The following is a 55,704-nucleotide window of genomic DNA, read 5'->3' on the forward strand; positions in this document are numbered from 1 at the left end:
GCCGAGATCGCCGTGCGGGGCCCTTTCCGTATGCCGTCAGTGCTCGATGCCCTCTTCGAGCTTCTGGCCCTTCAGGAGGAACCAGGCCGCGACCGCTGTCGCGAGGAGGACGGCCGCGCCGACTCCCGCCGCGATGTTCAGTCCGTCGACGAAGGCCTCCTGGGCCGTGGCCACCAGGGCGTTCGCCGAGTCGGGGGCGAGGCCGGCGGAGGCCTCGACCGCGCCGCCGAGGGACTCGTGCGCCGCCGCTGCGGCGTCCGGGGTGACGCCCGCCGGGGTCACGAAGCCCTGGTAGACGCCGGTGACGATCGAGCCGAGGAGCGCGATGCCGAGCGCCGCGCCCAGTTCGTACGCGGTCTCGGAGACCGCGGAGGCCGAACCCGCCTGCTCCTTGGGCACGCTGGAGAGGATCACGTCCGCCGTGACGGTGAACGAGAACCCCGCGCCGAGGCCGACGACGAGGAGGGCGACGCCGAGCAGCGGGTAGCCGGTCTCCTTGTGGATCACGGTGATGACGGCGAGGGCGAGCCCGATCGCCGCGAGACCGCCGGCCACCACACCTCGTACGGAGAACCGCCGGGCGTACCGGCCCGCGACCAGACCGGTGACCACCGCGCCGATGGCGGCGGGCAGTTCGGCGAGACCGGCCTCCAGCGGCTCACGGCCCTGGACGAGCTGGAGGAACTGGGAGAGGAAGAAGACCAGTCCGGACAGCCCGAAGACAGTGAGCAGGTCGGCGAGGACCGCGCCGGAGAAGCCCCGGTGCTTGAAGAGCCGCATGTCGAGGAGGGGTGCGGTCAGCCGGTGCTGACGGCGTACGAAGGCCCACAGCGCGCCGGCGCCGATGACGACGGCGGCTGCGATCTCCCAGGACAGGCCGTGGGAGGCGGCTTCCTTGACGGCGTAGACCACGCCGATGACGCCGACGAGCGAGAGTCCGACGCTGACCAGGTCCCAGGGGCCGGCGACCGGGTTCTTGGACTCGGGCAGCAGCTTGATGCCGACGAGGACCAGGACGGCCATGACGGGCAGGTTGATGAGGAAGACCGAGCCCCAGTAGAAGTGCTGGAGCAGCGCTCCGCCGACGACCGGGCCGACGGCCGCGCCGGCCGAGGCGGTGGCGCCCCAGATGCCGATGGCGAGGCTGCGCTCCTTGGGGTCGTGGAAGATGTTCCGGATCAGCGCGAGGGTCGACGGCATCAGCGTGGCACCGGCGACGCCGAGGAGCGCGCGGGCGACGATCATCATCTCGGGGCTGGTGGCGTACGCGTTGAGCACCGAGACGGCGCCGAAGGCGGTCGCGCCGATCAGGAGCAGCTTCTTGCGGCCGATCCGGTCGCCGAGGGAGCCCATGGAGACGAGGAGTCCGGCGATGACGAAGGAGTAGATGTCGCCGATCCAGAGCAGCTGGGTGCCGGTCGGCTTCAGGTCCTCGCTGAGGGCGGGCGTCGCCAGGCCCAGTACGGTGGCGTCGACGGCGACCAGCAGCACGGCGAGGACGAGAACGGAGAGGGCGAGCCAGCGGCCGGGGCTCTTCACCTCGGTCTCTGTCGTCGGGTTCAGTTGGCGGGTGCCGCTCATTTCTCCACGCTCCGTCGTGCGCCACCGAGCAGCAGCTCGGTGATCATGTATTGGAAGTCCTTGGCCGCGACCCGGCCGTCCATGACGGCCCAGGCGCAGGACGAGGCGAGGCCGTACAGGGCCTCGGTGAGCCACGCGGGGCTCAGGTCGATCCGGAAGGTGCCCTCTTCCTGGCCGCGTCGGAAGAGGTCGCTGACGCGTGCGTCGAGCCGGGCCCAGCCCTCGTTGACGTGATCGCCCTCGAAGAGCTGGTTCTCAGTGACGAGGAAGGCCAGCAGCTGGGCGTTGGGCTCGAATTCGGCGACGAGTCGCCGCATGGCCTCGTCGGCCGGGCCCTCGTCGAGGTTCGCGGCGCCGAGGGCGGCCTCGAACTCCTCGATACCCATCGCCTCCAGCGCCCTGACCAGCGCGTCCCGCCCGGCGAAGTGCCGATGCAGCGTCGCCCGCCCGATGCCCGCGGCCCGGGCGACCTCGTCCATGGTGGCGGTCGACTTCCGGGAGAGCAGGGCGGCGGCGGCGCGGAGCACCTGGGTGCGATCGACTGACATGAGACAACCATACACCGAATGAGACGTAGCTGTCTCATTAGATAAATCGACGCCTCATTCGGGGCGCGGAGGGAATGCTGCGCCGGGGCTCGGACCGCCGGAGCTTGCGGTTCGCCGACTGGCCCCAGGTACACGAAAAGGCCCCTCTCGGGGCCTTCGCTCGCCGCCGCCCTGTCTGCTGGGCGGCGGCGCTGTAGGGGATGCTGGGGTTACTGCTTGGCGGTGGACCAGGCGTGTTGGATCACCAGGTCCGCCTTGACCTCGACCAGTTGGGCGGCGACCGCCGAGGGGGCCGTGCCGCCGCGGCCGTTACGGGAGGCGAGGGCGCCCGGGACGTTGAGGACCGTGCGGACCTCCGGGGTGAGGTGCTCGGAGATCTTGGCGAACTGGTCGTCCGTGAGCTCGTCCAGCTCCTTGCCCTCCGCCTCGGCGACCTTCACGCACTCGCCGGCCACCTCGTGCGCCACCCGGAACGGCACGCCCTGCTTGACCAGCCACTCGGCGATGTCGGTCGCGAGCGAGAAGCCGGCCGGGGCCAGCTCCTCCATGCGCTCCCGGTTGACGGTGAGGGTCGCCATCATGCCGGTGAAGGCGGGCAGCAGGACCTCCAGCTGGTCGCAGGAGTCGAAGACCGGCTCCTTGTCCTCCTGGAGGTCGCGGTTGTAGGCGAGCGGGAGGGCCTTGAGGGTGGCCATGAGGCCGCTCAGGTTGCCGATGAGGCGGCCCGACTTGCCGCGCGCCAGCTCCGCGATGTCCGGGTTCTTCTTCTGCGGCATGATCGACGAGCCGGTGGAGAAGGCGTCGTGCAGGGTCACGAAGGAGAACTCCTTCGTGTTCCAGATGATGATCTCCTCCGCGATACGGGAGAGGTTGACCCCGATCATCGCGGTGATGAAGGCGAACTCGGCGACGAAGTCGCGCGAGGCCGTGCCGTCGATGGAGTTGCCCGCCGAGCCCCGCTCGAAGCCCAGGTCCTTGGCGACCGCCTCCGGGTCGAGCCCGAGGGAGGAGCCGGCGAGGGCGCCGGAGCCGTACGGCGAGACCGCGGTGCGGGTGTCCCACTGCCGCAGCCGCTCCGCGTCCCGGGAGAGGGACTGGACGTGGGCGAGGACGTGGTGGGCGAAGAGCACGGGCTGCGCGTGCTGGAGGTGGGTCCGGCCCGGCATGGCGACGTCCGCGTGGGCCTCGGCGAGGCCGACGAGCGCGTCCTGGAGGTCGGCGATCAGGCCGCCGATGATCCGCGCGTGGTCACGCAGGTACATCCGGAAGAGGGTGGCGACCTGGTCGTTGCGGGACCGGCCGGCACGCAGCTTGCCGCCGAGGTCGGGGCCGAGGCGCTCCAGGAGGCCCCGCTCCAGGGCGGTGTGGACGTCCTCGTCGGCGATCGTGCCGACGAAGGACCCGTCGGTGACGTCGGCTTCGAGCTGGTCGAGGCCGGCCAGCATGCGCGTCAGCTCGTCCTGGTCGAGCAGTCCGGCCTTGTGGAGCACGCGCGCGTGGGCGCGGGAACCGGCGATGTCGTACGGCGCGAGGCGCCAGTCGAAGTGGACCGACGCGGACAGCTTCGCCAGGGCCTCGGCCGGGCCGTCGGCGAAACGGCCGCCCCAGAGCCGGACGTCACCGTTGTTGCTGCTCACAGCTACTGCTCCTCAAGAGGGTGGACGAACAGGCCGCCTCCCCGGTCCCGTGGTGGGGAGGCGGCTGTGGAACGAGTCGTGGTTACGCGAGGTCACGCCGGGCGGCGATCTTCGCGGAGAGGGCGAAGATGTCGATGAAGCCCTGGGCCTTGGACTGGTCGAAGGTGTCGCCCGAGTCGTAGGTCGCGAGGTTGAAGTCGTACAGCGACTTCTCGGACCTCCGGCCGGTGACGACGGCGCGGCCACCGTGCAGGGTCATCCGGATGTCGCCGGTGACGTGCTGGTTGGCCTCTTCGATGAAGCCGTCCAGCGCGCGCTTGAGCGGGGAGAACCAGAGGCCGTCGTAGACGAGTTCGCCCCAGCGCTGCTCGACCTGCCGCTTGTAGCGGGCGAGTTCGCGCTCGACGGTGACGTTCTCCAGCTCCTGGTGGGCGGTGATCAGGGCGATCGCGCCCGGAGCCTCGTACACCTCGCGGGACTTGATGCCGACGAGCCGGTCCTCGACCATGTCGATCCGGCCGACGCCCTGGGCTCCGGCGCGCTCGTTGAGCTGCTGGATCGCCTGGAGGACGGTGACGGGCCTGCCGTCGATCGCGACCGGGACGCCCGCCTTGAAGGAGACGACGACCTCGTCCGGCTCGCGCGGGGTGGCCGGGTTGGAGGTGTACTCGTAGATGTCCTCGATCGGCCCGTTCCAGATGTCCTCCAGGAACCCGGTCTCGACGGCGCGCCCGAAGACGTTCTGGTCGATGGAGTACGGGGACTTCTTGGTGGTCGCGATCGGCAGGTCCGCCTTCTCCGCGAAGGCGATGGCCTTGTCGCGGGTCATGGCGTAGTCCCGGACCGGGGCGATGCAGGTCAGGTCGGGGCCGAGGGCCTGGATGCCGGCCTCGAAGCGGACCTGGTCGTTGCCCTTGCCGGTGCAGCCGTGGGCGACGATCCCGGCGCCGTGCTTCCGGGCGGCGGCGACGAGGTGCTTGACGATGGCGGGCCGGGAGAGGGCGGAGACGAGGGGGTAGCGGTCCATGTAGAGGGCGTTGGCCTTGATCGCCGGGAGGCAGTACTCCTCGGCGAACTCGTCCTTGGCGTCCGCGACCTCGGCCTCGACGGCCCCGCAGGCGAGAGCGCGCTTGCGGATGACGTCCAGGTCCTCGCCGCCCTGACCGACGTCCACGGCGACCGCGATGACCTCGGCGCCCGTCTCCTCGGCGATCCAGCCGATGGCGACGGAGGTGTCCAGGCCACCGGAGTAGGCGAGTACGACACGCTCGGTCACGGGTTCCTCCTTACCTTGCAAGCACTGATGGGTATAACTATGCGGTCCTCCGTATGTTTTGTCAATCGAGTGGAAAACGGCTGGTCGGAGCCCGGTGACTGCGCGGAGACCGGGCCAAGGAGCTGCTGGAGGACCCTCGGCTGGGTCCGTGCCGCGATGTCGGCCGGGCCTGGTGGGCCGTCGGCCGCATGCCGAGAGCGGGCGCAGGAGATGCCCGGCCTGATGGAACGTCACAGCGGGGCCCTTGCGGAGTCGGCCCCCTCCTGGCTCCGCACGGACGTTCGGAGACAATGCACCCATGGGAAAAACGTACGAACGCATCGACGGACGACTCCGCGCATTCATCGAGGCCCAGCCCCTTTTCTTCACCGCCACCGCCCCGCTCGACGCCGACGGCACCGTCAACCTCTCGCCCAAAGGGCTGACCGGATCGTTCGCCGTCATCGACGAACGGACCGTCGCCTACCTGGACTTCGCCGGGTCCACCGCCGAGACCGTCGCGCATCTGCGCGAGAACGGCCGCATCACGCTCATGTGGTGCGCCTTCCAGGGGCCGCCGAACATCGTGCGGGTGCACGGTCGCGGCGAGCCGGTCTTCCGGGACGACCCGCGGTGGGAGGGCCTCATGGCGCACTTCCCGGGCATCGACGTCACGGACCACGGGCTGCGCGCGATCATCGTCGTCACGGCCGACGTGATCCGGGACTCCTGCGGGTACGCCGTGCCGTTCATGACGTACGACGAGGACCGCGACCTGCACGGGAGGCGGTTCGCGCGCGAGGACGACGCCTCGCTGAGCGCGTACTTCGAGAAGAAGGACCACATCGCCGAAAGCCTCGACGGGCTGCCGGGGCTGCCGCTCCCGCTCCCGCCGCTCCCCCGGCCGTAGGTCCGGGTGCGTAGCCGGCGGCGGCCGGTCCCCTTGGGTACCGGCCGCCGCCCGAGCGACTAGCGGTCGTTCTGGGCCAGCCGGAGCAGGTGGTCGGCGAGGGCCTGGCCGCCCACCGGGTCGCGGGAGATCAGCAGCAGCGTGTCGTCCCCCGCGATCGTCCCGAGGATGGCGTGGAGTTCGGCCTGGTCGATGGCCGAGGCGAGGAACTGGGCCGCGCCCGGCGGGGTCCGCAGGACCACCAGGTTGGCGGAGGCCTCGGCGGAGATCAGCAGTTCGCCGGAGAGGCGCCGCATGCGCTCCTCCTTGGCGGACTCGCCGAGCGGCGCCTGCGGGGTGCGGAACCCGCCCTCGCTGGGCACCGCGTAGATGAGCTCGCCGCCCGTGTTGCGGATCTTCACCGCGCCGAGCTCGTCGAGGTCACGGGAGAGCGTCGCCTGGGTGACGCTCAGCCCGTCGTCCGCGAGGAGCTTGGCGAGCTGGCTCTGCGAGCGCACCGGCTGCCGGTTGAGGATGTCGACGATCCTGCGGTGGCGTGCGGTCCGGGTCTGCGGAACGGACGGGCCTCCGTGCTCGGTTTCCTGCGCGTCGGTCATCGTCGTCTCATTCTCCGGTTCGTCCTTCCCCGTTCACCGCTCCGTCGAGGACACCGGGCAGCGCTGCCAGGAACGCGTCCACCTCCGTGTCGGTGATGATCAGTGCCGGCATGAGCCGTACGACATCGGGGGCGGGCGCGTTCACGAGAAGTCCGGCGTCCTGAGCCGCCTGCTGCACCTGGGGCGCGAGGGACTCGGTGAGCACGATACCCAGCAGGAGGCCCGCACCACGGACATGGGAGACCAGAGGGTGGTTCAGACCCTCGATTCCGCTCCGCAGCTTCTCGCCCAGCCGCTTGACCTCGTCGAGGGTTCCGTCCGCCGCGAGGGTGTCGATCACGGCCAGTCCGGCGGCGCAGGCGACCGGGTTCCCACCGAAGGTCGTGCCGTGGTGACCGGGCTTGAAGAGCTCGGCCGCCGGGCCGAAGGCGACGGTCGCGCCGAGCGGCAGCCCGCCGCCGAGGCCCTTGGCGAGGGTCACGATGTCCGGGTCGACCCCGTCGTGGCCCTGGTACTCGAACCAGTGGCCGGTGCGGCCGATGCCCGTCTGGACCTCGTCGAGGACGAGGAGGGTGCCGGTGGCGCGGGTGATCTCGCGGGCGGCCTGGAGGTAGCCGGCGGGCGGTACGACCACGCCGTTCTCGCCCTGGATCGGCTCGATGATCAGCAGCGCGGTCTCCTCGGTGACCGCGGCGCGCAGCGCCTCGACGTCTCCGTACGGCACGTGCGTGACATCGCCGGGCAGCGGCAGGAACGGGGTCTGCTTGCCGGGCTGGCCGGTGAGGGCGAGCGAGCCCATGGTCCGGCCGTGGAAGCCGCCCTGGGTGGCGACCATGTGGGTACGGCCGGTCAGCCGGCCGATCTTGAAGGCGCCTTCGTTGGCCTCGGCGCCGGAGTTGCAGAAGAAGACCCGGCCCGGCCGGCCGAAGAGCTGCAGGAGCCGCTCGGCGAGCGCGACGGGCGGCTCGGCGACGAAGAGGTTGGAGACATGGCCGAGGGAGGCGATCTGCCGCGACACGGCCTCGACGATCGCCGGGTGGGCGTGGCCGAGCGCGTTGACCGCGATGCCGCCGACGAGGTCGAGGTACGCGGTTCCGTCCGCGTCCCAGACCTTCACGCCCTCGCCGCGCACGAGGGACAGCTTCGGCGTGCCGTAGTTGTCCATCAGCGAGCCCTGCCACCGCTGAGTCAGTTCCGCGTTGCTCATGCCCCGTCCCCCGTGGTCTGGTCGGGCACGACCATCGTGCCGATGCCCGAGTCGGTGAAGATCTCCAGCAGGATCGAGTGCTGGACGCGGCCGTCGATCACACGGGCCGTGGTGACCCCGTTCCGTACGGCGTGCAGACAGCCCTCCATCTTGGGGACCATCCCGCTGGAGAGCTCGGGCAGGAGCTTCTCCAGCTGGCTCGCGGTGAGCCGGCTGATGACCTCGTCGCTGTTCGGCCAGTCCTCGTAGAGGCCCTCGACGTCGGTCAGGACCATCAGGGTCTCGGCGTCCAGCGCCGCAGCGAGAGCCGCAGCCGCCGTATCAGCATTGACGTTGTAGACATGTCCGTCGTCCTCGGAGCGGGCGATGGAGGAGATGACCGGGATCCGGCCGTCCTCCAGGAGCGCCTCGATGGCGCCGGTGTCGATGGCGGTGATCTCGCCGACCCGGCCGATGTCGACCTGCTCGCCCTCGATCACCGGCTGGTGCTTGGTGGCCGTGATGGTGTGGGCGTCCTCGCCGGTCATTCCGACGGCGAACGGGCCGTGCTGGTTGAGCAGGCCGACGAGCTCGCGCTGGACCTGGCCGGCGAGCACCATCCGTACGACGTCCATGGCGTCCTCGGTGGTGACGCGCAGCCCGGCCTTGAACTCGCTGACGATGCCGTGCCGGTCGAGCGCGGCGCTGATCTGCGGGCCGCCGCCGTGCACGACGACCGGCTTGAGACCGGCGTGGCGCAGGAAGACGACGTCCTGGGCGAAGGCCGCCTTGAGCTCGTCGTCGATCATCGCGTTGCCACCGAACTTGATGACGACCGTCTTGCCGTGGTGACGGGTCAGCCACGGCAGCGCCTCGATGAGGATCTCGGCCTTGGGAAGCGCGGTGTGCTTACGGGTCGGGTTCTGGTCGGTCTTGTCGCTCATGACGAGTACGCGCTGTTCTCGTGGACGTAGTCGGCGGTGAGGTCGTTGGCCCAGATGACGGCCGTCTCGGAGCCGGCGGCGAGGTCGGCGGTGATGCTGACCTCGCGGTAACGCATGTCGACGAGGTCGCGGTCCTCGCCGACCGAGCCGTTCCGGCAGACCCAGACGCCGTTGATGGCGACGTTCAGCTGGTCGGGGTCGAAGGCGGCGCTGGTGGTGCCGATGGCGGAGAGCACTCGGCCCCAGTTGGGGTCCTCGCCGTGGATGGCGCACTTGAGGAGGTTGTTCCGGGCGATGGAGCGGCCCACCTCGACGGCGTCGTCCTCGGTCGCGGCGTTGATCACCTCGATACGGATGTCCTTGCTGGCACCTTCGGCGTCGCCGATGAGCTGGCGGGCGAGGTCCTGGCAGACGACGGTCACGGCCTCGGCGAAGTCCGTCTGGTCCGGGGTCGTTCCGGAGGCGCCGGAGGCCAGGAGGAGGACGGTGTCGTTGGTGGACATGCAGCCGTCGGAGTCGACGCGGTCGAAGGTGACCTTGGTGGACTGCCGCAGGGCGGTGTCGAGGTCCTTGCAGTCGACGTCGGCGTCGGTGGTGAGGACGACGAGCATGGTGGCGAGGCCGGGGGCGAGCATGCCCGCGCCCTTGGCCATGCCGCCGACCGTCCAGCCGTCCCGGGTGACGACGGAGGTCTTGTGGACGGAGTCCGTCGTCATGATGGCGATGGCGGCCTTCTCGCCGCCGTGCTCGGAGAGTTCGCCCGCCGCCTTCTCGACGCCGGGCAGGACCTTGTCCATGGGGAGCAGAAGACCGATGAGACCGGTGGAGGCGACGGCGACCTCACCGGCGCCGACGTCCGTGCCCGCCAGGCCCTTCGCGGTGAGCACCTCGGCGACCTTCTCGGCCGTGGCGTGGGTGTCCTGGAAGCCCTGCGGGCCCGTACAGGCGTTGGCGCCGCCGGAGTTGAGGACGACGGCGGTCAGCTCGCCCGTGGTCAGCACCTGCTGGGACCAGAGCACCGGTGCGGCCTTGACGCGGTTGGAGGTGAAGACTCCCGCGGCGGCGCGGCGCGGCCCGGTGTTGACCACGAGGGCCAGGTCCGGGTTGCCGTTCTCCTTGATCCCGGCGGCGATGCCCGCTGCCGTGAATCCCTTCGCTGCGGTGACGCTCATGGAGCGACTCCAATCGTGGAAAGTCCGGTGTCCTCGGGGAGCCCGAGGGCGATGTTCATGCTCTGCACCGCGCCGCCGGCGGTGCCCTTGGTCAGGTTGTCGATGGCGCTGATCGCGATGATCCGGCCCGCGGCGACGTCGTGGGCGACCTGGATCTGAACGGCGTTGGAACCGTATACGGACGCCGTGGCGGGCCACTGCCCCTCGGGGAGCAGATGGACGAAGGGCTCGTCCGCGTAGGCCTTCTCGTACGCGGCGCGTACGGTCTGGGCGGTGACGCCGGGCTTCGCCTTGACGGAGCAGGTGGCGAGGATGCCGCGGGCCATGGGCGCGAGGGTCGGCGTGAAGGAGACACCGACGCGCTCGCCGGCCGCGGCGCTGAGGTTCTGGATCATCTCGGGGGTGTGCCGGTGGCCGCCGCCCACGCCGTACGGGGACATGGAGCCCATGACCTCGCTGCCGAGCAGGTGCGGCTTGAGGGCCTTGCCCGCGCCGGAGGTGCCGGTGGCGGCGACGATCACGGCTTCCGGCTCGGCGAGGCCGTTCTCGTACGCGGGGAGGAGCGCGAGGGAGACGGCGGTGGGGTAGCAACCGGGTACCGCGATGCGCTTGGACCCCTCCAGCGCGGCGCGGGCACCCGGCAGTTCCGGGAGACCGTAGGGCCAGGTGCCGGCGTGCGGGGACCCGTAGAAGGTCTCCCAGTCGGCGGAGTTCTCGAGCCGGAAGTCCGCGCCCATGTCGACGACGAGGACGTCCGGGCCGAGCTGCTCGGCCACGGCGGCGGACTGCCCGTGCGGGAGCGCGAGGAAGACGACGTCGTGACCGGCCAGCGACTCGGCGGTGGTCGGCGCGAGGACGCGGTCGGCGAGCGGGAGCAGGTGCGGCTGAAGGCCGCCGAGCCGCTGACCGGCGTTGGAGTGGCCGGTCAGGGTGCCGATCTCGACGTGGGGGTGGGCGAGGAGGAGACGCAGGAGCTCTCCGCCCGCGTATCCGCTCGCACCCGCCACTGCTGCTCGTACCGTCATCAGAACCCTCCTCATCGATGGCATGACTATACGTGTCGCCGCAGTTTTATGCAAAGACGCATGATCGCATCGGTTCGCATCGGTCGGGTGGGGCCGGGCCTCCTGCTGTCAGGGTGGGAGTCGAAAGGAGGCCTCGTGATCTCGGCACTCAACCAGCTCGTCGCTCTCGTCGAGGAGAACCTCGCGGAGGAGCCCGACGTCGCCGGCCTGGCGGGGAGGCTCGGCACGACCGAGTACCACCTGCGCCGGATGTTCTCGTCCCTGGCCGGCATGCCGCTGTCGGAGTACGTGCGCCGGCGGCGCATGACCGTTGCCGCCGCCGACGTCGTCCGGGGCGAGGGGGATCTGCTGAGCATCGCGGTCCGCCACGGCTACGGCTCCGGTGAAGCGTTCGGACGTGCGTTCCGGGCGGTCCACGGCGCCGGCCCCGGTGACGTACGTCGCGACGGAGGCCCCTTGCGCACACAACCGCAGCTCAGGTTCCGCCTGACCGTCGAAGGGAGCATCCCCATGGACACCCGCATCGTCGACCGACCCGCGTTCCGGCTGGTCGGACACGCCACCCGGGTCCCGCTCATCCACCAGGGCGTCAACCCGCACATCCAGGAGCACATCGCCGCACTGCCGCAGGAGGAGCACCTGAGGCTGAAGACCCTCGGCGACACCGAACCGGGAGGCCTGCTGCAGGTGAGCGACGACCTCGATCCCGACGGCACGGAGGGCAGCGAACTGACGTACCTCCACGGAGTCGCGGTAGGCCGGGACACACCCGCCCCGGACGATCTCGACGCCATCGAGGTGCCGGACGGGATGTGGGCGGTCTTCCGTACCAGCGGACCGCACCCGCAGGCCCTGCAGACGGCCTGGGCGGCGACCGCGACCGACTGGTTCCCCTCCAACCCCTGGCGGCTGCGACCGGGACCCTCGATCGTCGCCACCCTCGAGCGCGCGGACGACTTCACGACCGCGACCTGCGAGCTGTGGCTGCCCGTCGAACCGGCGTGACGCACCACCGAACGCGGTGAGCGCGCGCGCTTCTATCTCCAACCTGCGTTGTTCGTAGCATGGGCAGGTGGAACACATCGACGCGATCGCAATGTTGCAGGACCCGGTACGGCGCCGCCTGTACGAGTACGTGGCGGCACAGGGCCGCGAGGTCGGCCGGAACGAGGCCGCCGAGGCGGCCGGGGTGGCGCGCACGCTGGCCGCGCACCATCTGGACCGGCTGACCGAGGCCGGACTCCTGGAGAGCGGCAGCAGGCGGCTGACCGGGCGCTCGGGGCCGGGGGCCGGCCGTCCCGCCAAGGTGTACACGCGGGCGACGGCCGAGTGGTCGGTGGCACTGCCCGCCCGCGACTACCGCACCGCCGCCGAGCTGCTCGCCGAGGCCGCCGAGCAGGCCGGGCTCGACGCCGGGCTCTGCGCGGCCGCCCGCCGCCGAGGTGAGGCCCTGCGCGGCTCGGCGGCGCCCTGCGGCGACCTCGACGAGGCCATGAAGGCGCTGGCCGAGCGCGGGTACGAACCGCACCTGGAAGGCGCGGAGAGCCTGGACCCCGAGGGACCCGCGCCCGTCGTACGGATGCGCAACTGCCCCTTCCACGCCGTCGCAGAACGCTTCCCGCCCCTCGTCTGCGGCATGAACCTCGCCCTGCTGGAAGGGCTGCTCGGCACGGACGGCCCCGTCCGCGCCCGCATGGACGCCCGGCCTGGCGAATGCTGCGTCGTCGTCGAGACCTCTAAAAACAACGGTGATTGACATAGAAAAGCGGGACGTGCTGGGATGACGCCATGACCTCACCCGCGCATGCCGTCGCCCACCTCGCCCAGCTCAACGTCGCCACGCTCCGCCACCCGCTCGACGACCCCCGCGTGGCGCCGTTCGTCGAGATGCTCGATCCGGTCAACGCAGCGGCCGACGGAGCGCCCGGCTTCGTGTGGCGCCTCGTGGAGGAGGGGGCACCCGACGCCACGGGCCTGCGCCCGGCGGGCGAGAACGTCATCGTGAACCTGTCGGTGTGGGAGACCCAGGACGCCCTGTGGGACTTCGCCTACCGCAGCGGTCATCTGGAGGTGATGCGGCGGCGGCGCGAATGGTTCGAGCGGCACGTCGAGGCGCACCTGGTGCTGTGGTGGGTACCCGCCGGGCACATCCCGAGCGTCGGCGAGGCCCTGGAGCGGCTGGCCGAACTGCGGGCGCACGGGCCGTCCCCGCGGGCGTTCACCTTCGCCTCCTCGTACACCGCCACCGAGGCCGCCGAGCACCTTCAGGCCCTGCCGTCGACCACCTGACTTCTGGCCGGCGGCGATCCGGGCCGTGACCGCCTCCGGCTCAGCCGGGGGGAAGGGCAGGTAGGTGCCGCGCGGCGCCAGGCGGCCCGCCCGAGGGCAGCCGACCGCCCGTCGGCGGACGGTCAGGCGGTGCGGGGCTGGTTGAAGCGGAGCATGTTCCCGGAAGGGTCGCGGAAGGCGCAGTCGCGGACGCCGTAGGGCTGATCGGCCGGCTCCTGGAGGACCTCGCCGCCGGCGGCGCGGATGCGCTCGAAGGTGGCGTCGCAGTCGTCCGTCTGGAAGATCACCCCTCGGAGCATGCCCTTCGCGAGGAGCTCCGCCATGGCCTGGCGGTCCGCGGGCGAGGCGTTGGGGTCGGCGAGCGGCGGTTCGAGGACGATCTCCACGTCGGGCTGCTCGGGCGAGCCGACGGTCACCCAGCGCATCCCCTCGAACCCGACGTCGTTACGGACCTCCATGCCGAGGACGTCGCGGTAGAAGGCGAGCGCCTTGTCGTGGTCGTCCACCGCGATGAAGCACTGTGCGAGCTTGATGGTCATGGCTCCGACGATAGGAGGCGGTGCCGGATTCCGCTTCGCTTCCCGCACGGACGCCTCGCCCTTACCCGGCGGTCGCCCGCCCCTACCCGGCGGTCGCCCGTCCTTGCGCGGCGGGGGTCGCGTTTCTGACCGGCCGCGTGTGGATCTTCGCCAGGCAGGCCGGGATCGGCGCGCCCGCCTCGTGGCAGCGGGCCCGGTAGGCGCTGGGGCTCTCGCCCACCAGCTCGGTGAAGCGCGTGCTGAACGAGCCCAGCGACGTACACCCCACGGCGAAGCAGACCTCCGTGACGCTCAGGTCGCCACGGCGCAGGAGCGCCTTCGCCCGCTCGACGCGGCGGGTCATCAGATAGCTGTACGGCGTCTCGCCGAAGGCGGCACGGAAGCTACGGGAGAAGTGCCCGGCCGACATGAGGGCGATGCGCGCCAGCGCCGGGACGTCCAGCGGCTGCGCGTAGTCGCGGTCCATCGCGTCGCGTGCGCGGCGCAGGCGCACCAGGTCTTCGAGCGTCGTCACCACATCAGCATCGCAGACGGGTGTGACAGCGGGGGGGCGGGAAACAGGGGGAGGAAGGAGACGGCAGGGTCGGCCGGCGGAAGCGGCAGGGCCACCAGCGTCCTGTACTCCCCCGGCGTCCCGCTCCGCCTCGGCCGGCCGTCCCGCTAAGCGCCGCACGTGCCCCACCCCCCGCCGGCCACCGCTGTAGCGCTGTCACATCGGCCTCGACGGTCGCGTCATCGCTGCGAAGGCTGATGCGGAGGAGTGAGGGCCCATGGATGACGACACGTTTCTGGCCGGGCAGTTCGACCTGCACCACGAGCGGCTGCGGGCCGTCGCCCGGCTGATGCTGGGCTCGCGGCGCGAGGCCGAGGAGGCGCTGAGCACGGCCAGAGCGGCGGCCGGGCTCGGAGGGCTCGACTCCTGGCTGACGACGGTGGTCGCCCGGGTGTGCGTGGAGCGGCTGCGGACCCGGGCGACGGCGCAGGCCGTGCCGCCACCGACGCCGATGCCTGCACCGAAGGCGACCCCGATGCCCGTACCGAAGGCGGCGCCGATGTCCGTGCCGGAGGCGATACCCGTGTCGGTCACTCCCGAGGCGGCCGCGCTCGCGGACGGGACCGGCCTGGCGCTCTTCGTGGTCCTGGACTCGCTCAGCCCGGACGAGCGGCTCGCCCTCGTTCTGCACGACCTGTTCGCCCTGCCGCTGCCCGAGGTCGCCCGCCTCACCGGCCGTACGACCGCGGAGGCGGCGCGACTCGCCCAGGGCGCCCGGCGGCGCGTCCGAGGAGGCGCCGCGGAAACTCACATGCGCCCGGAACGAGGCCTCCGCTAGCCTGGATCGCATGTCTACGCCCCGAATTTCCTAGCTCAAGGACCCACTCCCACGCCACCCGTGTGTCCTTCTGCTTTTTCGGAGCGTTACCCCATGATCACCGTTCGTGGTGCCGACGTGCGCGCCGGCGCCCGGCTCCTGCTGTCCGACCTCTCCTTCCACGTCGCCCCCGGCGACCGGATCGGCCTCGTCGGCCGCAACGGAGCCGGGAAGACCACCCTCCTCGACACCCTGGCCGGGCTGCGCCCGCCGGCCGCCGGAACCCTCACCCGTACCGGTTCGATCGGCCATCTCGCGCAGGACTCCCGCGCCGCCGACCCCACCGTGTCCGTCACCGACCGGATCCTCTCCGCGCGCGGCCTCGACCGGGCCGTACGCGACCTCCATTCGGCCGCCGTCGCGCTCGGCGGGGCCGCCGACGAGCGGCGCATGGCCGCGTACGCCCGCGCCGAGGCGGAGTTCGAGGCGCGAGGCGGGTACGCCGCCGAGGCCGAGGCCGCCCGGGTCGCGGCCGGACTCGGACTGCCCACCGAGGTCATGGACCGGGCCGTCGGCACGCTCTCCGGCGGCCAGAAGCGCCGGGTCGAGCTGGCCAGGATCCTGTTCGCCGGGCACGGCCGCGAGGGCACCCTGCTGCTCGACGAGCCCACCAACCACCTGGACGCCGACTCGATCGGCTGGCTGCGCGGCTTCCTCGCCGCCCACCAGGGCGGCCTCGTGCTGATCAGCCACGACGTGGCGCTCCTGGCCGACACGGTCAACCGGGTCTTCCACCTCGATCCGGCGCGCGCCACCATCGACGTGCACAACACCGGCTGGGCGCAGTACCTCGCGCGGCGGGACGCCGACGAGCGCCGCCGGGCCCGCGAGCGTTCGCACGCCGAACGCAAGGCGGCCTCGCTGCACGCCCAGGCGGACAGGATGAAGGCGCGCTCGGCGACGGCGACGACGGCCCGGAGCATGGCGCGCCGCGCCGACCGGCTGTTCGACGGGCTCGATCCCGTGCGGCAGGCCGAGCGCGTGGCACGGATCCGGCTGCCCGAGCCCGCGCCGTGCGGCCGGATGCCGCTGGGCGCGGTGTCGCTGACCAAGTCCTACGGGGAGGGGCGCCCGGTCCTCGACGGCGTCGACCTCGCCGTGGACCGGGGCAGCCGCCTCGTCGTGCTCGGCCTCAACGGCGCGGGCAAGACGACGCTGCTGCGGCTGCTCGCGGGTGTGGAGGCACCCGACGCGGGGCGGGTGGTGCGCGGGCACGGTCTGCGGATCGGCTACTTCGCCCAGGAGCACGACACGCTCGACCGCGGCCGCACGGTCCGCGCGAACCTGTCCGCGGCGGCGCCTCATCTGACGGACGGTGAGGTACGGCGGGTCCTCGGGGCGTTCCTGTTCCGGGGCGACGACGCCGACAAGCCGGCCGGAGTGCTGTCGGGCGGCGAGAAGACGCGCCTCGCGCTGGCCGGTCTGGTGCACTCGGGCGCCAACGTCCTGCTGCTCGACGAGCCGACGAACAACCTGGACCCCGCCTCCCGCGACGAGGTCCTGGCGGCCGTCGGCACCTACCCGGGCGCGATCGTGATGGTCACGCACGACGAGGGGGCGATCGACGCGCTACGCCCTGACCGGGTGCTGCTGCTCCCGGACGGCGACGAGGACCTGTGGAGCGAGGAGTACCGGGACCTCGTCGCCCTGGCCTGACGGCAGCGGCCCGAGGGCGCGGGGTGGGGCAGCGCCATGTCCCTCACCCCGTTGCCTGCGCCCTCACCCCGCTGCCCTCACCCCGTTGCCCGCGCCCGCGCCCTCTCGTGCGCCCGCGAGCGGAGCCCCTCGGAATCAGGACCGCTTGACCGCGCGCAGCACCACGAACTTCGGGTCGCTCGCGACCAGTTCGCAGGAGCCGAAGATCCGGCGCAGGGTGACGTGATAGCCGAGGTGCCGGTTGCCCACCACCCACAGCTCGCCGCCCGGCCGCAGGACGCGCCGCGCGTCGGTGAACATCCGGCGGGCGGTGCGGTCGGTCGTGGCCTGGTGACTATGGAAGGGCGGGTTGTTCAGGACGAGGTCGACGGACTCCGTGGCGAGCTCGGCCGTGCCGTCGCCGACCACGAACGCGGCGGTGCGGCCGGGCGGCACGGCGTGGGTACGGAAGTTCTCCTCGGCCGAGGCGACGGCCTGGTACGACTCGTCGGCGAAGACCAAATCGGCCTCGGGCTCGGCGAGGGCGACGGCCAGTCCGACGACGCCGTTGCCGCAGCCCAGGTCCACGACGCGGGCGCTGCCGAGGCCGGTCGGCAGATGCTTGAGGAAGAAGCGGGTGCCGATGTCGAGGCGGTCGGCACAGAAGATCCCGGCCTGGTTGACGACGGTCCGCCCTGCGACGATTCCGGCGTCGCCGGGGAGGTCGTAGCGGTACGGCCACGGGTTCGCGGCCCGCTCCCGCGCGGGGTCCGGGGTGCAGAGGATCAGCCGGGCCTTCTTGACGGCGAGCGAGGTGCGGGTGGGGCCGAGGATCGACTCGAAGAGCTGGAGCGTGGAGGTGTGGATCTCCTTGACCATGCCGGTCCCGACGACCACGGTGCCCTCGTGCAGGGCGGGCGCGAGCCGGTGCAGCTGGTCCTCCAGGAGCGCGAGGCTCTTGGGGACGCGGACGAGCAGCACGTCGATCCGCTCGGGCGGCGCGTCCTGGGTGGTGAGGAGCCCGACCGCGTCCGGCGCGACCCCGGAGCGGGCCAGGTTCTCGGCGGTCGCCCGGCGGCCGAGGTAGGAGTCGGAGATCTGCGCGAGCGTGCCGGGACGGCGGGCGGCGAGCACCGTGACGAGGGCGCCCCAGCGGTCGCCGACGACGGCGACCGTGCCGGACAGGTCGGTGTCCGTCTCGGCCAGGTGGCGCAGCAGGTACTCGTCGGACGCGTCCCAGGCACGGAGCGGGTCGCGCGGGTCCTCGGGGAAGCGGGTGAGCGGGAAGTCGCCCCATGACGTGGTCAAACGGTTCATCGTGCCCTCAGGCTAGCCGGTCGCCGCCCCCCGCCTACGCCACGACGGAGGCGACACCCCCTAGCCGACGGCCGCCTGGAGGTGGAGGTGCCAGAGGCCGGGGCGGCCGGTGAGTGTGACCGTGGACAGCGGGCGGACGTCCACGCTCCAGAACGTGGCGGGCGGCGCCTTCAGCGCGTAGACGAGGGCGGCCCGGACGACGGAGGGTTCGGCGACGGCGACGATGGCGCCGTCGTCGGCGGGGCGGGTGTCGAGCCAGCCCCCTATCCGGGAGATGAAGGCGAGAAGGGTCTCACCGCCGTGCGGGGCGATGCGCGGGTCGCTGAGCCAGGCGTCGACGGCGGCGGGTTCGAGCGCCGCGACCTCCGCGAGGGTCAGCCCGCGCCAGCGGCCCATGTCGCAGTCGCGCAGGGCGGGCTGGGCGAGCGGGGCGTAACCGAGCGCGGTGCCGGTGGCCCGGCTGCGGGGCGTCGGGGAGCAGTAGCGCAGCTCGGCCGCGCCGAGCGGGACCAGTGAGTGCGCGGCGAGTTGAACCTCGTACCAGCCGGCCTCGTCGAGCGGCCGGTCGTCGTCGAAGCGCTCGGCGAGCAGGGAGGAGCTGCGCGCCGCTGCGACGAGCGTGACCCGTAGACCCATGGCCGCGATCGTGAGGCCGGACGCCTGGCAGGTCAAGAGGGCATATGCGCGGGCTCCGGTCACAGCCGTGGGCGGGCCCGGGGCCGGTGCTGTCCGGCAACCCTCCACTTGTCCTGGTTCCGCCGGGGATCGAATCCGGCCTTCTCGTACAGACCGTGCGCATCGTCCGTGGCCGGAACGCGGCGCGGTCCGTACGGCTCGGGGCTCAGCCGGTCAGCTCGTCGACGGCCGTCCGCAGTCGGCGCACCCCTTCGGCGATCTCGGTGGACCCGGCCACGCCCGCGAAGCTGAGGCGGATGTGTCCGGCGGGCGGTTCGGCGCTGAAGTAGGGACGGCCGGGGGCGACGGCGACGCCGGCCCGCAGGGCGCCCGCGAGGAGCGCGGCCTCGGGCAGGGTGTCGGGGAGCCGGAGCCAGAGCTGGTAGCCGCCCGCGGGGATGTGGGGCAGGGCCAGCTCGGGCAGGTGGTGGGCGAGGGCGCCGGCCATGGTGGCTCGGCGGTCCTTCAACTCCTGGGAGACGGCACGCAGATGGCGGCTCCAGGCGGGCGAGCCGACCAGTTCCAGGGCGGTTTCCTGGAGGGGGCGCGGGACGAAGAAGCTGTCGACGACCTGGATGGCGCGGAGCCGTTCCAGCACGGGGCCGCGCGCCGCGAGGGCGCCGACGCGCAGGCTGGGCGAGGTCGGCTTGGTCAGGGAGCGGACGTGGACGACGACGCCGTCGGGGTCCTCGGCGGCCAGGGGCGCGGGCAGTGGCCCGGCGTCCTCGTGGACGAGCAGGCGGGCGAAGTCGTCCTCGACGACGAAGGCCCCGGCGGCCCGCGCGATCCGGACCACGGCGCGCCGCCGCTCGGCGTCGAGCACGGCGCCGGTCGGGTTCTGGAAGAGCGGCTGGCAGACGAAGACCCGGGCGCCGGTGGCCCGGAAGGCGGCTTCGAGCAGCTCGGGACGGACCCCGTCGGCGTCGGCCGGTACGGGGACGGGGCGCAGGCCGGCCGCACGGGCGACGGCCAGCATGCCCGGGTAGGTGGGCGACTCGACGAGGACGGGGGTACCGGGCGGGGCGAGGGCCCGCAGGGCGGTGGCGATCGCGGGCTGCCCGCCGCCGGTGACGAGGACGTCGGCGGCGGTGACGCTGCCGCCGATCTCGCGGGCGAACCACTCGCGGAGCTCGGGCAGGCCGTCGGTGGGCGGCCGCCCCCAGGCGCCGGGGCGGCGGCCCGCGCGGGCGAGGGCGCTCGCCATGGCCCGCTCCGGCTGGAGCGAGGGGTGCAGATAGCCGCCGTTGAACTCGATGACGCCGGGCGGCGGTGCCGACAGGGTCACCAGGACACCGGACGCGTCGACGCTGCGCGGGACCAGTTCCGTCGCGGTGTCGGCGCTCAGGGCGACCTCCTGCCAGGAGGTGTCGCCCGTGACGGCCGTCCGCTCACGCGGCTCCGCGCGGTACGCCCCGGCTCCCGGCCGGGTGACGACGAGGCCCTCGACGGCGAGCTGGGCGAGCGCGCGGGTGACGGTCACCGGGGAGACGCGGTACCGCTCGACGAGGGCGCGGCTCGACGGCAGCTTCCCGCCGGGTGAGTAGCGGTTGAGTTCGCTCCTGAGGGATGCGGCCAGTTCAGCGACGCTGCTACGCTCGTGCATGACAGCACAGGATAGCGCTACCACCGTCTCCACGATAGCGGTCCGCACCACCGGAGCGGCCTCCTCCGCGACCCCGGGCGCCTCCCCCGCAGCCCTCGGCGCCTCCCCCGCAACCCCGGGCGCCTCCCCGGAGACCCGCGGCACGCTCCTGGCCGGTCTGGGCGTCGTCTCGTTCTCGCTCACCTTCCCCTCCACCGCCTGGGGCCTGGAGAGCTTCGGCCCCTGGTCCCTCGTCGCCGTGCGCTCGACGCTCGCCGCGCTCATCGCGGGCGCCTTCCTGCTGACCCTGCGGGTGCCGCTGCCCGAGCGCCGCCACTGGGCGGGCCTCGCCGTCGTCGCCGGCGGAGTCGTGGTCGGCTTCCCGCTCCTGACGACCCTCGCCCTGCGGACCTCGACCACCTCGCACGCCGCCGTCGTCGTGGGCCTGCTGCCGCTCACCACGGCGGCGCTCGCCGCGATCCGTACCGGCCGCCGGCCCTCCCGCACCTTCTGGATCGCGGCCGTCTCCGGCGCGGTGGTCGTCCTCGCGTTCACGCTCCAGCAGAGCGGCGGCGTCCTGTCGACGGGTGATCTGTACCTGTTCGGCGCGCTCCTGGTCTGCGCGGCCGGATACACCGAGGGCGGGCGGCTCGCGCGGGTCATGCCGGGCTGGCAGGTCGTCGGCTGGGCCCTGATCCTCTGCCTGCCGCTCATGGCGGTCGGCTCGGCCGTCGCCCTCTCCTTCGAGCCCGTCCACCTGACCGCCCACGGCGTCATCGGGCTGGTCTGGGTCGCGGCCGGCTCCACCTTCTTCGGTCTGTACGTCTGGTACCGGGGCATGGCGGCCATCGGCATCCCCAAGGCCAGCCAGCTCCAGCTCGCCCAGCCCCTGCTGACGCTGGTCTGGTCGGTGACGCTGCTCGGCGAGTCGCTCTCGCCCGCCGCGCCGCTGGCGGCCGCCGCCGTGCTCGTCTGCATCGCGGTGACCCAGCGCGCGAAGAGCTGACGCGATGATCCGGGTGGCTCCCGGGCTGAGCGCGCGCCCGGGGGTGTTGCGGGTCACAATGGCGGACATAGGCTCGGATCAGGACAAACACGGCCGCGAGGAGGTCTCCCCGATGGAAGCGAGCGTGGGCGACAAACTGCTGGTGCACGGCCGGACCGTCGGTCAGCACGACCGTACGGCCGAGGTCCTTCAGGTACTCGGCCAGAACGGCGAACCCCCGTACCGCGTCAAGTTCGACGACGACGGCCACGAGGCCCTGATGTCACCGGGACCCGACACCGTCGTACGCCACCACGAGAAGTCGTGAGGAGAGCCGCCCGCGGAAACGGGCGGCGTGCGGCCCGGCCTGAACGGCGAGGCACCCGCTAGCCGGGCGGACGCACCGAGGTCGGGTAGTGGTCGGCCACGACGGCGGCCATCGCCCCGATCCGGTCCGTCATGACCTCCTGCGCGGCGAAGAAGCAGTGCCCGCCGACCCCCGCGTACCGGGCGGCGAGGGTCAGGTGGCGGGAGAGTTCCTCGCGGTCCTGCCAGGCCGCCGGCTGGGCGGGGTCACCGGCCTTGTACAGCGCCTCGCCGATGTGGAGCCGGACGCCCGTACCCCGTACCACCGCGTCCCACCAGGGCACGAGCGTGGCGTAGTCGGCGGGCTCGTGGCCGATGTGCCAGTACAGCTGCGGGACCACGTAGTCGATCCAGCCCTCCCTGACCCACTTCCGGGTGTCCGCGTGCAGATCGTCGTAGCTCTGCACGCCCCGGGTGTCCGAGCCCGCGGGGTCGCTGGTCGCGTGGCGCCACACCCCGAAGGGGCTGATGCCGAAGGCGACCTGGGGCTTGATCTCCTTGATGCGGGCTGCCATCTCCGAGACGAGCAGGTCGATGTTGCTGCGCCGCCAGGCCACCCGGTCCGGGAAGCCACCTCCGTGCCGCGCGTACGCCTCGTCGTCGGCGAAAGTCTCCCCGGCCACCGGGTACGGGTAGAAGTAGTCGTCCCAGTGGACGGCGTCGATCGCGTAGCGGCCGACGGCGTCGAGCATGGCGTCCTGGACGAAGCGGCGCACCTCCGGCAGGCCGGGGTTGTAGTGCAGCTTGCCACCGTACGGAACGATCCACTCCGGGTGACGCCGGGCCGGATGGGCCGCCGAGAGCCGCGTCGGGTCCGTGTGGTTCGCCACACGGTACGGGTTGAACCAGGCGTGCAGCTCCAGGCCCCGCGCATGGGCCTCCGCGACGGCCGTCCCCAGCGGGTCCCAGCCCGGATCGCGGCCCTGTACCCCGGTCAGGCACTCCGCCCACGGTTCGTGCGGCGAGGGCCACAAGGCGTCGGCGGTCGGGCGGACCTGGAGGACGACCGCGTTCAGTCGGCACTCGACGGCCCGGTCCAGGTGGGCGAGGAGTTCGGTCCGCTGCGCCTGGGCTTCGAGGCCCGGACGGGAGGGCCAGTCGCGGTTGAGGACGGTGGCGATCCACACGCCCCGGAACTCGCTCCCCGGCGCCCTTTTCGGATCCGCCCGCGAGGGCGCGGCCACCGTCCTCGCTCCCGCGCCCGCGCTCGATCCCGTCGTGGCGAGCATCGCAAGGGCCGTGCCCGCCACGAACCCTCTTCTCCCGATCAGCCCCATTTGTCATCCCTCTTGTGTCGGATACGTCACACCCACAGGCAGAGCATGCCCGCCCCGACCGATCGATCATCGGTTAATGAGCGGTAACGTCGTGGGGTCGAGGCGGACGCACGCAATCACACGGGCCCGCCGCCAGAGAACAGCGAAAGGCACGAGGTGACGGACTCCATGGCCGACATTGAGCGCGTCGGAGTGGTGGGCTGCGGCCAGATGGGCGCAGGCATCGCGGAGGTGTGTGCCCGCAGCGGTCTTGAGGTGAAGGTCGCCGAGACCACCGGCGAGGCGCTGGAGATCGGCCGCACGCGGCTCTACAACTCGCTCGCGAAGGCCGCCGAACGCGGCAAGATCAGCGAGGAGGAGCGCGACGCCACGCTCGCGCGGCTCAGCTTCACCACCGACCTGGGCGAGTTCGCCGACCGCGACCTCGTCATCGAGGCCGTCGTGGAGAACGAGCAGATCAAGACCGAGATCTTCAAGGTCCTCGACCAGGTGGTCACCCGGCCCGACGCGATCCTGGCCTCCAACACCTCCTCCATCCCGCTGGTCAAGCTGGCGGTGGCCACCTCCCGCCCGGACCAGGTCATCGGCATCCACTTCTTCAACCCGGCGCCGGTGCAGAAGCTGGTGGAGCTGATCCCGGCCCTCACCACCTCCGAGGGCACGATCAGCCGCGCCCAGGTCTTCGCCGAGAAGGTGCTCGGCAAGCACGCGATCCGCGCCCAGGACCGGTCCGGCTTCGTCGTCAACGCGCTCCTCGTCCCGTACCTGCTCTCCGCGATCCGGATGTTCGAGTCCGGCATCGCGAGCCGCGAGGACATCGACAACGGCATGGAGTTCGGCTGCGCCCACCCGATGGGCCCGCTGAAGCTCGCCGACCTGATCGGTCTGGACACGATCGTCTCCATCGCCGACTCGATGTACACCGAGTACAAGGAGCCGCTGTACGCCGCTCCCCCGCTGCTCCAGCGCATGGTGGACGCGGGCCGGCTCGGCCGCAAGACGGGCTCGGGCTTCTACCCGTACTCCTGAGGCTCGGCCGCTCCCCGAACTCCTGAGAGCCCCCCGACGTCCGAACGGCCCGTACACCCGCACAGGTACGGGCCGTTCGGCGTTCCCGAGGCGGTCAGCCGAGCCGCAGGTGGTGGAGCATCAGCAGTCCGGCGGCCATGTTGGCGGCCGGGATCTCACCCCGGGCGATCATGTCCGGGATCAGCTTGAGCGGTATCCACTCGCGCCGCGAGGACTCGAAGTCGTCCTCGGGCGGGCCGATGTACGTGGCTTCCTCGGCCCAGTAGAGATGGTGCCGGGCGTCGGTGAGGCCGTTGGAGGGCTCGACGGTGAGGAGGTGGCGCAAGGGCCCCGGGCGCCAGCCTGTCTCCTCCTCCATCTCGCGGGCGGCGGCCGTTTCGAGGTCCTCGTCGTCCTCGACGACACCGGCGGCCAGCTCCCAGCCCCAGCTGTCGGTGATGAAGCGGTGCCGCCAGAGCATGAGGACTTCGTTGGCCTCGTTGACGGCGGTCGCGACGGCGACCGGGCGGAGCCGGATCAGATAGTGGTCGAGGTGGCGGCCGTCCGGGAGTTCGACGTCCGCGAGGTTCACCTGGAACCAGCGGTTCTCATAGACAGGTTGTTCGCTCAGTTTCGTCCACTGCACGTTTTCTGCCACCTTCCGATTGGTCGGTGGCAATATGGCAGCAGTCCTGGGCTCACAGGGGAACGCGTAGCGCCCCGTCGATGAGTTCGGCCGCCTGCCGCGCGTCACCGCAGTCGCTCGCGAGCAGATGCTCCCGCACCAGGCGCAGGCGGTCGCGCAGTCGCTGCGACTCCATCCCACGCGCCCGCTCGGTCATCTCCACCGCCGTCTGCGCGGCCGCGTCGGCCTCCCCCTGCCGCAGCTCGATCTGGCAGAGCATGGCCAGCCGGTGCACCCGGCCCCGGTCGTGCGCCGGTGTCTCCACGGCCGCCCGCGCGTGCTCCCGGGCCGCCGGAAGATCACCCAGGCTGAGCAATGCCTCGGCGACCTGCACGTTGACAAGGCCCGGCTGGACGTATCCGGTCTCGGCCGGTTCGTGCCCCGGCCTGATCCGGTCCGCCTCCGCCTCCGCGCGCCGGATGCAGGCCAACGCGCCGGCCCCGTCGCCGAGATGGGCGTACGCCTTCGCCTGCATCGCCGAGAGATCGGCCGCGAGCGCCGGAGTGATCCGCCCTCCCGCCGACCGCAGCGCCGCCTCGGCGAACGCCACCGCCTGCCGGTACTCCCCCATGAACAGCGACTGGTTGACGAGCAGGGCGACCACGTACGCGCCGAGGCCGCGGTCCCCGCTCGCCTTCGCGAGCCGCAGCGCCTGGTGGAAGTAGCGCTGCGCGAGGCCATGGGCGTCGGAGTCGTAGGCGCAGATGCCCGCCACGGCCACCAGACCGCCCGTGGCGCGGTGCAGCTGCCGGCCCAGGCCGTCGCCGTACGCGCCCCGCAGCAGCGGCGCGGTCTCGGAGTTGAGGAAGCCGACGATCCGCTGCCTGGTCGCCACACCGCCCGTCTTGCGGTACATCTGCTCGTAGTGCGCCCGGGCGGCGCCGAGCATGGCGATGTCGGCCGGCGAGACCCGCGTCCGGCCGTCGCGGGAGACGTCGGCGTCCTCAGGCGGGTTCTCCCACTCCCAGACCGGCATCACGGCCGGGGTGCCGGTGACGGCCTGCGCGTCGAGTATGTGCGGCCGTTGCTGCTCGTCGGAGCGCCACAGGGCGGTGGCCCGCTCGACGAACGCGGAGAGCGGAGAGCCGTGGGCGACGGCCGCGCCGCCGGACACGCCCAGACCGATGTCGTCGAGGGTGACCGCTCGGTGCAGCCGTGCCGCGAGCACCTCGCAGATCAGGTCGGGCACCTGGCCGCGCGGCCGTTGGCCCTTCAGCCAGCGGGCCACGGCGGTGTGCTCGTACCGCAGGGCGAGGCCCCGGGAGCGACCGACCTGGTTGACCCGGGCGGCGAGGCCGGCGTGGGAGATGCCCGCCTCGTCCAGCAGGGCGTCGAGCAGGGTGTTGGGGTGCATGGGGCCACTCCGATGACTCGGTCCGCACAGCGTAGTGGCGGGCGGGTTTCACACGGGGTGTGAAGGAAGTGCCCGTCTTTCCGGTCCGTGCGCTCTGCCGCCGTCCCCCTGGGACCGGTTGACTGAGCGCCTCGCCGCAAGGCGACCCGGGCCGCCGGGCTCCCCCCTCGTACAGTGCGGCGGCCCGTCCCGCGCCGCCCGCCCTGCCGACCTGCCCGACACTCCCAGGCGGTCCGGGCGGCGCCGGCCGTTCCCATCGCTCAACAGTGAGGGGAGGGTTCAGGTCGGGTACGGCGCAGCCCGGGTTCGGCGGGCTGCGCCGGAACCCGCACACGGTCGTTACGGATGACCAACAGGGCCACGTCGTCGGCGAGTCGGCCACGGGTGTGCCGCAGCAGGGCGCCGTGCACGCGGCGGACCAGCGCTGCCGGGGAGACGGGCGCGTCACGGGCCGCCTCGGCCAGGACCGCTTCCAGGCCGAAGAAGCGCCCCGCCCCGTCCCGGGCGTCCTCCGCGCCGTCGGTGTGCAGGAAGAGCGCCTCGCCCGGCAGGAGCCGCGTGCAGCGGTACGGGGAGAGGTCGGCCGGTAGCGGGAAGGCCCCGAGCGGCGGAAGCGGGTCGCCGACGGGGACGGCCTCCACGCGGCGGCCGAGCCGGTACGGGCCGGGGTGGCCGCAGTTCAGCGCGTACACCGCCCCGTCCTGGCGGATCTCCAGGAGCAGCAGGGTCACGAACTCCTCGGCCGCCGGATGTTCCGGCTCACGTCCGGCACAGGCCGCCGGGTGCTCCTCGCGCGCCCGCTCCCGCAGATGGCGGCCGAGCGCCCGGTCGAGCCGCCGCAGGACACCACCGAGTTCGGGCTCGTCGTGGACGGCCTCACGGAAGCTGCCCAGCACGGCGACGACCGCGCCGAGGGCGGCGAGACCGTGGCCCCGGACGTCGCCGATGACGACCCGCACACCGTAGGGCGTGGCCACCGCCTCGTAGAGATCCCCGCCGACGGCCGCGCCCCGGGAGGCGGAGAGCTGTCCCGCCGCGACGGCGAGGCCGTCGAGCCGGGGCGGGGGCGGGGGCAGCAGGACCCGTTGGGTGGCGTGCGCGATGGCCCGCATCCGCTCCAGTTCGCGCGAGAGGCCGCGCCGGATGCCGAGGATCAGCCCGGTGCCGACGCTGAAGAAGACGACGCTGGTCGCGATCCGCATGGGAAGCCCTGGTTGCTGGGCCAGCGGACAGCCGAGTTTCCAGGTCACGGCCACGGCACCCCAGAGGGTGGGAAGAGCGAGAGGACCCAGCCGGCGCAGCCGGGAGGCATCGGAGAGCAACGTCCTGGTACGGATCATGCATGGCCCTTCCTGAGGCCCTGCAGCGCCCGAAGGCCCTGCGGCAACAGGCCCGCCCCTGCGGCCGCGTCGATTCTGCCGACCGCACGGGGCACCGGGGAACAGCCGCCGGTCATCTCACCCGAAGGAGTGACCACCCCCCCACGCGCCGCCCCACGCCGGCGCTGCGCCACCCGCACACGCGCGGCCCGCTCGCACGCGCGCGCGAGCCGCCGGCCGCGTTGGAGGCCCCGTTGTCGGCCCCCAGACACCGAGGCCCTTGCAACGACGCAAGGGCCTCGGGGTGGACAGGCACAAGGCAGTCCGTCGTCAGGCGCCGCGCAGCACCGCGCCCGTGCGGGACGACGCCAGGGCTACCGCCGCGTCGCGGGCCGCGCTGGCCTCGTCGACCGTGAGCGTGCGGTCCGTGGCGCGGAACTTCAGGGCGTACGCCAGGGACTTCTTGCCCTCACCGACCTGGTCGCCGGTGTAGACGTCGAACAGGCGGATGGCCTCCAGGAGTTCACCGGCGCCGTCGCGCAGCGCGGTCTCGACCGTCTCGGCCGGGACCGACGCGTCGACGACCAGGGCGACGTCCTGCGTGGCGACCGGGAAGGAGGAGATGCTCGGGGCCTTCAGGGGGCCCTCGTTCGCCTGCTCCACCAGGTCCAGGTCCAGCTCCATCGCGCACGTGCGGGCGGGCAGGCCCAGCGCCTTGACGACGCGCGGGTGCAGCTCGCCGCCGTGGCCGACGAGGACCTTCTCGCCGGCGACGACCACGTGGAACGCGGCGCAGCGGCCCGGGTGCCACGGGGCGTGCTGGTCCGAGCTGATGATCAGCTCGACACCGGCCTCGGCGGCCACGGTGCGCGCCGCCTGGATCGCGTCGGCCCAGTCGGCCGGGCGGCCCTTGCCCCACCAGCCGGCCTGCTCGCGGGCGCCGGCGAGGACGACGGCCACGCGGCGCGGCTGCGCGGGCAGCGCGGCGTTGACGGTGGCGACCTCCTCGTCGGTGGGACGGCGGTCGACGGGCAGCCGGACGGCGACGCCCGGACGGTCGCCCGGACGGAAGACCAGACCGGTCTCGAAGAGCGCCAGGTCGTGGCTGCCGCGCCCGTCGTTGCGGCGCAGCGCGCCGAGCAGGCCCGGCAGCAGCGTCGTGCGGAGCGCGGGCTCCTCGTCGGAGAGCGGGTTGACCAGCGTGACCACGCGGCGACGGGCGTCGTCCGCGTCCAGGCCGAGCTGGTCGAAGACCTGCGCGCCGATGAACGGGTAGTTCAGCGCCTCGACGTAACCGGCACCGGCCAGCGCGCGGCCGACCCGGCGGTGGAAGCGCTGGCTCTCGGTGAGACCGCGCCCGGCGGGCGGCTTGGGCAGCGTCGAGGGCAGGTTCTCGTACCCCTCGAGCCGGATGACCTCTTCGGCGAGGTCGTTCGGCTCGTTGAGGTCGGGTCGCCACGACGGGACGGTGACGATCAGCTCGTCCTGGCCGTAGACGTCGCAGCCGACCTCCTGGAGGCGGCGGACGACGGTCTCGCGACCGTACGCGACGCCCGCGACGCGGTCCGGGTGGTCCGCCGGGATGGTGATCGTGCGGGGCGCGGACGGCGCGAGGATCTCGGTGACCCCGGCCTCGGCCGTGCCGCCCGCGAGCAGCACGAGCAGGTCGACCGTGCGCTGCGCGGCGGCCGCCGCGGCCTGCGGGTCGACACCGCGCTCGAAGCGCTTGGACGCCTCGGAGGCCAGCTTGTGCCTGCGCGCGGTCCGGGCGATCGAGATCGCGTCGAAGTGCGCGGCCTCGATGACGACCTCGGTGGTGGCGCCCTCGACATCCGCGTGATCCGCGATCTCGGTGTTCGCGCCGCCCATGACGCCCGCGATGCCGATCGGCCCGCGGTCGTCGGTGATGACGAGGTCGGCGGCGTCCAGGACGCGCACAGTGCCGTCGAGCGTGGTGATCTTCTCACCCTGCTCGGCGCGGCGGACGCCGATGGGGCCTTCGATCCGGTTGCGGTCGTAGGCGTGCAGCGGCTGACCGAGCTCCAGCATCACGTAGTTGGTGATGTCCACGGCGAGCGAGATCGGGCGCATGCCGGCCTTCTGGAGGCGGCGGCGCAGCCAGATCGGGGAACGCGCCTCGGGGTCGAGTCCCACGACCGTTCGGGCCGTGAAGCGGTCGCAGCCGATCGGGTCGGTGACCTGGACGGGGTAGCCGTACGAGTTCGGCGCGGGCACGTCGAGGAGCGCCGGGTCGCGCAGCGGCAGACCGTACGCGATGGCGGTCTCGCGGGCGACGCCGCGCATCGAGAGGCAGTAGCCGCGGTCGGGCGTGACGGCGATGTCGAGGACCTCGTCGTACAGCTCCAGGAGCACGGTGGCGTCGATGCCGACCTCGTACTCGGGCGGCAGCACGATGATGCCGTGCGTGCCGTCGTCACCCATGCCCAGCTCGTCGCCGGAGCAGATCATGCCGCGGGAGACCCGGCCGTACGTCTTGCGCTCGGCGATCCGGAAGTCACCGGGGAGCACGGCGCCGGGCAGGGCCACGACGACCTTGTCGCCCTCGGCGAAGTTCCGGGCGCCGCAGATGATCTCCTGGGGCTCGCCGGTGCCGTTGGCCTGGCCGACGTCGACGGTGCAGAAGCGGATGGGCTTCTTGAACTCCGTCAGCTCCTCGATGGTGAGGACCTTGCCGACCACGAGCGGGCCGGTGAGGCCGGCGCCGAGGCGCTCGACGGTCTCGACCTCGAGTCCTGCCGAAATGAGCTTGGCCTGGACGTCACGTCCGGTCTCCGTCGCCGGCAGGTCGACGTACTCCCGCAGCCAAGAAAGCGGGACCCGCATCAGATCTCCATCCCGAAGGGCCGGGTGAACCTGACGTCACCCTCGACCATGTCTCGCATGTCATCGACGTTGTGGCGGAACATCAGCATCCGCTCGATGCCGAACCCGAAGGCGAATCCGCTGTACTTCTCCGGGTCGACACCGCAGGCGACGAGCACCTTGGGGTTGACCATGCCGCAGCCGCCCAGCTCGATCCAGCCCTCGCTGCCGCAGGTGCGGCAGGGGCGGTCGGGGTTGCCGACGGACTCGCCGCGGCAGACGTAGCAGAGCATGTCCATCTCGGCGGACGGCTCGGTGAAGGGGAAGAAGTTCGGGCGGAGCCGGGTCTTCATGTCGGCCCCGAAGAGCGCCTGGACCATGTGGTCGAGGGTGCCCTTGAGGTCGGCCATGGTCAGGCCCTCGTCGACGGCGAGCAGCTCGATCTGGTGGAAGACCGGGGTGTGCGTGGCATCGAGCTCGTCGGTCCGGTAGACGCGGCCGGGGCAGACGACGTAGACCGGGGGCTTCCGGTCGAGGAGCGTGCGGGCCTGCACCGGGGAGGTGTGCGTCCGCAGCACGACACCGGACTCGTCGCCGGTGGTGCCTTCCGGGCCCTGGACGAAGAAGGTGTCCTGCATCTGGCGCGCCGGGTGGTCGGGCACGAAGTTGAGCGCGTCGAAGTTGAACCACTCCGCCTCGACCTCGGGGCCCTCGGCGACCTCGTACCCCATGGAGACGAAGACGTCGGAGACCCGCTCCATGAGGGTGGTCAGCGGGTGGCGGGCGCCGGCCGGGACCCGGTCGTACGGCAGGGTGACGTCGACCGCCTCCTCGACCAGGACGCGGGCGTCACGCTCGTCCTCCAGCTCGGCCTGGCGGGCGGCGAGGGCCTTGGAGACGGCGCCGCGGGCCTGGCCCACGAGCTTGCCGGCCGCGGCCTTGGCCTGCGGCGGCAGCGCGCCGATCTCGCGGTTGGCCAGCGCGAGCGGCGAGGTGCCACCCGTGTGCGCGACCTTCGCGTGCGCGAGCGCGTCGAGGTCACCCGCGGCGGCGAAGGCGGCGAGCGCCTCGTCCCGCATGCGCTCGATCTCTTCCGGTTTCAAGGCCTCGACCTCAACCGGGTCGTACGACTTATTGGGTGCGGACATCTCTTCCCGTGCTTCCGTTTGGCTGGCTGGGCGGCCCCGCTCGACGACAAGGGCGCAAACGTGCCAAAGGTCGAGTCTAACGGGGCGCGGGGACGCGAATGAGCCCGTGGGCGGCCCGGGCGGCTGGTGATCTCGTCAGGCGAGATAGGCCGGGGCGCCGACGGGCAGGATAAATCGGAACTCGGCGCCGCCGCGGGGTCCGCGGCCGACGGTGATCGTTCCGCCGTGGGCCTCGACGATGCCCTTGACGATGTAGAGGCCGAGTCCGGTGCCACCACGCTTGCTCCCCCGCCAGAAGCGGGTGAAGACACGGCCCATCGACTCCTCGGGGATGCCGGGGCCTTCGTCGCTCACGGTGACCGCCGTTCCCTTCTCTCCGTCGGGGGTGTCGCGGGTGGGTGCCACCTCGATGGTGACGGTTCCCTCGCCGTGGCGCACCGCATTTTCGAGGAGGTTGCCGAGGACCTGGTCGACCTTGTCGGGGTCGGCCCACAGATCGGGCAGTTGGGGCTGGACGCGGACGAAGAAGCGGTCCGGGGACTGGCCGCCGGCGGTGTGGGCCTGGATGTGGCGGCCGACGGCGGCGGCGATGTCGACGGGCTGGCGGCGCACCTCCAGGCGGCCGGAGTCGATCCGGGAGATGTCGAGGAGCTCGGCGATGAGCCGGGTGACGCGGTTGGCGTCGGCGTCGACGGTCTCCAGCATCAGCCGCTTCTGGTCGTCGGTGAACCGCTCCCACTTGGCGAGCAGGGTCGCGGTGAAGCCCTTGACTGAGGTCAGGGGGGAGCGCAGTTCGTGGGCGACGGTGGCGATGAGCTCGGCGTGGCTGCGTTCGGTTCGGCGCCGGGCCTCGGTGCCGCGCAGCGAGACGACGACCCGGCGGACGGGTCCGGTGGGGTGCTCGCGGACGTAGCGGGCGGAGACGAGGACCTCGCGGCCGCCGGGCAGGAGCAGGTTGCGCTCGGGCTGGCCCCGCCGGGTGGCCAGGCCGCCGTAGGGGTCGGTGAGGGTCCACCAGCGGCGGCCCTTGAGGTCCTCCAGGGGCAGCGCCTGTTCGAGCGGGAGGCCGAGGGCCCTGCCCGCGGGTACGGCGGTGATGCGGGCGGCGGCGGCGTTGAAGCAGACGACGTGTCCGGTGGCGTCGGCGACGACGAGACCGTCCGGCAGTTCGTCGGGGTCGATGCCGGGGAGGCCCGGCGCCGCGGTGGAGGACCCCTCCGGGTCCTCCGGGGCATCCGGCGCGGCACTCCGTGCCTGTGCGGGCCTGTCCGTGCCGACCGTCATCCCCGTTCCCCACCTCTCCGTGTAGCGCAGTGGGCCCCCGAGTTCGTCACCCTACTAGGTGCGGGTGACCCTTAGGAGCCCCTCAGGCGGAGGTTCGGGGGCGCTGCGCGCGCGCGGAGGCGTAGAGGCACACGGCGGCGGCCGTCGCGAGGTTGAGGCTCTCGGCCTTGCCGTGGATCGGCACGCGGACCACGGCGTCGGCAAGGGCCCGGGTCTCCTCGGGCAGCCCCCAGGCCTCGTTGCCGAAGACCCAGGCGGTGGGGCCGCCCATGGTGCCGGCGTCCAGCTCGTCGTCGAGGTCGTCCTGCCCCGCGCCGTCGGCGGCGAGGATCCGCACGCCCGCGCTCTTCAGTCCGGCGACGGCCTGCTCGACGGGTACGCCGACGACGACCGGGAGGTGGAAGAGGGAGCCGACGGAGGCGCGGACGGACTTGGGGTTGTAGAGGTCGACGGAGGCGTCGGTGAGGATGACGGCGTCGGCGCCGGCCGCGTCGGCACAGCGCAGCACGGTGCCGGCGTTCCCGGGGTCGCGTACGTGGGCGAGGACGGCGACCAGCTTGGGCTTGGCCGCGAGGACCTCCTCGAACGGCGAGTCGAGGAAGCGGCAGACCCCGACGAGCCCCTGCGGGGTGACGGTCTGGGAGACCTCGGCGAGGACGGCGTCGGAGGCGTGGTGGACCCGGGCCCCGGCCGCGCGGGCGGCGTCGACGATCGAGGCGTACCGCTCGGCGGCCTCGACGGTGGTGAAGAGCTCGACGAGGGTGGGCTCACCGGAGCCGCTGCGGTGCTCGACGGCCTCGCGGACGGCCTGCGGGCCCTCGGCGATGAAGAGGCGGTCCTTGCCCCGGAAGTTGCGCTTGGCGAGCCGCCTGGCGGCAACGACACGCGGCGAACGCGGGGAGATCAGCTCGGGGGTGCCCATGGGGTCGGTGGCTCTTTTCAAGGGTCCGGGCGGGTCGGGGGTCCGGCGGGTGCGGGGCTGGCGTGCTCCGACCACGGCCGAACACGACCGGACCCGCAGGCCCGAAGGCCTGCGGGTCCGGTGCAGAAGATCTGCGGCCTGGAGATCAGGCAGCGGCCTTCGGGGCGTTGACATCGGCCGGAAGGGCCTTCTGCGCGACCTCGACGAGCGCGGCGAACGCGTTCGAGTCGTTGACGGCCAGCTCGGCGAGGATCTTGCGGTCCACCTCGATGTTGGCGGCCTTCAGACCCTGGATGAGGCGGTTGTACGTCATGCCGTTGGCGCGGGCAGCGGCGTTGATGCGCTGGATCCACAGCTGACGGAAGTCGCCCTTGCGCTTCTTGCGGTCGTTGTAGTTGTAGACCAGGGAGTGGGTGACCTGCTCCTTGGCCTTGCGGTACAGGCGCGAACGCTGACCGCGGTAGCCGCTGGCCTGCTCGAGGATCGCCCGGCGCTTCTTGTGGGCGTTGACTGCCCGCTTGACGCGTGCCACTTCTTAACTCCTTGTAGCGGGGCCGTGGGGGTACTCACACGACCCGGAAAACGGATGGGTCCCGGTCTTGGCCGGATGCCCTCGTCGCCGAGGGCGGAAGATCAAGATCAGATGCCCAGCATCTTCTTGATCTTGGCCGCGTCGCCCGGGGCCATCTCGGCGTTGCCGGTGAGGCGACGCGTCAGCTTGGACGACTTGTGCTCGAGCAGGTGGCGCTTGCCGGCGCGCTCGCGCAGCACCTTGCCGGAGCCGGTGATCTTGAAGCGCTTCTTGGCACCGGAGTGCGTCTTGTTCTTCGGCATCGCGCCGTTATCTCCTCGTCAGTGGCGCTCCCCCGGTGCGGGCACCGGACATCCAGGAGCGTCAGTTTCGTGTGGTGGTTCCGGGCAAGGCCCGGGGCTGCCTGGGTGGCAGCCCCTCGGGTCACGCCTCGGGGTTCTCGGCCTCGGCGGGAGCCTCGGCCGAAGCCTCCTCGGCCGGAGCCTCGGCGGTGTCGTCGGACGAGACGCCCTGACGCTCCGCCTTGCGCGCGGCCTGGGCCTCACGCGCCTCGGCCATGGCCTCGGTCTTCTTCTTGTGCGGGCCAAGAACCATGATCATGTTCCGGCCGTCCTGCTTGGGGTTGGACTCGATGAAGCCAAGCTCCTCGACGTCCGAAGCCAGCCGCTGCAGCAGCCGGAAGCCAAGCTCAGGGCGGGACTGCTCACGACCACGGAACATGATCGTGATCTTGACCTTGTCACCCTGCTTGAGGAACCGGACGACGTGACCCTTCTTGGTGTCGTAGTCGTGCGGGTCGATCTTCGGCCGGAGCTTCATCTCCTTGATGACCGTGTGCGCCTGGTTCTTGCGCGCCTCACGGGCCTTCATGGCCGACTCGTACTTGAACTTCCCGTAGTCCATGAGCTTGCACACGGGCGGACGGGCGTTCGCCGCGACCTCGACCAGGTCGAGGTCGTACTCCTGTGCGAGCTCCAGGGCCTTGGCAAGCGGAACAATCCCGACCTGCTCGCCGCTGGGACCGACAAGTCGCACCTCGGGAACGCGAATCCGGTCGTTGATGCGGGGCTCGGCGCTGATGGATCCTCCTCGGTAGCACCACGTGACCGCCTGGCGGACGGACACGTATGTTCTGTTTCGTGAGACCAACCGCGCCGGTACATGAAAAATGCCCCGGACGGGACACAGGCGGGGCTCCACGGAAATACCGGAGCACCGCCGCGGTGAACCGCGGGGCGCACATCGGGCGGTTCCATCGTCCGTACGGAACGATGGGCACCACCTGACCGGTGACCCGCCGCCCGCGAGGGCGGCCAGGTGGGAGATCGGAGCCTCCACTTGTGGGCCGGGCACATAGATGTCCGGCCGGTCGTTACACCAGGTTAGCAGGGACCGTCCCGCTACGCGAACGGGGACGGCGGCGCCGGGAGGGCGTCCCTGTCCGCTTATCGTGTGGGCATGAGCGAGACGCCCCAGAACGAGTCCCCCGACTTCGACGACATGACCCGTGACATCGCGGAGGTCCCCGCGGTGGAGGTCATCGTGACCGTCGCGGTGAACCTGATGAGCGCCGCCGCGGTGAAGCTCGGTCTCACCGAGGACGGTGAGAAGCACAAGGACCTCGACGAGGCCCGCAAGCTGGTCCACGCCCTGGCCGGCCTCCTCGACGCCGGCGCGACGGAGATCAGCTCCTTCCACGCGGCGCCCCTGCGGGACGGCCTGAAGTCCCTGCAGCTTGCCTTCCGCGAGGCCTCCCTCGTCCCGGACGAGCCGGGCCAGGGACCGGGCGAGAAGTACACGGGGCCGGTGTACGGGTAGGTCGGGCCCCGACGCGCCCCGGGGGTACGGGGGTCGCCCCCCGGGAGATCGCAGCCACGGGGCCGGTGTACGGGTAGGTCGGGCCCCGACGCGCCCCGGGGGTACGGGGGTCGTCCCCCGGGAGATCGCAGCCACGGGGCCGGTGTCGGGGTTGGCGGGCCCACCCCGCGCCCTTGGGGTCGGGGGGGCGCCCCCGGGGCGCCCGGGGGGACGACCCCCTTCCCCTAGTTCTTTACGTAGAAGGGCTCGCCCGGAGGCGTGGCCGTGGCCGGCAGGAGTGCCAGGTCGAGGCCGCGTACCAGGCGGGCCCTCAGTGTTTCGTCGGCGGCCAGGGAACGGGCCACCCGCTGGGCGGCCTCCGCAGGGTACGCGTCGTCGGCGAGGACGAGGGCGAGGGTGCCGTCGGCGGTGCCGGGGCCGAGGTGGGCGCGGAGGACCGCCGGCTCGGCGGCGACCGCGTTGCGTACCGCCTCCCGTACCGCCGGGTCGTCCAGCGGCTTCAGGCTGGTGCGGCCCTCCGCGAGGGCGAGCAGCGCCGGGCCGGCCAGCTGGTACGGGACAGGGCCCGCGAGGTCGAGGACGAGGGTGTCCGCCTTCTCGTGCGCGGCGGCCTGCAGCGCCTGGTGCAGGGGGACGGCCACCGGTCGGGCCTCGGGGTCCCAGAGCGCGAGCGAGGCCATCGAGGTGAACGCGGGGAGCGCGCGCCGGTCGCCGGCGGTGAGCGTGGGTACGGCCATGTCGCTGGTCTTCTCGCGGCGCAGACCCGTCTCGGGGTCCTCCTCGACCTCGCCGAGGACAGCGACGACGGGGACCAGCAGGCGCGCGTTCTTCAGCGCCTCCAGTACGGGGCCGTGCGCGGTTCTGTCGGCCGCCCAGGCCGCGAGGGCCTCGGCGAGTCGCGGGTCGGCGGTTCCGTCGTCGTCGGAGAAACCGGGGTCAGGGATGTTTTTGAGCGCCACGCACCGAGCCTAACCGCCGTCGCGGGGCGGTCAGCGCGGAGGGCGGGGCCCGGTGGTGCGGCTGCCGCGCCAGAGGACGACCGCCGCGACGAGCAGGACGGCGCCGAGGCCGCCGGCGGTCGGGGCGAGCAGGCCGATCGGCTTGCCGTCGTCCTCGACGGGGGGCTGCGGGCCGGGGCCGAAGAAGCGGCCCTGGTAGCCGGCGGCGGAGTTCTTGGGGTCGGCGGCCTTGAGCCGGAGGCCGGCCTTGATGGCGGCGGCCGGGTCGACGGTTCCGTACCCCTTCTCGTCACTGCGGCCGTTCTTGGGCCGGTTGCGGGCGGTGTCGATGAGGAGCTGCTTGACCTGGGCCGGGGTCAGATCCGGGTGTGCGGAGCGGACGAGGGCGACGGCGCCGGAGACGAAGGCCGCGGCGGCGCTGGTGCCCCAGCCCGAGTAGTAGCGGCGGTCCGGGTCGGCGATGACGATGTCGAGGCCGGGGGCGCTGACGGTGGCGTACCAGCGGCTGGTGGAGAAGGAGGCGTGGGTGCCCCACCGGTCGACGGCGGTGACGGCGACGACGCCCGGGTAGGCGGCGGGGTAGGAGATGTGGTCGCCCTTCTCGCCGCCGTTGCCGGCGGAGGCGACGACGGAGACGCCCTTGGCCAGGGCGTACTGCACGGCGGCGTCCTCGCCGGCGTCCGGGTGGGCGGACTTGGAGTCGTCGCCGAGGGAGAGGTTGATGACGTCGGCGCCCTGGTCGACGGCCCAGCGGATGCCTTCGGCGAGGGCGCTGCCACGGGTCTTGCGGGCCTTGTCGCGGGCCTTGTCGGTGCCTTCGAGGATGACGCGGACGGGCAGGATCCTGGCCTTGGGCGCGATGCCGAGGACGCCGTCCTGACGGCCGCTTCCGTGGCCGTGCCCGGCGATGATGCCGGCCATGGCGGTGCCGTGTCGGGCCCACGCGCGGTCCCCGGGTACGGCGCCGAAGCCGACGAGGTCCTTGCCGGGCAGGACGGACCCCACGAGGTCGGGGTGGTCGGCGTCGACGCCGGTGTCGAGGACGGCGACGGTGATGCCCTCGCCCTTGGTGGTGCGCCAGGCCTCGGTCGTGTGCAGGGCTTCGAGGCCCCACTGACGGGCGCGGATGGTGTCGGCGTAGGCCGGGGTGGTGGTGGCGGGGAGGACGGCGAAGGCGGCGGCGAGGAGGGCCGCGAGGGCGCGGGGGGTGCGGTTCACGTGTCGGCGTCCTTCGCTGCCGTGGCGACCGTGGCGCGCAGGGTGCGTTCGATCTGGTCGGCGACGCCCTTGGCCTCGTGGCCGAGGCCGGCCTGGGCCGTGGGGCTGGTCTGTCCGTCGGCCATGGCCCGTGCGGCGGGCTCCGGGGTGGCGACGGGACGGCCGTCGGCGAACCCGGAGACGGCGGTGACGACGACGGGGAGGTCGGCGAGGGCTCGGGTCGACCAACTGGCGCGTTGCCCGGGGCCGAAACGGGCGGCCACGGTGCCGGGGCCGGCGAGCGCGGGGGGCACGTCGGCGCCGAGGTGGGGGGCGGATCGGGTGGCGAGGGTACGGGCGGTGGTGGGGTCGGCCTGGGTGAAGACGAGGCCGACGGTGATGACGCTGGAGGCGGTCGCGTCGGTGTAGGTGGCGCGCAGGACGCGGTCGCAGCCGACGGGGCGGAGGGTGGTGAGCACGCTCGCGGGCAGGGCGGCCGGCGTGCACGGGGTGTCGGCGGCGACGACGACCCGTGTCCAGGTGCGGTCGGCGCCGCCGGGGCCCTTCCGGGGACCGGCGAGGGTGCGGGGGAAGAGCGTGTCGACGGGGACGCTGTGCCACAGGGTGCCAGCCTCGGTGTAGCCCTCCGGCTCGGGGGCCGCACCGGCGTCGGAGGCGGCGAGGACGGCTCCGGCGAGGGCGCCGCCGACAAGGCCGACGCCGAGAACGAGGCACGCCCCGGCCGCGACGACCCGGCCGACGCGACGGCGGTCGCGGATCGGCCGGAGACGGGTGGTGGTCTCGACGGGCGTCTCGGGCGGCGCGGTAAAGGCGCGGTAGGCACCGTACGTCCCGTACTCCTGCGCACGCCGGGGAGGCGGGGGCGGGGCGTCCTGGACGGGCCGGAGGCGGTTGGCCGTCTCGTCGGCGGACACGCCGCCCCCCACGTGGCCGGCGACACCGACCGGACCGGTTGCGCGACCGGACGCGGGACGCGGAACACCGCCCGGTCCGGTGGCCCCGTCGGAGACGGACGGGGGCGGAGACGGAGACGTACGGGCGGAACCGGCGGGACCGGCTGTACCGCCGGACGCGGGACGCGGAACGCTCACTCGGCCGGTGGCGGCGTCGGACGGGGACGGGGGCGCGGGGGTACGGGCGGAACCAGTACCCGGAGCGGCGCCGGGGCGCGGGACGGTGCCCGCCCGTGGAGCGGCGCCGGGGCGCGCGGCGGTGCCCGTGCCCGGAGCCGTGCCCGCGCGTGGAGAGGTGTCCGTTCCCGAAGCCGTGCCCGCACGGGGAGGGGTGCCCGTGTCCGGGGGCGTGTTCGTGCGCGGAGTGGTGGACGGGCGGGGCGGGACGGGGGCGCCGTCGGGCCCGGTGCGCGGTGCGGTCGCCGGGCGTGGTGCGGTCGCCGGGCGCGGTGGCACGCCGCCCTTGGGAGGCGTGCCGTCGGGCGTGGGTCGTGAGGGCGGAAGGGAGGTGGCGGGCGGGGCCGCCGGGGTTTGCGGGGGGTGCGTCGGCCTCGGAGGGACGGCCGGACGGCGCGCGGCGGGCGGGGTCGGGCGGTCGCCGGCCGGGGCGGCGGCGTCGCTGTCGTGGCCGGACCGCTCCGGGGAGAGGGCGTCCGTGAGGCGGGAACCGGGGCGGTGCGCGTCGGTGCTCATGCCCGCCCCCCTGGTCGTTCCGTGCTCGTGCCTGCCCTCGCAATGCCCGCCACTCTACGGGCTGTTCCCCGCACCACGGGAACTCAGGGGCTACCCACCCGTAAACCGGTCTGGCAAGCTCGGCCCATGACTCCCCGCGCCTCCGACCGGGCCCGGTACGACCGGGCCACCGCCCATCTCGACGCGCCCGTCGCCCTCGTCGACCTGGAGGCCTTCGACGCGAACGCCGACGATCTCGTACGGCGGGCCGGGGGCAAGCCGATCCGGGTGGCGAGCAAGTCGGTGCGCTGCCGGGCGCTCCTGGAGCGGGTCCTGGCGCGCGAGGGGTTCGCGGGGATCATGTCGTTCACGCTGGACGAGTCGCTGTGGCTGGCCCGAGCCGGGTTCGACGACGTCCTGCTCGCCTATCCGTCCGCCGACCGCACCGCGTTCGGCGAGCTGGCGAACGACCCGAAGCTCGCCGCCGCCGTGACCGTGATGGTGGACGATCCGGCGCAGCTGGACCTGATCGACGCGGCCCGCGCGGGCGGCGCCGAGGAGATCCGGGTCTGCCTGGAGCTGGACACCTCGCTCCGGCTGCTCGGCGGCCGGGTGCGGATAGGCGCGCTGCGCTCCCCGCTGCGCGAGCCCGCGCAGCTCGCCGAGCTGGCCCGCTCGGTCGCCCGGCGACCGGGCTTCCGGCTGGTCGGGATCATGGCGTACGAGGGGCATGTCGCCGGCGTCGGGGACGCGCTGGCCGGGCGGCCGTTCCGGTCCCGGGCGATCCGCCTGATGCAGTCGGCGGCCCGCCGGGAGCTGGAGGGCCGGCGTGCGGCCGTGGTCCGTGCCGTACGCGCGGTGGCGCCGGACCTGGAGTTCGTCAACGGCGGTGGTACGGGCAGTGTGCAGCACACGGCGGCCGAGGAGGCGGTGACCGAGATCGCCGCCGGTTCGGGGCTCTTCGTTCCGCGCCTCTTCGACAACTACACGTCCTTCACCGGCCGTCCGGCGGCCCTCTTCGCCCAGCCCGTCGTGCGCCGACCCGGCGTCGGGGTGGTGACCGTGCTCGGCGGCGGCTACCCGGCCTCGGGCGCGGCGGGCGTGGACCGGCTGCCCGTGCCGTACCTGCCGGAGGGTCTGCGCTACGACCCGCAGGAGGGTCCGGGCGAGGTGCAGACCCCGCTGCTGGGCTCTGCGGCCGACGATCTCCTCATCGGGGACAAGGTGTGGTTCCGGCACGCGAAGGCCGGGGAGCTGTGCGAGCGGTTCGACAGTCTTCAGCTGGTCGAGGGCGACCGGATCACGTCGACCGTGCCGACGTACCGGGGCGAGGGCCGCACGTTCCTGTAGCCCCGCGATGCAGAAGGGCACAGGACCGCCTGTTCCTGCAGTTCCTGCGACGTACCGGGGCGAGGGCCCGCACGTTCCTGTAGCCGTCACGTACTGCGACCTGCCCCGGGCCGCACCGGAACCAGCCGAGTCGCCCCGAGCCCCGCCGCGCGCCGCCTCACGTACCCGGCGTGATCGAGCTGCCCACTCCCCCGTTGGTGTCGCTGCCGATGGGGCGGATGCCTCGGGTGATCTCGTCCATCATGGCGAGCGACGGGCCGTCCGGGCCCGCGTCGAAGACGAAGCGGACGACGACCGGGGATTCGCTGCCCGTCGGGGACGGGAAGGCGAGCGACTGGACGTAGCCGCCGGGGCCCTTGTCGGTGGTGACCTGCCAGCGGACGAGGTAGCCCGTGCGGCCGGCGACGGCGGTGGAGCGGGCGGCGACCACCTTGTGGGAGACCATCGTGCCGTACGGGAGGCTGCCGAGGATGTCCTCCTCGTACGTCTCCTTGGCGAGCTGGGGGATGTCCTCCTTGGCGAGTGCCTCGGGGGTCGTGGCACCGGTGCCCGAGGCCGCGTGGGAGGAGACCGTGCCGTGGCGGCACTGCTTGGTGGTGGCCACGGGGCACGGGTAGGTGCCGACGGTCGTGATCGTCGGCGCAGGCCCGGAGTAGAACTCCGGCTTCTCCCAGCCCTGGACGATGGGGAGGGTGATGCCGTTGAGCTGGTCGACGACCTGCGTCGGCTTTTCGTCCTCCTCCGCTTCGGAGGGCGTGTCGGTGGTGGCCGAGGAGGTCGGGGCGGTGGGGGTGGTCGTGGCCCCGGTCGGACCCGCCGTGGGCGGGGCCTCCTGGTCGTCGTCGCCGAGGACGACCGCGCCCGCGACGACGGCCGCGACCACGACCACCGCGACGGCGCCGAGGACGACGGCGCGGCTCCGCCCGTGGCGTACGGACGGAGCCTGCGGGACGACCGTGGGCGGTACCAGGGGCGGCACAGTGTGCGCGGCCGGCGCCTGCCGGGTGTGCGCCGTCCAGTTCGTGCCGTCCCACCAGCGTTCGACGGTGGGCGTGGCCGGGTCCGGGTACCAGCCGGGAGGGGTCGTCATGCTCATCCCGTAAGACTAGGACCCGTGGCGCAGCCGCTACAGCGGGGTCACGTACGCGCCCGAAATTCCGCCGTCGACAAGGAAGTCGGTGGCGTTGACGAACGAGGAGTCGTCGCTGGCGAGGAAGGCCACGGCGGCCGCGATCTCCTCGGCCTCGGCGAACCGGCCGACGGGGATGTGCACGAGCCGGCGTGCGGCGCGCTCGGGGTCCTTGGCGAACAGTTCCCGCAGGAGCGGGGTGTTGACGGGGCCGGGGCAGAGGGCGTTGACGCGGATGCCCTCGCGGGCGAACTGCACGCCCAGTTCGCGGGACATGGCGAGCACGCCGCCCTTGGAGGCGGTGTACGAGATCTGGCTGGTGGCCGCGCCCATGATGGCGACGAACGAGGCCGTGTTGATGATGGAGCCCTTGCCCTGCCGGCGCATGTAGGGCAGGGCGGCCTTGCAGCACAGGTAGACGGAGGTCAGGTTGACGTCCTGGACGCGCTTCCACGCCTCCAGACCGGTCTCCAGGATCGAGTCGTCGTCGGGCGGCGAGATGCCCGCGTTGTTGAAGGCGATGTCGACGGAGCCGTAGGTGTCGAAGGCGGTCTTGAAGAGCGCCTCGACCTGCTCGGGGTCGGTGACGTCGACCTGGACGAAGGTCCCGCCGACCTCCTCGGCGGCGGCCTTGCCGGCGACCTCGTCGATGTCGCCGCAGACGACGTTCGCGCCCTCGGAGGCGAGGCGGCGTGCGGTGGCCAGGCCGATGCCGCTGCCGGCGCCGGTGATGACGGCGGTGCGGCCGACGAGGCGGCGGCAGACGGCCTCGGCGGTCTCGTTGCTCAGGGTCTCGTTGCTCACAGTGCGGGGCCCTCCGTGCTGATGAAGACGTTCTTGGTTTCGGTGAAGGCGGTCAGTGCGTCGGGGCCGAGCTCCCGGCCGAGGCCGGATTGCCGGTAGCCGCCGAAGGGGGTCCAGTAGCGGACGCTGGAGTGGGAGTTGACGGAGAGGTTGCCGGCCTTGACCGCGCGCGAGACGCGCAGGGCGCGGCCGACGTCGCGGGTCCAGATCGAGCCGGAGAGGCCGTACTCGGTGGCGTTGGCGAGCCGTACGGCGTCGGTCTCGTCCTCGAAGGGCAGGACGACGGCGACCGGTCCGAAGACCTCCTCGACGGCGCAGGGCGCGTCCTCGGCGACGTCGGTGAGGACGGTCGGCGGGAACCAGAAGCCGGGGCCCTCGGGTGCCTTGCCACGGATGCCGGGGAGGGTGTCGGGGACGTAACCCCGTACGCGCTCCAGCTGGGCCTTGGAGATCAGCGGGCCCATCTGGGTCTTCTCGTCGGCCGGGTCGCCGACGACGATCTCCTCGACGGCCGGGGTGAGCAGCTCCAGGAAGCGGTCGTACACGCTGCGCTGGACCAGGATGCGGGTGCGGGCGCAGCAGTCCTGGCCGCTGTTGTCGAGGAAGGACATGGGGGCCGCTGCCGCCGCGGCCTCGATGTCGGCGTCGGCGAAGACGATGTTCGGGCTCTTGCCGCCGAGTTCGAGCGTCAGGCGCTTCACCTGGTCGGCGCACTTGGCCATGATGCTCTTCCCGACCCGCGTCGAGCCGGTGAAGACGATCTTGGCGACGCCGGGGTGTTCGACGAGCGCGTTGCCCGCGACGGCTCCCTCGCCCGGGAGGACCTGGAAGAGGCCTTCGGGGAGCCCGGCCTCCAAGGCGAGTTCGGCGAGGCGGAGGGCGGTGAGCGGGGTGGTCTCGGCGGGCTTGAGGATCACCGCGTTCCCTGCGGCGAGGGCGGGGGCGGTGGCCCAGGCGGCGATCGGCATGGGGAAGTTCCAGGGCGCGATCACGCCGACGACGCCGAGGGGTTCGAGGATGGTGACGTCGAGGCCGCCGGCGACGGGGATCTGGCGGCCGCTCAGCCGTTCCACTCCCCCGGCCGCGTAGTCGAGCAGGTCGCGGACGTTGCCCGCCTCCCAGCGGGCGTTGCCGAGGGTGTGCCCGGCCTCGCGGACTTCGAGGAGGGCCAGCTCCTCTGTGTGGGCGTCGACGACGGCGGCGAAGCGGCGCAGCAGCCGGGCCCGGTCGGCGGGGGCCGCGGCGGCCCAGCCGCGCTGGGCCTCGGTGGCCCGTACGACGGCGGCGTCGACGTCGGCCGGGGTGGCGGCGGGGACGGTGGCGACGAGCTCCTCGGTCGCCGGGTTCAGGACAAGCAGTTCGTGCGGCAACTCGTTCCTCACATGCGTTCGAAGGAGCGGCGCAGCTCCCAGTCGGTCACCGCGGCGTCGTACGCGTCCAGTTCGACGCGGGCCATGTTGCGGTAGTGCGCGACGACCTCGTCGCCGAAGGCGGCCTTGGCGATGGGGCTGGTCTCCCAGAGCTCGGCGGCCTCGCGCAGGGTGGTGGGGACGTGGGCGTAGTCACCGGTGTAGGCGTTTCCGTCGCAGGCGGGCGGGAGTTCGAGGCCCTGCTCGATGCCGTACAGGCCGGCGGCGATCAGGCCCGCGACGGCGAGGTGCGGGTTGACGTCTCCGCCGGGGAGCCGGTTCTCGAAGCGCGTGGAGCGGCCGTGGCCGACGACGCGCAGGGAACAGGTGCGGTTGTCGACACCCCATGCGACGGCGGTGGGGGCGAAGGAGCCGGGCTGGAAGCGCTTGTAGGAGTTGATGTTGGGGGCGTAGAGGAGGGAGAAGTCGCGCAGGGCGGCGAGCTGTCCGGCGAGGAAGTGCCGCATGATCTCCGACATTCCGGCGGGTCCGTCGCCGGCCATCACGTTCCGGCCCTCGGAGTCCTGGAGCGAGAGGTGGATGTGGCAGGAGTTGCCCTCGCGCTCGTTGTACTTCGCCATGAAGGTGAGCGAGACGCCTTCCTGGGCGGCGATCTCCTTGGCGCCGGTCTTGTAGACGGCGTGCTGGTCGCAGGTGACGAGGGCCTCGTCGTACTTGAAGGCGATCTCGTGCTGGCCGGGGTTGCACTCGCCCTTGGCGGACTCGACGGTCAGGCCCGCGGCGGCCATCTCGTTGCGGATCCGGCGCAGCAGGGGTTCGACGCGGCCGGTGCCGAGGACCGAGTAGTCGACGTTGTACTGGTTGACCGGTGTCAGGCCCCGGTAGTTCGCGTCCCAGGCCTGTTCGTAGGTGTCCTTGAAGACGATGAACTCGAGCTCCGTGCCGACGTGCGCGGTGTAGCCGTGCTCGGCGAGCCGTTCCAGCTGGCGGCGGAGGATCTGGCGGGGCGCGGCGACGACGGGCGAGCCGTCGCTCCAGGCGAGGTCGGCGATGAGCATCGCCGTACCCTCGTTCCAGGGGACGCGGCGCAGGGTGGCGAGGTCGGGGCGCATGGCGAAGTCGCCGTAGCCGCGGTCCCAGGAGGACATCGCGTAACCGTCGACCGTGTTCATCTCGGCGTCGACGGCCAGAAGGTAGTTGCAGCCCTCGGTGCCGTGGTCGAGGACCTCGTCGAGGAAGAACGGTGCGGCGAACCGCTTGCCCTGGAGCCGTCCCTGCATGTCGGGGAAGGCCAGGACGACCGTGTCGATCTCACCGCTCGCGACGAGGGCGCGGAGCTCCTCGACGGAGAGCGGGGCTTTGCGGTCTGCCACGGGATTGTTCCTCCTTGGGTCAGCCGGAAGCCATAAGGTATTGCCGAAGACCATTGCTTGGGAAGGGGAAACGGGAACGTGTCCAGTACGAGTGAATCGCCGGCCCCGCCGGCGGACCGGCTGACGCCCGTGCTGCGGCCGGTCCGGGCGGGCAACGGCTTCGAGGAGGCCCTGGAGCAGATCCTCCAGGTCGTACGGCTCGGGCTCGTCCCCGGTGGCGAACGGCTGCCCGCCGAGCGGGAGCTGGCCGACCGGATGGGGATCAGCCGGGTCACGCTGCGCGAGGTCCTGAAGGTCCTCCAGGAGCAGGGACTGGTGGAGAGCCGGCGCGGGCGGTACGGCGGAACGTTTGTGCTGGCGCGCACGCAGCGGGCCGACGAGGACGAGCTGCGGCGCCGGATCGCCTGCGTCGACGTGGAGGACACGCTGCGGTTCCGGGAGGTCCTGGAGGTCGGCGCGGCGGGTCTGTGCGCGGCGCACGGCCTGGACGACGAGGGCGCGGAGCGGCTCCGTACCGCCCTCGCCGCCACGCACGACGCGCCCCTGGCGGACTACCGGCGCCAGGACACGCTGCTCCACCTCACCCTGGCCGAGCTCTCCGGCTCCCCGACGCTGACCGCGCAGTACGCCGCGGTCCGGGCGACGGTGAACGACCTCCTGGACTGCATCCCGCTGCTCGTACGGAACCTGGAGCACTCCCAGCACCAGCACACGGCCCTGGTGGAGGCCGTCCTCGACGGCGACGCCGACGCGGCGCGCGAGGTGATGCGCGAGCACTGCGGGGGTACGGCGGCGCTGCTGCGGGGCTTCCTGACGTGAGGGGTTGGTGGAGGTCCGCGCGCACGTAACCCGAAAGTAACGCACGGGGGTTGCGTTCCAGCCGGGGCGGCGCAAAGGTATGGCACCAATCCATTGGGCCCGACGCGGGAGCTGACGCTGCCATGACGCTCGAAGACACCACCGGGGACAAGCAGGCACCAGGCGGCGGGACGGCGCCGGACGACTACCTCGAACGCCGGGCCCTGCGCCGGGGCAGCGCCGGCTGGCTGCTGCTCACCGGTCTCGGCGTCGCCTATGTCGTCTCCGGCGACTTCTCCGGCTGGAACATCGGCCTCTCCAAGGGCGGCTTCGGTGGCCTCGCCATCGCGACCGTCCTGATGGGCGCGATGTACGCCTGTCTGGTCTTCGCGCTCGCCGAACTCTCCGCCATCCTGCCGACCGCGGGCGGCGGCTACGGCTTCGCGCGCCGCGCGCTCGGCACCTGGGGCGGCTTCCTCACCGGCACCGCGATCCTCATCGAGTACATCCTCGCGCCCGCCGCGATCTCCATCTTCATCGGCGACTACGTCGAGTCGCTCGGCCTCTTCGGCCTGGAGTCCGGCTGGCCCGTCCACCTCGCCTGCTTCGCCGTCTTCATCGGAATCCACCTCTGGGGCGTGGGCGAGGCTCTCCGCTTCAGCCTGATCGTGACGGCGATCGCGGTCGCCGCGCTGGTCATCTTCGCGCTCGGCGCGCTGAGCGACTTCCACGTCGACGGGCTGAACGACATCCCGGTCGACGGCGAGGCGCTGGGCGCCAACTCCTGGCTGCCGTTCGGCCTCCTCGGGATCTGGGCGGCATTCCCGTTCGGCATGTGGTTCTTCCTCGGCGTCGAGGGGGTGCCGCTCGCGGCGGAGGAGGCCAAGGACCCGGTCCGCTCGATGCCGAGGGCGCTCGCGCTGTCCATGGGCATCCTGGTGCTCCTTGCCGTGGTGACCTTCTTCGCGGCGACGGGGGCGCGTGGTTCGGCCGCGATCCAGGAGGCGGGCAACCCGCTGGTCGTGGCGCTCCAGGGCGACGGCGACCCGACGACGCTCAGCCGCTTCGTCAACTACGCGGGGCTCGCGGGGCTCGTGGCCTCGTTCTTCTCGCTGATCTACGCCGGTTCCCGCCAGCTCTTCGCCCTCTCGCGGGCCGGTTACCTCCCCCGGTTCCTCTCCCTCACGAGCCGCCGCAAGTCCCCGTACCTGGGGCTGCTGATCCCCGGCGGGATCGGTTTCGCGCTGGCGGCGGGGACCGGGGACGGGGCGCGAATGCTGAACATCGCGGTGTTCGGCGCGACCATCTCGTACGCCCTGATGGCGCTCTCGCACATCGTGCTGCGGCGCCGTGAGCCGGAGCTGCCGCGCCCGTACCGGACGCCGGGCGGTGTCGTGACCTCGTCGGTGGCGTTCGTCCTCGCCCTGTCGGCGCTGGTGGCGACGTTCCTGGTCGACAAGGACGCGGCGTTCATCGCGCTCGGGGTCTATGTGATCGCCCTCGCCTACTTCGCGTTCTACAGTCGGCACCGTCTGGTGGCCAAGGCGCCGGAGGAGGAGTTCGCGGCGCTGGCGGCGGCCGAGGCCGAACTCGAACGCGACTGACCACCCCCCTCTTGTGAAGGAGCATCCGTGTCCAAGCCGCTCATCGGCGTGACGACCTATCTGGACCAGGCCCGTTGGCGCGTGTGGGAGATGCCTGCGGCGCTGCTGCCCGCGCAGTACCCGCAGCAGGTGCAGGCCGGCGGCGGCCTCGCGGCGATGCTCCCGCCGGACGAGCCGTCCGCCGCCGCGTCGGTGGTCGCGCGCCTCGACGGCCTGGTGATCGCGGGCGGGGCGGATGTCGAGCCGGTACGGTACGGGGCCGAGCCCGACCCCCGTACCGGCCCGCCGGCCCGGGCCAGGGACACGTGGGAACTCGCCCTGATCAACGCGGCCCTGGCCTCCGGCACGCCAGTGCTCGGCATCTGCCGGGGTATGCAGCTGCTGAACGTGGCCCTCGGCGGCACGCTGGTCCAGCACCTGGACGGCCATGTCGAGTCGGTCGGTGTGATCGGCCACCACGCGGTCAAGCCGGTCCCGGGCACGCTGTACGCGTCCCTGGTCCCGGAACTGACCTCGGTGCCGACCTACCACCACCAGGCGGTGGACCGCCTCGGCAGGGACCTGTCCCCGTCGGCGTACGCGGAGGACGGCACGATCGAGGCGATCGAACTCCCGTCCTCCACCTGGGCCCTGGGCGTCCAATGGCACCCGGAAATGGACGAGGACCTCCGAGTGATGCGAGGCCTGATCACGGCGGCGATGAGCTGAGGGGTGGGCGCGCCCGCTCGGTGGGGGCCCTTCGGGCGTGGGCGTGCCCTGCGGGAGGCCCTTAGGGCGTGAGCGTGCTCTGCGGGAGGCCCTTAGGGCGTGAGCGTGCTCTGCGGGAGGCCCTTAGGGCGTGAGCGTGCTCTGCGGGAGGCCCTTGGGGGCGCGCGGGTGAGTGCGCGCTCTGCGGGAGGCCCTTAGGGGCGCGGGGAACTGCGCGACCAGCCACGACGCACCCGCAGCCTCCCTACGGCACCGGCCACGCCGGGCCTCAGGGGCGCGGGGAACTGCGCGATCAACCCCCACGCACCCGCAGGCGCCCCACCACGCCGGCCCCGCCCGCCCCGCCCCGCCGTCACCCCGTCGGCGCCGCCCTCGTCAGGGACAGCAGGTCCCGCGCCGGGCCGGTAGGGCGGTGGCCCGTGGGCCAGACGGCGCGGAGGTCGCGGCGCAGGAGGACGCCGTCCACCGGGACCTCGACCAGGCGGCGGGACGCCAGCTCCTCCGCGATCGCGAGCTCGCTCAGGACGGCAGGCCCCGCCCCGCTGACCGCCGCCGCCTTCACGGCCGTCGTGGAGGCGAGTTCCAGGAGCGGCTGCGCGAGCCCGCCGTGGGCGGAGAGCGCGGAGTCCAGGACCTGGCGCGTGCCCGAGCCGCGCTCGCGCAGGATCAGCGGGGTCGCGGCCAGCTCGCCGGGGTCCAGCGGCCTGCGCCGACGGGCCCACGGGTGCGACGGCGCGGCGACCACGACGAGCCGGTCGCGGGCGACGACCGCCCCGTCGAGGCCGTCCGGCACGGCGAGCCCCTCCACGAACCCCAGGTCCGCCTCGTCGCCGAGGAGCCGCTCCGCGACCGCGGCGGAGTTCCCCGCCATCAGCGACACCGCCGTGTCTGGGCGCTCCGCGCGCAGCGCGATCAGCCACCCCGGCAGCAGGTACTCGGCGATCGTCATCGACGCGGCCACCCGCAGCCGCGAGTCCCGCCGCCCCCGCAGCGCCTGCGCGCCCGCGTCGAAGGCCTCCGCCGCCTCGACGATCCGCCGCGCCCAGTCCGTCACCAGCGCGCCCGCGTCCGTGAGCCGCGAGCCGCGCGGCGAACGGTCCACCAGGGCCACCCCGAGCTGTCGCTCCATCGACCGGATCCGGCTGCTCGCCGCGGGCTGGGTGATGCCCACCTCGCGGGCGGCCCGCCCCAGGCTCCCGTGCCGGGCGACCGCAAGCAGCAGTTCGAGCGCGCCGAGGTCGGGGACCCGGTGGGACAGGGGCGAGGTCTCGGCAGGCTCGTTGCTCATAAAGTCAGCTTATGACGTCATAGCACCATGATCCCTGGTCGGGCCCGCGCGGCCGCGCGAGGGTGAGTCCCATGGCAACCCTCGCACCTTCCCGCCCGGCCCCCCTCGCCACCACCCCCGGCGAGCGGACGGCCGCGGTCCGTCACCTCGGCCCCAACTGGTACGCCACGGTGATGGGCACCGCCATCGTCGCCAACGCGGGAGCCACCCTCCCCGGCGCCGCCGGTGTCCCCGGTCTCCGCACCGCCTGCGCCGCCGTCTGGGCGCTCTCCCTCGCGCTGCTCCTCACCCTCCTCACGGCTCGCGCCCTGCACTGGATCCACCACCGCGACCGCGCCCGCGAGCACCTCCTCGACCCGGCCGTCGCCCCGTTCTACGGCTGTCTGTCGATGGCCCTGCTCGCCGTCGGCGCCGGCGCGCTCGTCGTCGGCCAGGACTGGATGGGCCCGGCCGCGGCCGTCGCCCTCGACACGGTCCTGTTCACGGCCGGTACGGTCATCGGCCTGGCCGCCGCCGTGACGATCCCGTACCTGATGGTGGTGCACCACAAGATCGAGGGCGCCTCGCCCGTCTGGCTGCTGCCCGTCGTCGCGCCGATGGTCTCCGCCGCCGTCGGCCCGCTGCTCCTGCCCCACCTGCCCGCCGGGCAGCCCCAGCAGACCCTGCTGATCGCCTGTTACGCCCTGTTCGGCATCAGCCTGCTCGCAACCCTCGTCATGCTGCCGCTGGTCTTCGGCCGGCTGGTCACCCACGGGCCGCTGCCGCTCGCGCTGACCCCGACGCTCTTCCTGGTCCTCGGGCCGCTCGGCCAGTCGACCACCGCCGCGAACAAGTTCGCCGACGCCGCCCCGGGCCTGCTGCCCGCCCCGTACGCGCACGGCTTCGCCGCCTTCGCCGTCCTCTACGGCGTCCCGGCCATGGGCTTCGCCCTGCTGTGGCTGGCGCTCGCCGGCGCACTCGTGCTGCGGGCCCGGCGCGCGGGGATGGGCTTCGCGATGACCTGGTGGGCCTTCACCTTCCCCGTCGGCACCTGTGTGACGGGCTCGGAGGGGCTCGCCCAGCACACCGGGCTCGCCGTCTTCCGCTGGCTCGCGATCGCGCTGTACGTGTTCCTCGTCGCGGCCTGGCTGGTGGCCGGATTCCACACCTTGCGCGGGCTGTTCAGTGGTGCGCTGCTCGCAGGGCCCGGGCGAGCACCCGGGGCGCCTCGGCCAGTGACGGTCCGTACCACGTGAGGTGACGTCCGCTGACGAGTGCGGCGGCGGTCCCGGGGAACGCCTCGGGGCCGTCGTCGCGCGTGAAGCGGTACGGCTCGTCGGGCAGCACCACCAGGTCGGCACCGGCCGCCCGCAGCTCGTCGAGCGGGACGCGCGGGTAGCGCTCGGGGTGGTCGGCGTAGAGCTGCCGGACGCCGAGGCGGGCCAGCAGGTCGCCCGCGAAGGTGTCGCGGCCCAGGACCATCCAGGGGCGGCGCCAGATCGGCACGAGGGCGGTCGGCGGCGGACCCGGCGGGGCGTCGACGGCCGCCCAGGCCTCCTCCGCCTCGTCCAGCCAGCGCGGCCGGTCCCGTACGCCACAGGCCCGCAGCACCCGGTCCAGTTCCTGGAACGCCTGGTCGAGCGTGCGCACCTCGGTGACCAGGACCTCGATCCCGGCGGCGCGCAGGGCGGCCAGGTCGGGGGCGCGGTTCTCCTCCTCGTTGGCGATCACGAGGTCGGGGCGCAGAGCGGTGATGGCGGGGACGTCGGGGTTCTTGGTGCCCCCGATGCGTACGACGTCGAGGTCGGCCGGTTGCTCGCACCAGTCGGTGGCGCCGACGAGCAGACCGGGCCCGCTGACGGCGACCGCCTCGGTGAGCGAGGGCACGAGGGAGACGACGCGGGCCACGGGCCCCTTGCCCACCGCCCTCACGTGTCGTCGGCCTCGATGTGCTCGGCGACGGCCACGACCAGGAGGCGGGTGCCCGGCTCGGTGGCGCGCCACCGGTGCCGTACTCCGCCGGAGAGGTAGAGCGTGTCGCCGCGCTCCAGGCGGTACGCCCGGCCCTCGGCCTCGACCTCGGCGGCGCCGTCGGCGACGAACAGCAACTCGTCGTTGCGGTGCTGGAATTCGCGGCCCGCGTCGCGCTCGCCGGTGAACTCCAGCGCGTGCAGCTGGTGCCGGCCGCGGACCAGGGACCGTACGCCCTCGGGCATCGCGTGCGGATGCTCCTCGGCCCGTACGACGTCGACGGTGCGGGCCGCCTCGGCGGCGGCGAGGAGTTCGCCGGCCGAGGTCTCCAGGGCGCCGGCGACGAGCTCCAGGGAGCGCTTGCTGGGGCGGGCGCGCTCGTTCTCGACCTGGCTGAGGAAGGGCACGGACAGGCCGCTGCGCGAGGCCACGACGGCCAGGGTGAGCTTGAGGGCCCTGCGGCGCTTCTTGACGGCCGCGCCCACGCGTAGGGATTCCTTGTCGTCCATGTCGGCTCCCTCCCTCGTCCCTCGATGCCTGCGTACTGGTCGGTTACCTGAACCTTACGCAGCTTTGGCGCGGGGTTTCGCGTCGTGGCGAAAAGGGGTGGCCGCCGAACACGCTCGGCGACCACCCCTTTTCGGACAGGAGTCGTGAGTGCCCCTTCGGAGCTACTGCGGGGCCAGCTTCTCCGCGAGGCCGGGGTTCTTCTCCAGCCAGCCGCGGACGGCCTCCTGCTCCTTGCCCTTGCCGGTCTCCTGGATGGCCGCTTCGAGATCGGTCAGCTGCTTCTCGGTGAGCTTGAAGTTCTTCAGCCAGGCACCGACCTCGGGGTTCTCGGCGGTGAAGCCCTTACGGGCGAGGGTGTGGACGCCGTCGCCGGCGCCCCAGGTGCCCTTGGGGTCCTTGAGCTTCTTCAGGTCGTACGTGGAGTAGGCCCAGTGCGGCGACCAGAGCGTGACGACGACCGGTTCCTTCTTGTCGTACGCGCGCTTCAGCTCGGCGAGCATGCCGGGCGTGGAGCCGTCCACGACCTTGTACTCGCCCTCCAGGCCGTACTCCTTCAGGACCTTGTCCTTGAGGATGCCCATCATTCCGGCGCTCGGCTCGATGCCGATGATCCGGCCCTTGAACTGGCCGCTCCTGCCCTTGAGGTCCTCGAGCGAGTCGATGCCCTTCATGTACGAGGGCACGGACAGCTCCAGGGAGGTGGGGCCGTACCAGGAGCCGAGGTCCTCCAGCTTGTTCTGGTACTTCTCCCAGTACTGGGCGTGCGTGACCGGGAGCCAGGAGTCGGTCTCGAAGTCGATCTGGCCGCCCGCCATACCGGTGTAGAGCGCGCCGGCCTCCAGCTGCTTGGCGTCGACCTCGTAGCCGCGCCGCTCCAGCAGTTCCTTCCAGAGGAAGGTGGAGGCGATGCCCTCGTCCCACGGGATGTAGCCCATGGTGATCTTCTTGCCGTGGCCGACGTCCTTGCCGCCGGCCGTGGTCGATGCCGTACCGCCACCGAGGAACCCCATGCCGCCCGCGACGAGCGCGAGGACGACCACGCCGACGAGGGCGGTGACGGGCTGCGGACGGTGGTTCCAGACCTTCGCCCCGGCGCGCGCGGCGCTCGCGGCTCGCGCCTTGGCGAGGGCGCGGCGGCCGAGCGGCGAGACCTGGCGGCCCAGCGCGCCGGTCATCCGGTCCAGGTACATGGCGAGGATGACGATGGAGATACCGGCCTCGAAGCCGAGGCCGATGTCGACGTTGCCGATGGCGCGGTAGACCGCGCCGCCGAGCCCGCCGCCGCCGACCATGCCGGCGATGACGACCATCGACAGGCCCAGCATGATGACCTGGTTGATACCGGCCATGATCGTCGGCAGGGCGAGCGGCAGCTGCACGCGCAGCAGCGTGTTGCGCGGGGTCGTGCCGAAGGCCTCGGCCGCCTCGACGAGCTCGCCGTCGACCTGGCGGATGCCGAGCTCGGTCATCCGGACGCCGGGCGGCAGGGCGAAGACGATGGTGGCGATGATGCCGGGGACCACGCCGACGCCGAAGAAGATGATGCCGGGGATCAGGTAGACCATGGCGGGCATGGTCTGCATGAAGTCCAGAACCGGCCGCAGCACGGCGCTGACGGTCTTCGAGCGCGCCGCCCAGATGCCGAGGGGGACCGCGATGACCAGGGTCACCAGGGTCGCGACGAGCACCAGCGAGAGGGTCGACATGGCGTCGTCCCACAGGTCGACGGAGTCGACGAGCGCGAAGCCCGCGAAGGCGAGCACACCGGCGGGCAGACCGCGCAGCCACCAGGCGACGACGGCGAGGATGCCGGCGAAGAGCAGGGGCTCCGGTGCGGACAGGACCGCGTCGATCCCGTCGTAGAGACCGGTGACGACGCTGGTGACGGCGTCGAAGAGCCACGAGAACTGGGCCTGGAGCCAGTCGACGGAGCTGTCGACCCACTGGCCGAGGGGGAGCCTAGGCATGGGCGGCCACCTCCTTCGTACCGGTGCTGCCGGATGTGCAGACGACGGGCGGGCGCTGCTCGTCGCCGATGAAGCCGATCAGCCGGGACTGCGGTACGACCCCGAGGACGGTGCCGTCGGCGTCCTTGACGGCCACCGCGTGCGGGACGCGGGCGCTGATCGCGCACAGGTCGGCGACGAGGGTGTCGGGGCCGACGGTCTCGCAGTCGCAGCCGTCGGGCCGCGGGTGTTCGGCCTCGGTCATCACGGCGGCGGCCGTGAGCACGCGGGAGCGGTCGACGTCCTGGATGAAGGAGGCGACGTAGTCGTTGGCGGGGCGGATCAGGATGTCCTCGGCGGTGCCGAGCTGGACGATCCGGCCGTCGCGCATGACCGCGATGCGGTCGCCGAGGCGCATGGCCTCGTTGAGGTCGTGGGTGATGAAGACGATGGTCTTCTTCAGCCGCTTCTGCAGTTCCAGGAGCTGGTCCTGCATGTCGCGGCGGATCAGCGGGTCGAGGGCGCTGAAGGACTCGTCCATGAGGAGCAGGTCGGCGTCGGTGGCGAGCGCGCGGGCCAGGCCCACGCGCTGCTGCATGCCGCCGGAGAGCTCGTCGGGCCAGGACTTCTCCCAGCCGGCGAGGCCGCACAGCTCCAGGGCCTCGGCGGCCCGGGTCTCGCGCTCGGCGCGCGGGACGCCCTGGACCTCCAGGCCGTAGGCGGCGTTCTCCAGGACGCTGCGGTGCGGGAAGAGCGCGAAGTGCTGGAAGACCATGCTGATCTTCGTGGACCGCACGGTGCGCAGATCGCGGGGGCTGAGCGCCGTGAGGTCGTCGCCGTCGAACAGCACGCGGCCCGCGGTGGGCTCCAGCAGACCGTTGAGCATGCGCAGGAGGGTGGACTTGCCCGATCCGGACAGACCCATCACGACGAAGATCTGGCCGGGCTCGACGGTGAAGGACGCGTCGATCACCGCCGCCGTCGTGCCGTCGGCGCGCAGTTCGTCGCGGTCCGCGCCGTCGGCGAGTTTCCTGACGGCTTCGTCGGGTCGTCTGCCGAACACCTTGTACAGGTGATCGGCCTGGAGCCTGGACACATATACCTCACGCGTTGAAACGAAAACGGCCGGCCGCCCCCGCGGCCGGGCCGTGGAGCGGGGCGGTTTCGGCCCGCGACTCCCGTGTCGTACGGCGATTCATGGCTGAATCGACAAACCGGGTCCGCTCCGGGCCCGCGCCTGCCCTGGGCCCTCCGGCACAAACCCAAAGGTGACGGGCGTCACTGAACCGC

52 protein-coding genes are annotated in these 55,704 nt (G+C 72.5%); 15 read left to right on the forward strand and 37 right to left on the reverse strand.

The window, feature by feature from the left end:
• Positions 1–36: 36 nt before the first annotated feature.
• The 4 genes from ACWF79_RS19780 to ACWF79_RS19795 form a co-directional block, all read right to left on the reverse strand.
• Complete coding sequence (locus ACWF79_RS19780; RefSeq protein ID WP_453729398.1) at positions 37–1,581, reverse strand: MFS transporter; 1,545 nt, start codon at positions 1,579–1,581, stop codon at positions 37–39.
• Positions 1,578–2,129: a TetR/AcrR family transcriptional regulator gene (locus ACWF79_RS19785; protein WP_453729399.1), complete on the reverse strand. Its 552-nt coding sequence runs from the start codon at positions 2,127–2,129 to the stop codon at positions 1,578–1,580. Before ACWF79_RS19785 ends, ACWF79_RS19780 begins: the two co-directional genes overlap by 4 nt.
• A gap of 209 nt (positions 2,130–2,338) precedes the next feature.
• On the reverse strand, positions 2,339–3,766 hold the full coding sequence (gene argH, locus ACWF79_RS19790; RefSeq protein ID WP_453729400.1) for an argininosuccinate lyase: 1,428 nt from the start codon (positions 3,764–3,766) through the stop codon (positions 2,339–2,341).
• Between the two features lie 82 nt (positions 3,767–3,848).
• Entirely contained in the window at positions 3,849–5,042 is a 1,194-nt protein-coding gene (locus ACWF79_RS19795) for an argininosuccinate synthase (protein ID WP_453729401.1), read from the reverse strand.
• A 298-nt stretch (positions 5,043–5,340) separates the two neighbouring features.
• On the opposite strand from ACWF79_RS19795, the gene ACWF79_RS19800 reads away from it, so the two are divergent.
• Positions 5,341–5,931, forward strand: a complete 591-nt coding sequence (locus ACWF79_RS19800; RefSeq protein ID WP_453729402.1) for a pyridoxamine 5'-phosphate oxidase family protein — start codon at positions 5,341–5,343, stop codon at positions 5,929–5,931.
• 59 nt (positions 5,932–5,990) lie between these two features.
• On the opposite strand, the gene ACWF79_RS19805 is transcribed toward ACWF79_RS19800, so the two are convergent.
• Genes ACWF79_RS19805 through argC form a run of 5 tightly spaced genes read right to left on the reverse strand, consistent with a single transcriptional unit; the run spans position 5,991 to position 10,854 of the window.
• On the reverse strand, positions 5,991–6,527 hold the full coding sequence (locus ACWF79_RS19805; RefSeq protein ID WP_453729403.1) for an arginine repressor: 537 nt from the start codon (positions 6,525–6,527) through the stop codon (positions 5,991–5,993).
• Positions 6,528–6,534: 7 nt separating this feature from the next.
• Positions 6,535–7,734: an acetylornithine transaminase gene (locus tag ACWF79_RS19810; RefSeq protein WP_453729404.1), complete on the reverse strand. Its 1,200-nt coding sequence runs from the start codon at positions 7,732–7,734 to the stop codon at positions 6,535–6,537.
• Positions 7,731–8,657 (reverse strand): acetylglutamate kinase, encoded by a 927-nt coding sequence (argB, locus tag ACWF79_RS19815; protein WP_453729405.1) that lies wholly within the window; start codon positions 8,655–8,657, stop codon positions 7,731–7,733. The genes ACWF79_RS19810 and argB overlap by 4 nt, the downstream gene beginning before the upstream one ends.
• Positions 8,654–9,829 carry a bifunctional glutamate N-acetyltransferase/amino-acid acetyltransferase ArgJ gene (argJ, locus tag ACWF79_RS19820; RefSeq protein ID WP_453729406.1) on the reverse strand — a complete coding sequence of 392 codons (1,176 nt, stop codon included), beginning with the start codon at positions 9,827–9,829 and terminating at the stop codon, positions 8,654–8,656. The genes argB and argJ overlap by 4 nt, the downstream gene beginning before the upstream one ends.
• On the reverse strand, positions 9,826–10,854 hold the full coding sequence (argC, locus tag ACWF79_RS19825; RefSeq protein WP_453729407.1) for an N-acetyl-gamma-glutamyl-phosphate reductase: 1,029 nt from the start codon (positions 10,852–10,854) through the stop codon (positions 9,826–9,828). The genes argJ and argC overlap by 4 nt, the downstream gene beginning before the upstream one ends.
• Before the next feature lie 135 nt (positions 10,855–10,989).
• Here argC and ACWF79_RS19830 point away from each other — a divergent pair, with 135 nt between their 5' ends.
• From ACWF79_RS19830 to ACWF79_RS19840, 3 genes are all read left to right on the forward strand, one after another.
• On the forward strand, positions 10,990–11,859 hold the full coding sequence (locus tag ACWF79_RS19830; protein WP_453729408.1) for an AraC family transcriptional regulator: 870 nt from the start codon (positions 10,990–10,992) through the stop codon (positions 11,857–11,859).
• 67 nt (positions 11,860–11,926) lie between these two features.
• A complete protein-coding gene (locus ACWF79_RS19835) occupies positions 11,927–12,610 on the forward strand; it encodes a helix-turn-helix transcriptional regulator (RefSeq protein WP_453729409.1) in 684 nt (227 codons plus the stop codon).
• A gap of 32 nt (positions 12,611–12,642) precedes the next feature.
• Positions 12,643–13,143 carry a DUF3291 domain-containing protein gene (locus ACWF79_RS19840; RefSeq protein ID WP_453729410.1) on the forward strand — a complete coding sequence of 167 codons (501 nt, stop codon included), beginning with the start codon at positions 12,643–12,645 and terminating at the stop codon, positions 13,141–13,143.
• Positions 13,144–13,265: 122 nt separating this feature from the next.
• On the opposite strand, the gene ACWF79_RS19845 is transcribed toward ACWF79_RS19840, so the two are convergent.
• Together ACWF79_RS19845 and ACWF79_RS19850 are read right to left on the reverse strand one after the other, a co-directional pair.
• The gene (locus tag ACWF79_RS19845) at positions 13,266–13,682 is read right to left on the reverse strand and encodes a VOC family protein (protein ID WP_315895851.1); all 417 of its coding nucleotides are present in this window, start codon (positions 13,680–13,682) and stop codon (positions 13,266–13,268) included.
• Between the two features lie 82 nt (positions 13,683–13,764).
• Positions 13,765–14,148, reverse strand: coding sequence for a helix-turn-helix transcriptional regulator (locus ACWF79_RS19850; protein WP_453729488.1), 384 nt, complete (start codon positions 14,146–14,148; stop codon positions 13,765–13,767).
• A gap of 304 nt (positions 14,149–14,452) precedes the next feature.
• Between ACWF79_RS19850 and ACWF79_RS19855 the strand changes: the two genes are divergently transcribed.
• A complete protein-coding gene (locus ACWF79_RS19855) occupies positions 14,453–15,013 on the forward strand; it encodes a sigma factor-like helix-turn-helix DNA-binding protein (RefSeq protein WP_453729411.1) in 561 nt (186 codons plus the stop codon).
• Between the two features lie 93 nt (positions 15,014–15,106).
• Positions 15,107–16,708 (forward strand): ABC-F family ATP-binding cassette domain-containing protein, encoded by a 1,602-nt coding sequence (locus ACWF79_RS19860; RefSeq protein ID WP_453729412.1) that lies wholly within the window; start codon positions 15,107–15,109, stop codon positions 16,706–16,708.
• Positions 16,709–16,843: 135 nt separating this feature from the next.
• Here ACWF79_RS19860 and ACWF79_RS19865 read toward each other — a convergent pair whose 3' ends face one another.
• The 3 genes from ACWF79_RS19865 to ACWF79_RS19875 all read right to left on the reverse strand — a co-directional run bounded on the left by ACWF79_RS19865 (position 16,844) and on the right by ACWF79_RS19875 (position 20,282).
• Positions 16,844–18,004: a methyltransferase gene (locus ACWF79_RS19865; RefSeq protein WP_453729413.1), complete on the reverse strand. Its 1,161-nt coding sequence runs from the start codon at positions 18,002–18,004 to the stop codon at positions 16,844–16,846.
• 60 nt (positions 18,005–18,064) lie between these two features.
• Entirely contained in the window at positions 18,065–18,640 is a 576-nt protein-coding gene (locus ACWF79_RS19870) for a histidine phosphatase family protein (protein ID WP_453729414.1), read from the reverse strand.
• Between the two features lie 205 nt (positions 18,641–18,845).
• On the reverse strand, positions 18,846–20,282 hold the full coding sequence (locus ACWF79_RS19875) for an aminotransferase-like domain-containing protein (RefSeq protein ID WP_453729415.1): 1,437 nt from the start codon (positions 20,280–20,282) through the stop codon (positions 18,846–18,848).
• Here ACWF79_RS19875 and ACWF79_RS19880 point away from each other — a divergent pair.
• Positions 20,281–21,267: a DMT family transporter gene (locus ACWF79_RS19880; protein ID WP_453729416.1), complete on the forward strand. Its 987-nt coding sequence runs from the start codon at positions 20,281–20,283 to the stop codon at positions 21,265–21,267. The genes ACWF79_RS19875 and ACWF79_RS19880 overlap by 2 nt on opposite strands.
• 112 nt (positions 21,268–21,379) lie before the next feature.
• Positions 21,380–21,574: a DUF1918 domain-containing protein gene (locus ACWF79_RS19885; RefSeq protein ID WP_453729417.1), complete on the forward strand. Its 195-nt coding sequence runs from the start codon at positions 21,380–21,382 to the stop codon at positions 21,572–21,574.
• A 58-nt stretch (positions 21,575–21,632) separates the two neighbouring features.
• Here ACWF79_RS19885 and ACWF79_RS19890 read toward each other — a convergent pair whose 3' ends face one another.
• Positions 21,633–22,889 (reverse strand): glycoside hydrolase family 10 protein, encoded by a 1,257-nt coding sequence (locus ACWF79_RS19890; RefSeq protein ID WP_453729418.1) that lies wholly within the window; start codon positions 22,887–22,889, stop codon positions 21,633–21,635.
• A gap of 168 nt (positions 22,890–23,057) precedes the next feature.
• Here ACWF79_RS19890 and ACWF79_RS19895 point away from each other — a divergent pair, with 168 nt between their 5' ends.
• On the forward strand, positions 23,058–23,918 hold the full coding sequence (locus ACWF79_RS19895) for a 3-hydroxybutyryl-CoA dehydrogenase (protein ID WP_453729419.1): 861 nt from the start codon (positions 23,058–23,060) through the stop codon (positions 23,916–23,918).
• A 94-nt stretch (positions 23,919–24,012) separates the two neighbouring features.
• On the opposite strand, the gene ACWF79_RS19900 is transcribed toward ACWF79_RS19895, so the two are convergent.
• The 10 genes from ACWF79_RS19900 to infC form a co-directional block, all read right to left on the reverse strand.
• The gene (locus ACWF79_RS19900; RefSeq protein ID WP_453729420.1) at positions 24,013–24,543 is read right to left on the reverse strand and encodes an NUDIX hydrolase; all 531 of its coding nucleotides are present in this window, start codon (positions 24,541–24,543) and stop codon (positions 24,013–24,015) included.
• A gap of 52 nt (positions 24,544–24,595) precedes the next feature.
• Positions 24,596–25,936 (reverse strand): transcriptional regulator, encoded by a 1,341-nt coding sequence (locus ACWF79_RS19905; protein WP_453729421.1) that lies wholly within the window; start codon positions 25,934–25,936, stop codon positions 24,596–24,598.
• Positions 25,937–26,196: 260 nt separating this feature from the next.
• Entirely contained in the window at positions 26,197–27,276 is a 1,080-nt protein-coding gene (locus tag ACWF79_RS19910; RefSeq protein ID WP_453729422.1) for a PP2C family protein-serine/threonine phosphatase, read from the reverse strand.
• A 309-nt stretch (positions 27,277–27,585) separates the two neighbouring features.
• Positions 27,586–30,099, reverse strand: coding sequence for a phenylalanine--tRNA ligase subunit beta (gene pheT, locus ACWF79_RS19915; protein WP_453729423.1), 2,514 nt, complete (start codon positions 30,097–30,099; stop codon positions 27,586–27,588).
• Entirely contained in the window at positions 30,099–31,226 is a 1,128-nt protein-coding gene (pheS, locus tag ACWF79_RS19920; protein ID WP_453729424.1) for a phenylalanine--tRNA ligase subunit alpha, read from the reverse strand. Before pheS ends, pheT begins: the two co-directional genes overlap by 1 nt.
• A gap of 135 nt (positions 31,227–31,361) precedes the next feature.
• A complete protein-coding gene (locus tag ACWF79_RS19925; protein ID WP_453729425.1) occupies positions 31,362–32,510 on the reverse strand; it encodes an ATP-binding protein in 1,149 nt (382 codons plus the stop codon).
• 82 nt (positions 32,511–32,592) lie between these two features.
• On the reverse strand, positions 32,593–33,432 hold the full coding sequence (locus ACWF79_RS19930) for a TrmH family RNA methyltransferase (RefSeq protein WP_453729426.1): 840 nt from the start codon (positions 33,430–33,432) through the stop codon (positions 32,593–32,595).
• A gap of 145 nt (positions 33,433–33,577) precedes the next feature.
• Entirely contained in the window at positions 33,578–33,964 is a 387-nt protein-coding gene (gene rplT, locus ACWF79_RS19935) for a 50S ribosomal protein L20 (protein ID WP_453729427.1), read from the reverse strand.
• A 107-nt stretch (positions 33,965–34,071) separates the two neighbouring features.
• Positions 34,072–34,266 carry a 50S ribosomal protein L35 gene (rpmI, locus tag ACWF79_RS19940; protein ID WP_019884943.1) on the reverse strand — a complete coding sequence of 65 codons (195 nt, stop codon included), beginning with the start codon at positions 34,264–34,266 and terminating at the stop codon, positions 34,072–34,074.
• 121 nt (positions 34,267–34,387) lie between these two features.
• The gene (gene infC / locus ACWF79_RS19945) at positions 34,388–35,089 is read right to left on the reverse strand and encodes a translation initiation factor IF-3 (RefSeq protein ID WP_453729428.1); all 702 of its coding nucleotides are present in this window, start codon (positions 35,087–35,089) and stop codon (positions 34,388–34,390) included.
• A gap of 333 nt (positions 35,090–35,422) precedes the next feature.
• Between infC and ACWF79_RS19950 the strand changes: the two genes are divergently transcribed.
• Positions 35,423–35,782: a DUF1844 domain-containing protein gene (locus tag ACWF79_RS19950; RefSeq protein ID WP_362004561.1), complete on the forward strand. Its 360-nt coding sequence runs from the start codon at positions 35,423–35,425 to the stop codon at positions 35,780–35,782.
• A 224-nt stretch (positions 35,783–36,006) separates the two neighbouring features.
• On the opposite strand, the gene ACWF79_RS19955 is transcribed toward ACWF79_RS19950, so the two are convergent.
• The 3 genes from ACWF79_RS19955 to ACWF79_RS19965 are packed head-to-tail and all read right to left on the reverse strand — an operon-like array spanning position 36,007 to position 38,873.
• Positions 36,007–36,741: an SseB family protein gene (locus tag ACWF79_RS19955; protein ID WP_453729429.1), complete on the reverse strand. Its 735-nt coding sequence runs from the start codon at positions 36,739–36,741 to the stop codon at positions 36,007–36,009.
• A 30-nt stretch (positions 36,742–36,771) separates the two neighbouring features.
• On the reverse strand, positions 36,772–37,959 hold the full coding sequence (mycP, locus tag ACWF79_RS19960; protein WP_453729430.1) for a type VII secretion-associated serine protease mycosin: 1,188 nt from the start codon (positions 37,957–37,959) through the stop codon (positions 36,772–36,774).
• The gene (locus ACWF79_RS19965) at positions 37,956–38,873 is read right to left on the reverse strand and encodes a hypothetical protein (protein ID WP_453729431.1); all 918 of its coding nucleotides are present in this window, start codon (positions 38,871–38,873) and stop codon (positions 37,956–37,958) included. The genes mycP and ACWF79_RS19965 overlap by 4 nt, the downstream gene beginning before the upstream one ends.
• Positions 38,874–39,731: 858 nt before the next feature.
• Between ACWF79_RS19965 and ACWF79_RS19970 the strand changes: the two genes are divergently transcribed.
• Complete coding sequence (locus ACWF79_RS19970; RefSeq protein WP_453729432.1) at positions 39,732–40,934, forward strand: amino acid deaminase/aldolase; 1,203 nt, start codon at positions 39,732–39,734, stop codon at positions 40,932–40,934.
• Positions 40,935–41,091: 157 nt separating this feature from the next.
• On the opposite strand, the gene ACWF79_RS19975 is transcribed toward ACWF79_RS19970, so the two are convergent.
• Genes ACWF79_RS19975 through ACWF79_RS19990 form a run of 4 tightly spaced genes read right to left on the reverse strand, consistent with a single transcriptional unit; the run spans position 41,092 to position 45,610 of the window.
• Entirely contained in the window at positions 41,092–42,030 is a 939-nt protein-coding gene (locus tag ACWF79_RS19975) for a DUF2510 domain-containing protein (protein ID WP_453729433.1), read from the reverse strand.
• A 30-nt stretch (positions 42,031–42,060) separates the two neighbouring features.
• Entirely contained in the window at positions 42,061–42,867 is an 807-nt protein-coding gene (locus ACWF79_RS19980; RefSeq protein WP_453729434.1) for a 3-oxoacyl-ACP reductase, read from the reverse strand.
• Positions 42,864–44,237 (reverse strand): aldehyde dehydrogenase family protein, encoded by a 1,374-nt coding sequence (locus tag ACWF79_RS19985; RefSeq protein WP_453729435.1) that lies wholly within the window; start codon positions 44,235–44,237, stop codon positions 42,864–42,866. Before ACWF79_RS19985 ends, ACWF79_RS19980 begins: the two co-directional genes overlap by 4 nt.
• Before the next feature lie 8 nt (positions 44,238–44,245).
• Positions 44,246–45,610, reverse strand: a complete 1,365-nt coding sequence (locus ACWF79_RS19990) for a glutamine synthetase family protein (protein ID WP_453729436.1) — start codon at positions 45,608–45,610, stop codon at positions 44,246–44,248.
• Between the two features lie 78 nt (positions 45,611–45,688).
• Here ACWF79_RS19990 and ACWF79_RS19995 point away from each other — a divergent pair, with 78 nt between their 5' ends.
• From ACWF79_RS19995 to ACWF79_RS20005, 3 genes are all read left to right on the forward strand, one after another.
• The gene (locus ACWF79_RS19995; RefSeq protein ID WP_453729437.1) at positions 45,689–46,429 is read left to right on the forward strand and encodes a FadR/GntR family transcriptional regulator; all 741 of its coding nucleotides are present in this window, start codon (positions 45,689–45,691) and stop codon (positions 46,427–46,429) included.
• 122 nt (positions 46,430–46,551) lie between these two features.
• Complete coding sequence (gene eat / locus ACWF79_RS20000; protein WP_453729438.1) at positions 46,552–48,012, forward strand: ethanolamine permease; 1,461 nt, start codon at positions 46,552–46,554, stop codon at positions 48,010–48,012.
• A gap of 27 nt (positions 48,013–48,039) precedes the next feature.
• Entirely contained in the window at positions 48,040–48,720 is a 681-nt protein-coding gene (locus tag ACWF79_RS20005) for a gamma-glutamyl-gamma-aminobutyrate hydrolase family protein (RefSeq protein ID WP_453729439.1), read from the forward strand.
• Between the two features lie 352 nt (positions 48,721–49,072).
• Here ACWF79_RS20005 and ACWF79_RS20010 read toward each other — a convergent pair whose 3' ends face one another.
• Positions 49,073–50,008 carry a LysR family transcriptional regulator gene (locus ACWF79_RS20010; RefSeq protein WP_453729440.1) on the reverse strand — a complete coding sequence of 312 codons (936 nt, stop codon included), beginning with the start codon at positions 50,006–50,008 and terminating at the stop codon, positions 49,073–49,075.
• A 71-nt stretch (positions 50,009–50,079) separates the two neighbouring features.
• On the opposite strand from ACWF79_RS20010, the gene ACWF79_RS20015 reads away from it, so the two are divergent.
• Positions 50,080–51,243, forward strand: coding sequence for a TDT family transporter (locus ACWF79_RS20015; RefSeq protein WP_453729441.1), 1,164 nt, complete (start codon positions 50,080–50,082; stop codon positions 51,241–51,243).
• On the opposite strand, the gene ACWF79_RS20020 is transcribed toward ACWF79_RS20015, so the two are convergent.
• From ACWF79_RS20020 to ACWF79_RS20035, 4 genes are all read right to left on the reverse strand, one after another.
• Entirely contained in the window at positions 51,170–51,895 is a 726-nt protein-coding gene (locus tag ACWF79_RS20020) for a helical backbone metal receptor (protein WP_453729442.1), read from the reverse strand. The two genes, ACWF79_RS20015 and ACWF79_RS20020, sit on opposite strands and share 74 nt — an antisense overlap.
• A gap of 20 nt (positions 51,896–51,915) precedes the next feature.
• On the reverse strand, positions 51,916–52,467 hold the full coding sequence (locus ACWF79_RS20025) for a helix-turn-helix domain-containing protein (RefSeq protein ID WP_453729443.1): 552 nt from the start codon (positions 52,465–52,467) through the stop codon (positions 51,916–51,918).
• Positions 52,468–52,629: 162 nt separating this feature from the next.
• Positions 52,630–54,435, reverse strand: a complete 1,806-nt coding sequence (locus tag ACWF79_RS20030) for an ABC transporter permease/substrate binding protein (RefSeq protein WP_453729444.1) — start codon at positions 54,433–54,435, stop codon at positions 52,630–52,632.
• A complete protein-coding gene (locus tag ACWF79_RS20035; protein WP_453729445.1) occupies positions 54,428–55,510 on the reverse strand; it encodes a quaternary amine ABC transporter ATP-binding protein in 1,083 nt (360 codons plus the stop codon). Before ACWF79_RS20035 ends, ACWF79_RS20030 begins: the two co-directional genes overlap by 8 nt.
• Positions 55,511–55,704 lie beyond the last annotated feature (194 nt).

This window comes from Streptomyces sp. NPDC054975, assembly GCF_053609105.1.

Excerpts from the sequence above, each read along its gene's own strand:
- ACWF79_RS19780 (WP_453729398.1), bottom strand. The coding sequence starts at position 1,581 with ATGAGCGGCACCCGCCAACTGAACCCGACGACAGAGACCGAGGTGAAG.
- ACWF79_RS19785 (WP_453729399.1), bottom strand. The coding sequence starts at position 2,129 with ATGTCAGTCGATCGCACCCAGGTGCTCCGCGCCGCCGCCGCCCTGCTC.
- ACWF79_RS19800 (WP_453729402.1), top strand. The coding sequence starts at position 5,341 with ATGGGAAAAACGTACGAACGCATCGACGGACGACTCCGCGCATTCATC.
- ACWF79_RS19805 (WP_453729403.1), bottom strand. The coding sequence starts at position 6,527 with ATGACCGACGCGCAGGAAACCGAGCACGGAGGCCCGTCCGTTCCGCAG.
- ACWF79_RS19810 (WP_453729404.1), bottom strand. The coding sequence starts at position 7,734 with ATGAGCAACGCGGAACTGACTCAGCGGTGGCAGGGCTCGCTGATGGAC.
- argB (WP_453729405.1), bottom strand. The coding sequence starts at position 8,657 with ATGAGCGACAAGACCGACCAGAACCCGACCCGTAAGCACACCGCGCTT.
- argJ (WP_453729406.1), bottom strand. The coding sequence starts at position 9,829 with ATGAGCGTCACCGCAGCGAAGGGATTCACGGCAGCGGGCATCGCCGCC.
- argC (WP_453729407.1), bottom strand. The coding sequence starts at position 10,854 with ATGACGGTACGAGCAGCAGTGGCGGGTGCGAGCGGATACGCGGGCGGA.
- ACWF79_RS19840 (WP_453729410.1), top strand. The coding sequence starts at position 12,643 with ATGACCTCACCCGCGCATGCCGTCGCCCACCTCGCCCAGCTCAACGTC.
- ACWF79_RS19845 (WP_315895851.1), bottom strand. The coding sequence starts at position 13,682 with ATGACCATCAAGCTCGCACAGTGCTTCATCGCGGTGGACGACCACGAC.
- ACWF79_RS19850 (WP_453729488.1), bottom strand. The coding sequence starts at position 14,148 with ATGGACCGCGACTACGCGCAGCCGCTGGACGTCCCGGCGCTGGCGCGC.
- ACWF79_RS19855 (WP_453729411.1), top strand. The coding sequence starts at position 14,453 with ATGGATGACGACACGTTTCTGGCCGGGCAGTTCGACCTGCACCACGAG.
- ACWF79_RS19860 (WP_453729412.1), top strand. The coding sequence starts at position 15,107 with ATGATCACCGTTCGTGGTGCCGACGTGCGCGCCGGCGCCCGGCTCCTG.
- ACWF79_RS19865 (WP_453729413.1), bottom strand. The coding sequence starts at position 18,004 with ATGAACCGTTTGACCACGTCATGGGGCGACTTCCCGCTCACCCGCTTC.
- ACWF79_RS19870 (WP_453729414.1), bottom strand. The coding sequence starts at position 18,640 with ATGGGTCTACGGGTCACGCTCGTCGCAGCGGCGCGCAGCTCCTCCCTG.
- ACWF79_RS19880 (WP_453729416.1), top strand. The coding sequence starts at position 20,281 with ATGACAGCACAGGATAGCGCTACCACCGTCTCCACGATAGCGGTCCGC.
- ACWF79_RS19875 (WP_453729415.1), bottom strand. The coding sequence starts at position 20,282 with ATGCACGAGCGTAGCAGCGTCGCTGAACTGGCCGCATCCCTCAGGAGC.
- ACWF79_RS19885 (WP_453729417.1), top strand. The coding sequence starts at position 21,380 with ATGGAAGCGAGCGTGGGCGACAAACTGCTGGTGCACGGCCGGACCGTC.
- ACWF79_RS19890 (WP_453729418.1), bottom strand. The coding sequence starts at position 22,889 with ATGGGGCTGATCGGGAGAAGAGGGTTCGTGGCGGGCACGGCCCTTGCG.
- ACWF79_RS19895 (WP_453729419.1), top strand. The coding sequence starts at position 23,058 with ATGGCCGACATTGAGCGCGTCGGAGTGGTGGGCTGCGGCCAGATGGGC.
- ACWF79_RS19905 (WP_453729421.1), bottom strand. The coding sequence starts at position 25,936 with ATGCACCCCAACACCCTGCTCGACGCCCTGCTGGACGAGGCGGGCATC.
- ACWF79_RS19910 (WP_453729422.1), bottom strand. The coding sequence starts at position 27,276 with ATGATCCGTACCAGGACGTTGCTCTCCGATGCCTCCCGGCTGCGCCGG.
- pheT (WP_453729423.1), bottom strand. The coding sequence starts at position 30,099 with ATGCGGGTCCCGCTTTCTTGGCTGCGGGAGTACGTCGACCTGCCGGCG.
- pheS (WP_453729424.1), bottom strand. The coding sequence starts at position 31,226 with ATGTCCGCACCCAATAAGTCGTACGACCCGGTTGAGGTCGAGGCCTTG.
- ACWF79_RS19925 (WP_453729425.1), bottom strand. The coding sequence starts at position 32,510 with ATGACGGTCGGCACGGACAGGCCCGCACAGGCACGGAGTGCCGCGCCG.
- ACWF79_RS19930 (WP_453729426.1), bottom strand. The coding sequence starts at position 33,432 with ATGGGCACCCCCGAGCTGATCTCCCCGCGTTCGCCGCGTGTCGTTGCC.
- rpmI (WP_019884943.1), bottom strand. The coding sequence starts at position 34,266 with ATGCCGAAGAACAAGACGCACTCCGGTGCCAAGAAGCGCTTCAAGATC.
- ACWF79_RS19950 (WP_362004561.1), top strand. The coding sequence starts at position 35,423 with ATGAGCGAGACGCCCCAGAACGAGTCCCCCGACTTCGACGACATGACC.
- ACWF79_RS19970 (WP_453729432.1), top strand. The coding sequence starts at position 39,732 with ATGACTCCCCGCGCCTCCGACCGGGCCCGGTACGACCGGGCCACCGCC.
- ACWF79_RS19975 (WP_453729433.1), bottom strand. The coding sequence starts at position 42,030 with ATGAGCATGACGACCCCTCCCGGCTGGTACCCGGACCCGGCCACGCCC.
- eat (WP_453729438.1), top strand. The coding sequence starts at position 46,552 with ATGACGCTCGAAGACACCACCGGGGACAAGCAGGCACCAGGCGGCGGG.
- ACWF79_RS20010 (WP_453729440.1), bottom strand. The coding sequence starts at position 50,008 with ATGAGCAACGAGCCTGCCGAGACCTCGCCCCTGTCCCACCGGGTCCCC.
- ACWF79_RS20015 (WP_453729441.1), top strand. The coding sequence starts at position 50,080 with ATGGCAACCCTCGCACCTTCCCGCCCGGCCCCCCTCGCCACCACCCCC.
- ACWF79_RS20025 (WP_453729443.1), bottom strand. The coding sequence starts at position 52,467 with ATGGACGACAAGGAATCCCTACGCGTGGGCGCGGCCGTCAAGAAGCGC.
- ACWF79_RS20030 (WP_453729444.1), bottom strand. The coding sequence starts at position 54,435 with ATGCCTAGGCTCCCCCTCGGCCAGTGGGTCGACAGCTCCGTCGACTGG.